We start from the raw sequence: 44,417 nt of genomic DNA, 5'->3' as shown, positions 1-44,417 counted from the left end.
TTGACCGGCCGGGGATGCTCCCGGCCGCCCGCGGACCGCAGGAGGAGTCTGCCATGTGCCCGGTGCGCCACCGCCGACGCGTCCCCCGGTTCAGGTCGCGGTCGCGGCGGCGGCCGCGCGGCCCGCGGCGCGGCCCGAGAACAGGCAGCCGCCGAGGAAGGTGCCCTCCAGGGAGCGGTAGCCGTGCACTCCCCCGCCGCCGAAGCCCGAGACCTCACCGGCCGCGTACAGACCGGTGATCGGGTTGCCGGAGCCGTCCAGGACGCGGCCGGAGAGGTCGGTCTGGAGGCCGCCGAGGGTCTTGCGGGTGAGGATGTTGAGGCGCACGGCGATCAGCGGTCCGGCGGACGGGTCCAGGATCCGGTGCGCGGAGGCGGTGCGGCTGAGCGCGTCCCCGGGGTAGGCGAGCGCGTTGCGGATGCCCATGACCTGGACGTCCTTGGTGTACGGGTTGGCGATCTCGCGGTCGCGGGCCTCGATCTGCCGGGTGAGGTCCGCCAGGTCGATGAGGTTGTCGCCGGTCAACTTGTTCATGCCCGCGACCAGTTGGGGCAGGGTGCTCGCGACGACGAAGTCCTCGCCCTTGTCCCGGAATCGCTGGATCGGCTCGGGTGTCTGCCAGATGCGGGAGAGGAGCTGGAGGATGTCCTTGTTGGTCAGGTCCGGGTTCTGCTCGGAGCCCGAGAGCGCGAACTCCTTGGCCATGATCTTCTGGGTGGTGACGAACCAGGAGTAGTCATAGCCGGTGGCGGTGATCGTCCCGAGGGTGTGCAGAGTGTCGTAGCCCGGGATGTCGGGGGTGGCGAAGCGGTTGCCCTTCGCGTCGAACCACATCGAGGAGGGGCCCGGCAGAATGCGGATGCCGTGGCCCGGCCAGATCGGGTCGTAGTTCCTGAGGCCCTCGGTGTAGTGCCACATGCGGTCGGGGTTGACGATCCGTCCGCCCGCCTTCTCGGTGATCGCCAGCATCCGGCCGTCCACATACGCCGGGACGCCGGTGACCATGAACTTCGGCGGTGTGCCGAGCCGGTCGGGCCAGTTCCGCCGCACGAGATCGTGGTTGGCGCCGATACCGCCCGAGGTGACGATCACCACCGGGGCGTTGAGCTCGAAGTGTCCGACCACGGTGCGCGAGGTGGGCTTGCCGCGGGCGGCGTCGCTGGGCTCCAGGATCGAGCCGCTGACCCCGGTGACGGCACCGCCGGTGACCACCAGATCGTCCACCCGGTGCCGGAACTTGAAGGTCACCCGCCCGTCCTTCGCGGCGGCCCGCACCTTCTTCTCGAACGGCTCGACCACGGCCGGACCGGTGCCCCAGGTGACATGGAAACGCGGCACCGAGTTGCCGTGCCCGTCCGCGAGGCCGCCACCGCGCTCGGCCCAGCCGACGATCGGGAACCACTGCACGCCGAGCCCGTGCAGCCAGGACCGCTTCTCCCCGGCCGCGAAGTCCACGTATGCCTCGGCCCATTTGCGGGCCCAGTAGTCCTGGCCGCCGGGATCCAAGACGCCGCGGTCGAAGCCGGCCGCGCCGAGCCAGTCCTGCCAGGCCAGTTCGTGGGTGTCCTTGATGCCCATCAGCCGCTGTTCCTCGGAGTCGACGAAGAACAGGCCGCCGAAGGACCAGAACGCCTGGCCGCCGAGGTTGCTCTCGGGCTCCTGGTCGAGGAGGAGCACCTTGCGTCCCGCGGCCGCCAGTTCGGCCGTCGCGACCAGCCCGGCGAGACCGCCGCCGACCACGATGGCGTCCGCGTCCGAGGACGCCCCGGAGGCGGCGAAGGCCGGACCGGCCGCCTGGGCGAGCGCGGCGCCGGCGAGCACACCGCCCGCCGCCGTCAGGGCGCGGCGGCGGCTTATCCCGGCGAGCGAGGCGGCGTTCTCTGTGGAGTTCTCCATGGGCTGCCTTCCGGAAGGGGGTACGGAGGGTGCGGGAGATGCGCAGGGGGTTGCCGCGACGGCAACGTGTTACCGACGGTAGCCCACCGGGTGCGGGGCCGCCAGACTCCTGCTCCCAATGAGCAACTCCCGGAAGCCGTAGGGAACTTCGGCCGGTCAGCGCCCGCCGGACGACGGCTCGGGCGAGGCGCGCAGCCGTGGCGAGAAGGCGTACAGATCGAGGATGTCGGGCAGCGGCGCCACACCGGGGCCGCCCGCCCTGACCCAGGCCACGACGTCCTCCGTCGCGTCCGGGTCGTTGACCAGGCCGAGCCACACCGGCCTGCCCCCGGCGGCACGTCCGGCGGCCGATGGCTGCACCACGATCACATTGGCCTGATCGCAGACGTCCAGGCACTCGGAGACGCGTACGGGCGCCTCCTCACCGAGCCGTGCGAGCTGCGCCGCATGGTCGATTCCGGTCACCTTGGGGCTGCCGCAGCAGCAGTCCCGGCATACGGTCACCCGGCATGGCACCGGGTCGGTCGGCCTCACAGGCATGCCGTAGCACCCTCCTCCGGGGAAGTCCGCCCCGGTTTGCGTCGAGGAGGCGACCGCGTGAGTCTCCTGGCTCTCGGGTCGATGCTCGTCCCGGCCTTCCCACCCGCGGATACGGGCAGTGGCCTGTTCGGGATCCGCTCGCCGATCACAGTGGCGGCACCGCGCCGGATTCACACCGGCTTCCTCGTCCCGCCGTCGCCTTTGTCGCCCGGCATCATCGCATCCCGGGCACCGCCGCACCATGTGGCCCCCGCTCCCGGGAGCGCCACGGGCGGCTGGACGTCAGTCGCGGTGGGCCGCACCCGCGAGGATTTCGCCCAGGCCCTGGCGGGTGGCGGCCAGCACCACCCGGTCGTGCGGCCGCAGGACATAGCCGGGGTGCAGATCCCACACCAGCGCGGGCTCCTGGGCGACGCCGTCGTAGGGAGGCGCCGCGGCGAGGTCGCGCTGCCGGTCGGCGGGTTCCGCCGCGTCCAGTGCGATCACCCGCCAGGCGCCCGGTGCGAACGCCTCGGCGACGGTACGCCCCTCCAGTTGCGGATGCCCGGCCACATGCAGGGCGGCGAAGAGCAGCACCCTGCGCTCGACCGGTATGGCACCCAGGATCTGACGCCCCATCATCGCCCCGGCGAACGCCGGGGCCGCCAGGCTGGAGACGCTGCGGCTGCGGGTGAGGGCCCGCGGATGGGCCGCGCGCAGCGTGCGGTAGACGGCGGTGGCGAAGCGGTCGTCGTACAGGCGCAGCGCCACCCGCAGCCGGGGCTTGACCGAGCGGGCGTACAGCGTCGCCTCCAGGTTGGTGGTGTCGACGCTGGTCAGGGCGAGCAGGGAGTGTGCCCGCTGGATCTTGGCGGCCTCCAGGACGCCCTCCTGGGTGACATCGCCGATGACCGTCGGCACCCCCAGCCTGCGGGCCAGCGGGATACCGCGCGCCGCGGGATCCTCTTCCACGCACACCACGGGGATGTCCATCTCCCGGAGTCTGGCCAGCACCCGGGTGCCGACCTTGCCGAGCCCGAGCAGCACGACGTGGCCGGAGAGACCGCGCGGCGGGCGGCGCAGCGCCGAGGCGGTACGGAAGGTGCCCAGCGCTTCGAGCGCGGCGGCCACCAGGACGGGCAGCATCAGCAGTCCGATCAGCCCGGACAGCAGTTGCAGGACCTTGCGTCCGGTCGGCTCGTCCAGCGCCGGGTCGTCGATCGCCAGCACGTCCAGCACCGTGAGGTAGGCGGCGCGGAGCAGACCGGCTCCGGTGAGCTGCCAGGAGGCGACGGTCAGGGCGAGCACGGCGATCGCCATCCCGGCGACGGACCAGCGCAGTCGGCGGGAGAACAGCGAGGCGAAGGGCAGTCTGCGGGTGCCGAGCCGCCGTGGCGGCAGCGGAGCGCCGGTGGCGGAGACGGCCTCGAGCACCACCGTGTCGCGTCCGGTGGCGGCGGCCACCTCCTCGTCTCCGGGCAGCAGCTTGGGCCCTTCGTCCCCGCTGCTGTCGGAGCCCTCGCTGCCGCCCGGGTCGCTGGTGGTGGACGAGAGCAGGGCGAGAGTGCACAGCCCCGGGCGGGCGACCTCGTCGGGGCCGGGCGGGGTGCGCTCGGCCGCGCGCAGCAGCAGCCCATCGGCCTGGAGGACTTTGCTGGTGCCCGCGATGGCGGTGGCCGCGAGTGCGGGGGCCGCGGTGTCGGCGTCCGACAGTACGGTGGTGGTGGCGTCCAGCTCCGCCGCGTCCATGCCGGGATCGGCCACCCGTGCCGCCTCATCGAGGAGTTCCTCCAGATGCTGGCCGAGCTTGCGGTTGTAGAGCCGGATCACCAGCCGCAGCCGGGGGTTGAGGCGGCGGGCGCGCAGTGCGGCGTGAATGTTCGCCTCGTCGTCGTCATGGACCAGGGCGAGCGCGGTCGCATGCTCCGCACCTGCCGCGGTCAGCACCTCTTCGTCGAGCACCGGGACCTCCATGACCCGCACTCCCCCGTCCGGAGCGGGGTCGTCCGCGGTCTGGCGGGGCAGCGGGATCCGTCCGACGGCCGCGCTGAACCGGCCGAAGAGCGCGGAGGTACGGCCGCCCGGCCACCATCCCGCCGCCCGCTGCCCGGCCGGGTCCGCCAGCGGGGCGCCGCCGGGGATGACGACCGTCACCCGGGTCCGGTAGACGTCATGGAGCTCGGCGGCGAGGCGGTGGGCGAGCGCGTCGTCACCGCAGACGACCATGTGGGCCGTCTCCGAGGGGGACGGCGGGTCCGAGGCGGAGGTGGAGAACACGACGGCGAAGCCCCCCGTTGATCCGTGCTGCCGGTCGTCCGGACGGGGTACGGTGGCCGCGTTTTCCGGCGGCCGGCACCCGCGCTCCGGCGGTCATGATCAGACCGTACCCGGTGCGCCCCTCAAGGGAGTTGGGCACCGGGGGCGGGCGACCGGGGAGCCCGGTGTGCTCACTCCCTGGGGGCGCCGCAGCGCGCACAGCGGGCGAAGGGCGCGGCGTCCTGGATCGCGCCGCAGTCGGCGCAGACCCGATCCAGCCAGCAGGCGGGCTCCCCGCCCTCGGGCTCGGCGGGCTCCGGGGCCGGGTCCGGGCCGGGATCCGGGTCCGCCGCCGCCCGGTTCGCCGCCGCCCGGTTCGCCGTCTCCCGGTTCGCCGTCTCCCGGTTCGCCGTCTCCCGGTCCGGGTCTCGGGGCCCCGCCGTGCCGCTCATCGTGTGCGCCTCCCTGTCCGGACCGTACGCGGGTCCGTCCGCCGACCCCTTACCCGTGCTTCGTCCCGGAAAGCGGCCCGCCCATAGATCCGATCTCTCATGCACCAATACCCCTTGACGGGGCGTAATGACGCCCGACCCCTCCCCAGTTATCGGATGACTCGGTAACGTATCCGCCTCGGGAGGCAACGATGCCGAGATCTTACCGACGCTCCGCTGTGGCATTTCTGCTCTGCGGCGTCCTGGCCATGACGCTCTTCATCACCGGGCCCGCGCAGGCGAAGGACTCCGCCTGGACCGTGCGCGGCCCCTCACCCCGCTCCGGTCCCCTCGCACAGTTGCGGCTCGACGGAGCCTCGGGAGCGCTGACGCTCGAAGTGTCCCGGGGCGGACGGACGGTGGTCGAGCCCTCGCCCGTGGGCATCGTCACCGAACGGGCGGATCTGTCACACGGGCTGCGCTATCTGGGGCGCCACGACCGCACCGTCGTGGAGCGCTACCGGTCGACGGTCGGCAAGGAGCGCTCGCGCACGGCGCGGATGACCGAGGCCCGCTTCCGGTTCCGGGGCAGCGGGAGCGCCCGGCTGGACCTCGTGGTGCGGGTCTCGGACGACGGGGTCGCCTATCGCTATGTGCTGCCCTCCGGCAGCGGCGATGTCCTCGGCGAGACCTCGGCCTTCACCCTGCCGCCGGACGCGGCCGCGTGGCTGGGCGACTACCGCAAGGACAACGAGAACCTGTTCAAGGAGTACACCGCGGCGACCGCGCCCACCGGCGAGTACATGGCCCAGGCGCTCTTCGGGACGGCGGGCGGCTACGCCCTGATCGCCGAGTCGGATCTCAGCGGCCGCTACTCCGCCGCCCGGCTGATCCATCAGCAGGGGCAGCCCACGTACCGCATCGGGCTCTGGGACCAGCGGGTCGCGTCCGACGGACCGCTCAGCACACCCTGGCGCGCGCTGATCGTGGGCGATCTGGCCACCGTCACCCAGTCCACCTTCACCGACGATCTGGCACCCGCCTCGCGGGTCGCCGACACCTCCTGGATCCGGCCCGGGCCCGCGCTGTGGACCTGGCTCGCGGGCGGCAAGGCGGCCGGGCAGAGCCTGTCGATGCAGAAGGGGTACGTGGACTACGCGGCCCAGCGCGGCTGGCCGTATGTGGTGGTGGACGCGGGCTGGTACTTCGACCCCGACCAGTGGGATGTCACCGATCCGAACTGGCCGCGCAATAGCTGGATGCCGCAGCTCGTGGACTACGCGCGCGAGCGGCAGGTGGACATCCAGGTCTGGATCCACCACCGCGACCTCGACACCGCCGAGGAGCGCGAACTGTGGCTGCCCACGCTGGAGAAGTGGGGGGTCAAGGGCGTGAAGATCGACTTCATGGACTCCGAGGCCCAGGAGACGCTGCGCTGGTACGACGAGATCCTCAAGGCCACCGCGGACCACCATCTGCTGGTCAACTTCCATGGCTCGACGATCCCCAAGGGCATCCAGCGCACCTGGCCGCAGGTGATGTCGATGGAGGGGGTGAACGGCGAGGAGAAGCGGACCAACACCCCGCAGCATCTGGCGACGCTGCCCTTCACCCGCAATGTGATCGGCTCCATGGACTTCACCCCCGGGGCCTTCCACCGGGCCGAGCGCCCCAACGCGGGTTCGGACGCGGGGGAAGTGGGCCTGTCGGTGCTCTACGAGTCCGGTATCCAGGACCTGGCGGGCACCCCGGAGTCGTATGACGCCCGTCCGCTCGCCCGCCGCTTCCTGGAGCAGATCCCCGCCTCCTGGGACCGTACCCGGCTGCTGACCGGGCGGCCCGGTGCGAGCGCGGTGCTGGCCCGCGCCAGCGGCTCGCGCTGGTTCATCGGCGGTACGTTCACCGGCCCCGCCCATACCGCCAAGGTGCCGCTGCGGCTGGAGAAGGGCCGCTGGCTCGTCGACCTGGTCCTGGACGGCCCGGACGGTCTGGTCCGCACGCCCAAGGTGGTGCGCGGCGGGCAGACGCTGTCCGTGCCGGTGACGGCGGACGGCGGGTTCGCCGCCATCGCCTGCCGCTGGCGGCCCGGCCTGTCGACCTGCGACCGTCCCTGACCATCCCTCATTCGGACACCCCGGCCAGGACGCCCGTCCAGATCCCGATCGCCGGGATACAGACGCCGGCCGCGAAGACCCCTGCGGCGGCGACGGCACGGGCGTAGGGGGCGGGGTGGCCGCCGGTCCAGCCGCGGGAGAGGGCCAGCAGCCGGTCGGCCTTCTGCCGCGTCGGGTTCTTCTCCTGCTGCTGGGTGAGGAAGGCGGACAGCCGGTCCGCCGACTCAGCGTCCGTGACCGCCTCGGCGTCCGCCCGCATCTCCATCAGCGTGACCAGGACCCGGCCGGCCCGGCTGTTGGCGTAAAGGCCGCAGGTCAGAGTGAGGGCGAAGACGGCGATCGAGGTGACAGTCTGCGCCGAGGTCTCCACGGGGGTGATGGCGAGGGCCGTCATCCCGTCGTAGAACACGGCGGCCTTCCCCGCCGCCGGAGCATGCCGCGGATAGCGCCGTCGCATCGGATCACCATGGCGCAGATGCGAGATCTCATGCCGGAGCAGGACCGCCCCGGCCGGGCTTCTGAGCAGGGTGCGCCAACTGCGCGGAATGGCGACATGGACGGTGGGCCTGCGGATGTTCAGAGTGACCGCGTGGTACAGGAAGGTGCCCGCGGCCGCCCAGAGTGCGATGACCAGGATGATCGCGGGCACCAGGAGACGATCCCCGTCGAACGGCGGGGAGATCCGGTCCTGAAGTACGGCGAAGGCCAGTCCGCCCGCGGCGCCGACGGCCCAGACGGACTTGCGGCGCCGTAGCCGCGTACCCCAGTCCTCCATCCGGCCCAGGCGTCCCGGGGACGGCTGGGGGACGTGGACCACCTTCAGATCGGCCACCGGGGACCAACTGGAGACCGCGTCCAGCCGGGCGGTGTCCAGTCCGGCGGAGTGGAAGGTGTCCCGGACACGCGCCCAGCCCTTCGCCGACCAGTCGACCGGATGCGGCGCCTCCTCGGCCTCACGACCGCTGAGGGAGTCGGCCCGCCACTCGTTGACGAGGGGCAGCAGGAAGACGATGAGGAGGACGAGGACGGCCAGGAACGCGGTGGCGCCGACCGCGGCCGGCGCGGACAGCCGATCGTCCCCCGTGGTCAGCACGCTCGCCCCGGTGGCGGGCGCCGCGCACAGCGGCCCGATGAGGACGGTCCAGCAGGTCCGCTCGGCCCGGCGCAGCCGACGGACCGGGGACGCGGCGGTCATGGCCGGCCGGGCCCGGCGGGGTCCGCGGCGTCGTCGGGGCCGCCGCCGGGTTCGCCATCGGGGCCGGGTTCGGCGCGGATGAGCGCTTCCGCCTGGATCCGTACGACGGCCCGTACCGTGTCCGGGTCCACCTCCGGCGGAAGCAGCAGCTCCACCGTCACCCGCCGGGCGAGCCCCGCCGTGCTGTCCTCGTCCTGCTCGGTGTCCGTCCCGCCGGTGGCGGAGTCGCCGCGCAGGCAGCGCCCGAGATAGCCGACGGCGTCCCGCAGTCCGCGCTGGACGGCCATGTCGGTGGCCGTCGAGAGCACCGTGAAGGCGATCTGGCCGAGCAGGGACAGCCCGATGGTGAGATACACATGGGTGTCGACCGCGGGCGCCCCGCTGAGGTCGTCGAAGAACTCCCCGGCGCCGGGCACCCGCCGACGGGTGCGCGTCTCCTCGGCGAACTCCTCGAAGAGCTCCTCGTGTTCGTCCTCGGCGACGGCGCGCGCCGAGGCGTCGACCATCGTCAGGATCCGCTCGATGGCGGCGTCGTCCAGCTCCGTCATGTCCGTCATGCGTTCCCCCCGGTACGCCACACCCCGGCGGGGCGTGCGACGCCTGTACGGTAGCCCGGCCCGGGGAGATGATGTGAGGACTTACCGCACATAGGCAGATTCATCGTGCATTTCGCGTACCGTCCGCCGACGCGGGTGGCCGATGGCGGCCGTCAGCTCGCCCGGCGCGGGGGCCGTCGGGTGCGGGTCCACTCCACCAACTGCCCGGCCGTCCAGGTGGTGATGACCCGCTCCACCGGCACCCCGCATTGCACGGCCCGGGCGCAGCCGTTGCGCTGCCAGTCGAGCTGGCCGGGCGCGTGGGCGTCGGTGTCGAGGGAGAAGAAGGTCCCCGCCCGGACGGCCTCGCGCAACAGCCCGCGCGGTGGATCCAGCCGCTCCGGACGGCAGTTGATCTCCACGGCGGTGCCCGCCTCCGCGCAGGCGCCGAAGACCTCCTCATGGTCGAAGACGGACTCGGGGCGCTTACCCCCGAGCAGCCGTCCGGTGCAGTGGCCCAGCACATCGACCAGCGGATCGCTGACGGCGGTGACCATCCGGCGGGTCATGGGGCGGGCGTCCATCCGCAGCTTGGAGTGAACCGAGGCCACCACCACATCCAGCCGGTCCAGCAGCTCCGGCTCCTGGTCCAGGGAGCCGTCGGGGAGGATGTCCACCTCGATCCCGGTGAGCAGTTGGAAGGGGGCCAGCTTCGGGCGCAGCTCCGCCACCACGTCCAGTTGGGCGCGCAGCCGGTCCGCCGAGAGGCCGCGGGCCACCGTCAGCCGCGGGGAATGGTCGGTGAGCACCGCCCATGCGTGCCCCAGCCGTGCCGCCGTACGGGCCATCAGCTCGATCGGGGAACCGCCGTCGGACCAGTCGGAGTGCATATGGCAGTCCCCGCGCAGCGCGGCGCACAGCTTCGCCGCGTCCTCGTCGGGCTCGAGCTCGGCCTCGGTGGCCTCGGCCTCCAGATTGGCCAGATATCCGGGCATCTGGCCCTTCAGTGCCTCCTTGACCACCTGTGAGGTCTTGGGCCCGAGCCCCTTGAGTGACCGTAGGGTGCCGTTGGTGACGCGCCGCTCGACCTCCTGGGGGTCCAGACCGGCGAGCACGGCCTGGGCCGTGCGGAAGGCACGCACCCGGTAGGTCGGCGCCTGGGCGCGCTCCAGGAGAAACGCGATCCGGTCCAGGGCCTCCAGGGGGTCCATCGCGCGCTCCTCGCTGTGTCCCGGCATCCGCGCTGTGTCGTCCGCGTCTCAGGCGCGGCGGTTCGGGCGGCGGCCGGGGGGCTGGTGGGGCTCGGGACGTGCCGTCAGCTCGGCGATGTCGCAGGTCTGGGAGGTCTTTTCGGAGACGGTGATGGGCCGGCCGTAGTGCCGGATCTCCATGGGGGCGCCCTCGGTCAGGGAGTAGGTGACGCTGCGGCCGGTGATCTCCACGCGCAGTCCGCGGCCCAGCACCTGCATGGTGAAGGCGAGCCGGGCCAGTTTCTCGGGCAGCTTGGGCGAGAACTCCAGCCTGCCGTCGCGGTGCCGCATCCCGCCGAACCCGGCGACCAGGGCGATCCAGGTACCGGCGAGCGAGGCGATGTGCAGACCGTCGCGGGTGTTGTGCTCCAGGTCCTTCAGGTCCATCAGGGCCGCCTCGCCCAAGTAGTCGTAGGCGAGCCGCAGATGGCCGACCTCGGCGGCCATGACGGCCTGGGTGCACGCGGACAGGGAGGAGTCCCGGACCGTCAGCCGTTCGTAGTAGTCGAAGTTGCGTGCCTTCTCCTCCTCGGTGAAGCACTCGCCGCGCAGATACATCGCCAGCACCAGGTCGGCCTGTTTGACGACCTGTTTGCGGTACATGTCGAAGTAGGGGAAGTTGAGCATCAGCGGGTACTGGTCGGCACGGGTGCCCTGGAAGTCCCACTCCTGGTGGCCGGTGAAGTCCGCCGACTGCTCGTGGACGCCCAGGGTCTTGTTGTACGGGACCGATATGGACTCGGCCGCGTCCCGCCAGGCGGCGGCCTCCTCGTCGTCGACGCCCAGTTCGGAGCCCTTGTCCGGGTGGCGTTCGATGATGTCCGCGGCGGCCCGCAGGTTCGACTGGGCCATGAGGTTGGTGTAGACGTTGTCGTCGGCGATGGCGCTGTACTCGTCGGGGCCGGTCACCCCGTCGATATGGAAGCGGCCGTGGTGGTCGTGGTGGCCGAGGGAGCGCCACAGCCGGGCGGTCTCCACCAGCAGTTCCACACCGGTCTCGCGCTCGAACTCCTCGTCGCCGGTGGCGGCGACATAGCGCACCACCGCGTCCGCCACATCGGCGTTGACATGGAAGGCCGCGGTGCCGGCCGGCCAGTAACCGGAGCATTCGGAGCCGTCGATGGTGCGCCAGGGGAAGGTGGCGCCCTCGTGGCCCAGTTGCTGGGCCCGCTCCCGGGCGGCGGGCAGGATGGACTGGCGCCAGCGCAGCGCCTCGGCCACGGACTCGGGGAAGGTGTAGGTGAGCAGGGGCAGGACGAAGGTGTCGGTGTCCCAGAAGGTGTGGCCGTCGTAGCCGGAGCCGGTGAGGCCCTTGGCGGGGATGGCCCGTTCCTCGGCGCGGGCTCCGGCCTGGAGGACGTGGAAGAGCGCGAAGCGCACGGCCTGCTGGATCTCGGCGTCGCCCTCGACCTCCACATCGGCGCGCGACCAGAAGTCCTCCAGCCAGGTGCGCTGCTGGTCCACCAGGCCGCGCCAGCCGGTGCTGGCGGCCCCGGCGAGCGCGGCCTCGACCTGGTCCCGTACGGCGGGCAGCGAGCGGGCGCCGGACCAGCCGTAGGCCACCAGCTTCTCCAGCCGCAGGACCTGGCCGGGCTCCAGCACCGAGGTGACGGTCAGCCGGGCGACGTCGTCGCCGCTCTCGCCGGCGTGGCGGGTGGGCGGCGGCCCGGTGATCAGGTGGTCGGCGGCGACCGCGACCCGCAGACCGCTGTCCTCGGTGCAGTGGATCAGCCGCAGCCGCTTGTCGTCGGCGGCGTTCTCCTCGGGGTTCAGCGCGGATTCCAGGGCCTCGGCCACCCGGGGGTCACCGGCGCGCTCGGGAAGCTGCTCGTTGGCGACCAGTTCGGACTGGACGACGACGCGGATCTGGGCGTCGACGGCCTCCACCTCGTAGGCGACGGCGGCGATGGCCCGCTGGGTGAGGGAGACCAGCCGGGTGGAGCGGACCCGCACACTGGTGCCGGAGGGGGAGGTCCATTCGCAGGTGCGGTGCAGCACCCCGGCGCGCAGGTCGAGCACGCGCTCATGGGAGCGCAGCCGTCCGTAGCGCAGATCGAAGGGCTCGTCGTCCACCAGCAGCCGGATGATCTTGCCGTTGGTGATGTTGATCATGGACTGGCCGGCCTCGGGGTAGCCGAATCCGGCCTCGGCGTAGGGCAGCGGACGCCGTTCGTAGACGCCGTTGAGATAGGAGCCGGGGAGCCCGTGGGGCTCCCCCTCGTCGAGATTGGCGCGCCAGCCGATATGGCCGTTGGAGAGCGCGAAGACCGATTCGCTCTGGGGCAGCAGATCGAGCCGGAGATCGATCTCCCGCAGCACCCAGGGGTCGACGACATACGAGGAATCGGTGATCACGAGTCGTCCTCCAGCAGCTCGGCGAGATCCTTGACCACGATGCCCGCGCCGTGCGCGCGCAGCGCGTCGGCCTGGCCCACCCGGTCCACGCCGACGACACAGCCGAAGTGCCCCGAGCGCCCGGCCTCCATCCCCGCCAGGGCGTCCTCGAAGACGGCGGCCGCCTCGGGGGCGGTGCCCAGCTCCCGTCCGGCCTCCAGGAAGGTGTCGGGGTGTGGTTTGCCGGGCAGCCCCCGCTCGGCGGCGACCACACCGTCGATCCGCACCTCGAAGAGGTCCTCGATACCGGCGGCGATCAGCACATCGCGGCAGTTGGCGCTGGAGGAGACGACCGCGATCCGCAGGCCCTCGGCGCGCGCGGCCGCCACGAAGCGCACCGAGCCCGGGTACGCCTCGACCCCCTCCTCGCGGATCTTCTCCAGGACCAGGATGTTCTTGCGGTTGCCCAGGCCGTACACGGTGTCCGCGTCGGGCGGATCGTCCGGCCCGCCCTCGGGGAGATCGATGTCCCGGGAGGCCAGAAAGGTGCGCACCCCGTCGGCGCGCGGACGGCCGTCCACGTACTCGTCGTAGTCGCCGGCCGAGTCGAAGGGCCGGAAGGAGGGGCCGTCGCGCCGCCGCAGGAACTCGTCGAACATCTGCTTCCACGCCGCCGCGTGCACCACCGCGGTCCTGGTCAGCACGCCATCGAGGTCGAACAGACAGGCCCGGATGGAACCGGGCAGGCCGAGCTTGGTCATGGCCCCCGATTCCCCCGGGAACGCCGGAATATGCGGGGCGTGACGGCGGGATCGGAACCTTCCCCCACTCGGCGCAGCGCTGCCGTCGCTCAGCGTGGTACGACCGTGCGCCCCTCGCGGCGGGAGCGGTCGGCGGCCTCCAGGACGGCGACGACCTCGCGGCCGAACCGCACGTCACAGGGGTCGGCGGCGCCGCCGTTACGGGCGGCGCTCAGCAGCCGGTCGACGGCCGTGCCGAAGGCCGCCACCGCGGTGGTCCCGGCCTCGGGGGCCGCGGCGATCCCCCGCTCGCCGTAGAAGTCGCAGGAGAATCCCTGGGCGGCGGGCCGGGCGTCCAGGGTGAGCGCGAGCGTGCCGATGGCGCCCGAGCGATGGCGCAGCAGCACATGCGCGGCGCCGCGCGGCCCGTCCAGGGCGGTGACCTCGGCCACCGGGCCGAGGACCGGGAGCAGGACGGACAGGGAGTGCGGGCCGACGTCCCACAGTCCGCCGCGCTCCCGCCGCCAGCGGGATCCGCCGTAGCGGCCGCCGGGCTGGAAGATCGAGGCGAAGGCGGTGGCACGGCCACCGTCCCAGCCACCGGCCGCCGCGGTCTCCTGGAGGAAGGTCTCCACGGGCGCCGCGAAGCGGTTGGTGAAGAACACCACCGAGGCCAGTGCGCGCTCGTCCACGGCGCGTACGATCCGGTCGGCCTCCTCGGTGCCGAAGGCCAGCGGCTTGTCCAGGAGCAGATGGCGCCCGGCCAGCGCGGCCCGCTCGGCGAGGCCGCTCTGGATGTCCGGCGGGAGGGCGATGGCCACGGCGTCCACGTCGGCGATCAGCGCGTCGGCGTCCGGGTGGGCGCGGGTGCCCCAGCGGTCCGCCAGCGCCTGTGCCTTCGCCGGGTCGCGGCCCCAGATCCCGGCCAGTTCGGCCACCGGGTGCGCGGCGAGCGCCGCCGCATGGGTCTCGGCCGCCCAGTGTCCGGTGCCCAGCAGTCCGAAACGCACTGTCCGTCCCCCTCCGCGCGAAGTCCCGGGGTCTTCCCCGGAGTCGGCCGCGATCCTACGCCCGTGCGGCCGCCCGCTTCGGCCGAGGGCGGTACGCCCCTCCCCCGCTTGGCCCCGGGCGGATGCCGGTGGGTGGGGGCGGTGCCAGGGTGAGGCCATGGCCGGCCACGGTGCGGGGGACGGCCGAAGCCCACCCTCACCGCTGGAGGAACCCGTGGCCCGTGGCTCGTCCCACTCCCGCGCGCTCCGGCGGCGCGCCACGGTCCGGGCCGTGGCGGCCCTGCTGCTGTGCGGGGCCGCGGTACCGTCCTGCGCCTCCACCAGTGAGCACCGGCCCGACCGGGCGAAGTCGGCGTCGGCGCGGCAGAGCGCGCTGGAGGCCGCCGCCGCGGCGAAGGCCGCGGCGAAGAAGAAGGCCGCGTCGGCCCGGCTGCTGCCGGGGATGCCGCCCCCGCTGGACCCCCATGACCTCTACGCGGCCGACCGGCCGGGGAAGCTGGCCCGGGCGGTGAAGGACTTTCCGTCGCGGGTGTACGTGCCCAATACGCTCTCGGACACGGTGAGCATCATCGATCCGAAGAAGTTCAAGGTCGTCCGCACCATCCAGGTGGGCCATCAGCCGCAGCATGTGGTGCCCTCATGGGATCTGAAGACGCTGTGGGTCAACAACGACCTGGGCAACACCCTCACCCCCATCGACCCCGCCAGCGGCCGGGTCGGCCGCCCGGTGGTCGTCCACGATCCGTACAACCTCTACTTCACCCCGGACGGGAAGTACGCCGTGGTGATGGCCTCCATGGACCGGGCGCTGGTCTTCCGGAACGCGCACACCATGAAGGTGATCAAGTCGGTGCCGGTGGACTGCTATGGCGTCAACCACGCCGACTTCTCGCCGGACGGGCGCTACTTCATCGTCTCGTGCGAATTCTCCGGTGAGCTGCTGAAGGTGGACACCGCGAAGAAGAAGGTGGTCGCCAAGCAGCGGCTGCCGATCGCCGGAGCCATGCCGCAGGACGTCAAGATCTCGCCCAACGGCAAGACGTGGTACATCGCCGACATGGTGGCGAACGGCGTGTGGGTGCTCAACGGCGACACCTTCGGCAAGCCGCGGCTGCTGCGCACCGGAAAGGGCACGCACGGCCTCTACGTCAGCCGCGACTCCCGTTCGATGTACATCTCCAACCGCGGCGAGGGCACCATCTCGGTGCTGTCGTTCAAGACCGGCAAGCTGGTGCAACGGTGGCGGCTGCCCGGCGGCGGCAGCCCCGACATGGGCGGGGTGTCCGGCGACGGCAAGGTGCTGTGGCTCTCGGGCCGCTACAACGCCGAGGTCTACGCGATCGACACCCGCAATGGCCGGCTGCGCGCCCGGATCCCGGTCGGCGGCGGTCCGCACGGGCTCGCGGTCTACCCCCAGCCCGGCCGCTACTCCCTCGGCCACACCGGAATCTTCCGCTGAGGCGGCCTTCCCTCAGGCGCCATGGGCGGCTGTGAGGCTCTCCACAGCCATCTGCATAGGCTGCCTATATAGAGGCATGATATAAATCTAGATGTGGAATACACGCAGCAGTCCGGCCCCCGGGAACCCGATGTCCCCGCGACCCGCGAGCAGGTCGCGGAGGCGCTGGAACAGTTGGCGTTCCTCGCGGTGCGCCACCTGACCAACCGGGACATCAGCTTCACCGCGGCCTCGACCCTCGGCCGGCTCAGCCGGGAGGGGCCGTCCCGGCTGACGGCCCTGGCCGCCGACGAGGGTGTCACCCAGCCCTCTATGACCCAGTTGATCCAGCGGCTGGAGCGGCAGGGTCTGGTGACCCGGGTCGACGATCCGCAGGACGGGCGGGTGGTGCTGGTGGCGATCACCGACGCCGGGCGGGAGCTGCTCGCCGAGCGGCGCCGCGGCCGTACCAACCGGCTCGCCGAACTGCTGGCCACCCTCTCCCCCGAGGACCAACAGGCCCTCGCCACCGCCGTCCACGCCGCCGCCCCCGCCTTCCAGCGGCTGGTCGACAACGCGGCACGGGCGCGCAAGGCCCCGGGGAGTACCGCTTCCTGATCAACCGGCACCCTGCCGCGCCACGGCATTGCCATGTCGTCACGGCTGGGGCCCTGAACGACGGAGCAGCTCTTGTCCGCTCATCCCAGCGCCCCCAACCCCTTCAAGCAGCCGAAGGCCGTATGGGCCGTCGCCTTCGCCTGCGTGATCTCCTTCATGGGCATCGGCCTCGTGGACCCGATCCTGCCCTCCCTCTCCTCCCAACTGCATGCCACACCGAGCCAGGTGTCGCTGCTGTTCACCAGCTATCTGGTGGTCACCGCCGTCGCCATGCTGGTCACCGGATTCGTCTCCAGCCGCATCGGCGCCAAGCGCACCCTGGTGGCCGGTCTGGTGCTCATCGTGCTCTTCAGCGCGGCGGCCGGGGCGTCCGGCAGCATCGACGGGATCGTCGGCTTCCGCGCCGGCTGGGGCCTGGGCAACGCCCTGTTCATCGCCACCTCGCTCGCCGTCATCGTCGGCTCGGCCAGCGGTGGCTTCGCGGGCGCGATCATCCTCTACGAGACCGCCCTGGGCATCGGCATCGCGATCGGGCCGCTGCTGGGCGGTGAGCTCGGCGGGATCAGTTGGCGCGGGCCGTTCTTCGGCGTATCGGCCCTGATGGCCATCGCGCTGATCGCGACCATCGTGCTGGTCCAGCCCACCCCCACCCCGGCGCGCCGGGCCTCGATCGCCGACCCGATCAAGGCGCTGCGCCACCGCGGACTGCTCACCATGGGGCTGACCGCGCTCTGCTACAACTGGGGCTTCTTCACGGTGCTGGGCTATGCGCCGTTCCCGATGGACCTGGGCACCCATGAGCTCGGCTATGTCTTCACCGGCTGGGGTCTGCTCGTCGCCTTCTTCTCGGTCTTCGGCGCCCCGTGGCTACAGTCGCGGCTCGGCATAGCGCGCTCCCTGTATCTGAACCTGGCGCTGTTCGCGCTCGACATCCTCGTCATCGGCCTGTTCACCGATTCGAAGACGACGCTGATCGTGGCGGTGATCGTGGCCGGCGCCTTCATCGGGATCAACAACACCATCACCACCCAGGCGGTGATGACGGTCGCCCCGGTGGAGCGGTCCGTCGCCTCCGCCTCCTACGGCTTCGTCCGCTTCATCGGCGGCGGTCTGGCCCCGTACGCCGCGGGCAAGATCGCCGAGCACAGCGGCGTACATCTGCCCTTCTACATCGGGGCCGCGGCGGTCGCGCTGGGCATCGGCGTCCTGGCCACCGGGCATTCGCTGCTCGCCGAGGCCGAGCGCGTCCAGGCGGCGGAGGCGGCCGGACACACCCCGGCCGAGGAGCGGCGGGAGACGCTGGAGAAGCAGGCGCTGGCCGAGGACCTGGGCTCGGCGGGCTGACGCGAGGAACGGGCCCGGCACGATGCGCCGGGCAGGTATGCAGCCCGAGACCCCGCCGGTCCGTTTCCCGCTCAGATCCGCCAGGAGCGGATACGGCCGGCCGCGTCGAACACATCGGCCTTGCTGGACAGGATGTCGCGGACCAGATCGATCAGCGCCCCGTACGGCGGGTCGATCCCCTCCCCCGAGGCGTGCATATAGGCGACCGCAGTCGCGGAGGCGAACCGCGCGTTGCTCGCCGGAAGCGGTCTGAGCAGCGCGATGGTGTGCAGCAGGGCCGCGGCCCGCCACGCCGGGTCGGGATCGACGCCCAGGCGCGGCGGGTCCACTCGGTGGCGGGCGACGGCTGCGACCAGACCCGAGAAGTCCGAGATGGCCGGCTGTTCCGGCATGACCTCCTCATGGCGCTGAAGCAGCCAGGGGACGTCGATATGCAGCAACGGGACCATGGTCAGGCGGCCTGCCCGGGATGGCGGTGCTCATCGTCGGGGAACGCGTCCGCGAAGGCGTCCGCGTTGTCCGCGAAGAACCGCCGGAAGACCTCGGCACCCTCCTGTAGAGCGCGGTGCCGCGCGATGTCGGCCACGGTCGCCTCCCGGACGAGGGCCTTCATCGTCGTACCGCGTTCCTTGGCGATCTGGCGGAGGTCCTCAAGTTCCCGATCGCTGAATTCCACGTTGAGTGCTGACATGCGGGACACCCTACTCACCAGGTACCCCGTCAGCAATCGCCCCAGCTCAGATCATGCTTTTGTAGGTACTTGACAAAGCGTTCCCGCCATTACGGGAGGCTGCGGCCGGGGACCGGACCGCCCTCGGGGCCCAGCCGCACGAAGGGTTCGCGCACCTCACGGCCCGTCAGGCTCCGGTAGGCGGCGGGGCGGCGGAAGGCGTCCCCCCATGCCTCCCGGCGCCGGTAGTCGCGCAGCGCGTCGAGGTCGAAAACCGCCGGATAGACCCCCTCGGCCTCGCCCGCCTCGACCACCAGGGTGTCCCGCGACCGCCCGTCGGCGAAGGCGACGCCGTCATGGGCGACGGAGTGGCCCCAGCCGGGGCCGGCGTAGTTGGCCATGGCCATCCCGGTCATGTTCTCCCCCGCGCGGGAGCGGAACTGGGAGAGCCGGTTGATCTCCAGCTCGCACGCGTTCGGGGTGAGGACGATCTCGGCTCCGGCGAGCATCAGGGCGCGGGCGCTCTCCGGGAACTCGCGGTCGTAACAGATCATCGCCCCGGTCATCACCTCGCCCACCGCCGTGTCCAGGGCGCACACCTCGAACCCCTCCCCCGGCGTCAGCGCGGCCTCGGGCAGGTCGAAGACGCAGGTGTGCACCTTGGCGTAGGTCAGGACCAGGCGGCCGTGCCGGTCGATGAGGGAGAGGGTGTTGCGCGGCGCTCCGTCCCAGCGCTCCAGATAGGTGAGCGCGATGGCCATCTCCAGTTCGGCGGCCAGCTCGCGGAAGCGGGTGACGAAGGGCGAGTCGCGGGTGATCGGCTCACCGAGCCAGACGGGCCCGGGCGGCGCCGCCGCGGCCTCGTCCCACAGCGACGGATGGCGGTAGAGATCGCCAGGGGCGACGCCGTCCGGGACGGCGGAGCTATAGCCGTTGCTCCACATCTCGGGGAAGAGCGCGATGTCGGCGCCCATGGCCCCGGCCCGGCGGCAGGCCGCCTCGCCGAGGGCGAGGTTCACGGACAAGTCGGGCCCGGGCGGGGAGAGTTGGAGCAGGGCGACGGTGAGGGTGGTCATGGCGGATGCCTCCTTCGGTCTCTGATGACGTGCGGACGGTGCGAAGGAGGTGTCCCGGCGGGCCCCGGGGGCGGTGCGGGTGTCACAGCATGCCGCCACGCTACCCGTGGGCGGGGAAGCTGACGAGGGGGCGGGTGGCGTGCCGTCGCCTCGTGCGCGATCCGGGTGCAGACCGGCGTCCCGGGGCCGGCCTCGGTCTACGGGGTGGCCTCGGTCTACGGGGTGGCCTCTTCCAGCGCGGGCGGCGGGGAGCGCTACGACTACGAACCCGCGCGCCGGGGATCGGGGCCCCGGGTGCTGCCCGCCGAGGAGAGCTGGGACACAGCACACCACCACCCCGCTGGCCATCGGCGAGGTCTTCAACCACGTCCACGACTACACCACCCTGCTGAGCGAGCGGCTGATCGACTATGTGCGCTCGGTGGTGACCCACACCGGCGGGGTCACCGCCATGCGCAAACTGCTGGACCTGGCCGCGGTCTACGGGATCAAGTCCGGCATCCACGGCCCGACCGACATCTCCCCGGTGGGCATGGCCGCGGCGCTCCATCTGGATCTCGCCATCCACAACTTCGGCATACAGGAGTACATGCCGCACACCGCCGACACCCTGGAGGTCTTCCGCACCACCTTCCGCTTCGAGGACGGGCTGCTGCACCCGTCCGACACCCCGGGCCTGGGTGTCGAGCTGGACACCGAGGCCGCCGGGCGGTTCCCGTACCAGCCCGCCTATCTGCCGGTGAACCGGCTGGCGGACGGCACGGTGCACGACTGGTGAGCGGGGGTACGGTGAGCGTCGCAGCAGGAGAGAAGAGGGAGCATGGAACAGCGTGAGTTCGGCCGGCTCGGCCGCAAGGTCTCGGTCGTGGGCCTGGGCACCTGGCAGTTGGGCGCGGACTGGGGCGAGGTCGGCGAGCAGGACGCCCTGGCCGTGCTGGACGCGGCCGTCGAAGCGGGCGTGACGTTCTTCGACACCGCCGATGTGTACGGGGACGGGCGCAGCGAGCAGCTCATCGGGCGGTATCTGCGGGAGCGTCCGGACGCCGGGATCTTCGTGGCGACCAAGATGGGGCGGCGGCTGCCGCAGCTCGAGGAGAACTACACGCTGGACAACTTCCGCGCGTGGACCGACCGTTCGCGGGCCAATCTGGGGGTGGACACCCTGGATCTGGTGCAGTTGCACTGCCCGCCGTCCCCGGTGCACTCCTCGGCTGCGGTCTTCGACGCGCTGGACACGCTGGTGGCGGAGGAGCGCGTGGCGGCGTACGGGGTGAGCGTCGAGACATACGCGGAGGCGCTGGCGGCGATCGCGCGCCCGGGGACGGCGAGCGTGCAGATCATCCTGAACCCGTTCCGGCTCAAGCCGCTGGAGGAGGTGGTGCCGGCGGCGCGGGAGGCCGGGGTGGGGATCATCGCGCGGGTGCCGCTGGCGTCCGGTCTGCTGTCGGGGAAGTACACCAGGGACACCGTCTTCGCCGAGAACGACCACCGCACCTTCAACCGGCACGGCGAGATGTTCGACCAGGGCGAGACGTTCTCGGGCGTGGGCTTCGAGGAGGGTCTCGAGGCGGCGGTGGAGTTCGCGGAGCTGGCGCCCCAGGGGGCCACCCCCGCGCAGACCGCGCTGCGGTGGATCGTCCAGCAGCCGGGCGTGACCTCGGTCATCCCGGGGGCGCGTTCGCCCGAGCAGGCCCGGGCGAACGCGGACGCGGCGGGGCTGCCCCCGCTGCCCGGCGCCACGCTGGACGCCGTCGGCGACCTGTACGACCGGCGGCTCCGGGCCCGGGTGCACCCTCGCTGGTAACGGTCGCCCGACAGGCTCAGAAACCGGCGTCCGCCGCCCACGCGTCAAGTTCGCGCTGGGCGGCGGCGCGCAGCTCCGCCGAGGGGGCGGCGGTGCCGTCGGCGATCAGCGCGTAGTGCACGGTGCCGGTGCCCGCGTCGGCCGGGGCGGAGAGCACCAGCCGGCGCGTGCCGGTGCCGCCGGGCTCCGCGGCGGTGGCGATGGGGTGGTCGGCGGTGTGGCCGTGCGCGGTGTACGCGGGCGGCCCGGTGACGGTGCCCAGATCGGAGACGACGGTGGTCCGGGCGGGGTCGAAGTCGCGGGGCAACCGCAGTTCGGTGGGCGCATCGGTGTCGCCGTCGGAGCGCCACACCAGCATGCCGTACCGGCCGGAGCCGGTCAGCTCGGCCACGTTCGGCAGGCTGCCGGGGATGCGGTTCCAACTGAGCGTGGTGGAGCCGTCACGCGCACGGTCCTCGAAGGTGAAGGCGAGGGTGCGGCCCGCGACGGCCCGCGGATAGAGCCGGTCGAGCAGCCGGGCGTCCTGGCGCAGCCCGGCGTTGCCGGAGTCGTCGAGGCGGACGGCCGAGAGGTCCTCGCCGTTCCAGGCGTCGCCCTCGGTGAGGACCTTGCCGGTGTTGCCGTTCATGGCCTCGTGGTGGCGGCCACTGTAGATGTCCCACTGCCACTGGGTGGAGGAGAGCACCGCGCCGGAGGCGGCCGGCCGGGTCCACCAGGTGGCGCCGGGGAGCCGGGAGTCCAGTGCCTGGTACATGCCCTTGCCGACGGTGGGGGCCTTGTCGGAGGTGAAGCCGGTCAGCGGATGGCCGAACTCGCTCATGACGGCCGGAAGGTCCAGGGCGGTGGAGCGGTCGCGCAGGGCGCCGAAGTCGCCCGCGTACTGGCCGTCGGCCGCCTTGCCGGGCATGAAGATCCCGGAGATGGCCTTCTGGTCGTAGTAGTGGGTGTTGAAGACATAGTCGGGGCCGGGCTTTCCGGCGTCGAGGAGCCCGCCCTCCTGGCGCTGGAAGTCCAGGTTGGAGTTCCAGAACATATTGGGCTCCACGAAGGCGGGCTTGTCCTGCCAGCCCGCCGCGTCCATGCGGGCGCGGAACTTCTCGTAGAAGGGCCACAGCACGCTCTTCTCCCAGGTGCGGCTGTTCTGCCCGTCGTCGTACGCGCCCGCGTACGGCTCGTTGAGCGGGTCGAAGCCGACGACGCGGGTGAACTGGTCGTCGGTGAGGTGCCGGGCGAGGTAGGTCATGGTCGCCTCGGCGGTGGCCAGGAAGGCGTCCTGGACGCGGACGGTGCCCGCGCCGGTGGTCAGGGCGCGGTTGCGCCAGAAGTCCCGGGTGGCGCCTGTGACCGCCTGGTTCTGGGTGATGTTCTGGCCCCAGTGGACGCAGATGCCGCAGGACTCCTTGGGGTATCCGCCCGCCTCGATGACCCATTTCGGCGCGCCGTCGCCGCTGTACCAACTGCCCTTGTCGAAGAGACGGCCGGAGTACAGGTCCTGGTGGAAGTCGGGGAAGACCCGGATTCCGGCGTCCAGGAACGCCTTCATCTGCGCGGTGGCCTTCTCCAGATAGCCGGTGTCCACCTGGCCGGGCTCGGGCTCGGCGTGGGCCCAGGACAGCAGGAAGCGCACCGCGTTGGCCCCGGTCAGGGTCCGCATGGCGGCGGCGGATGTCCTGGCGTCGGCGGTGGAGGCGAACGGGAGCCCGCCGTTCTCCTCCAGTTTGGTCTCGCCGGACACATTGAAGCCGCGCAGCACGACCTCGCGGCCGTGTCCGTCGGCGAACCGGGTGCCGTCCACGGTCACCTGGTCCGCCGCCCGGCCGTCGAACCAGGGCGCCTCGGCCGCGGCCGCCGAAGTGCCCGGAACCGCGGCCGCCGCCAGCAACGCAGCGGCCACCCCGAGCAACCGGGTGCGACCCGGTCGGGGGCGGCCGATCCGTATCCCTCGCGTCTTTTGAGTCGGCATGGACCTACCGTCCAGTAGATCTGAGGGATCGTCAACTAGTTGTGCACAGAGCGAAGTTCGGCCCTGTGGTGGTGCGGATACCGACGGAATCCGGTTACTTCTGGAATGCCGCGCCCAGGGCCGCACCGGCCTCCGGCGCCCCGAGGGAGTCGGGCCCGAAGGAGACGACGCCACTCGTGGTGAGGCCGCCGGACTGGCCGCGCAGCACCCATGCCGCACCGCTGGTGGACTGGGCGCCGTCCTCGTCGGGGGCACCCACCGCCAGGTCGTCCTTGCCGTCGCCGTCGGTGTCGGCGAGCCGGACCGCCATACCGAAGTGGTCGCCCGCCTCGGCGGCACCGGGGACACCGGCGGTGTCCTGGGTGAACGCCTGGGCTCCGGTGCCGGACAGCCCGCTCCGGCCGCCGTAGAGCTGGACGACGCTGCCCGCTTCCTTCTGGCCGGCCTCAAGGGCCTCGTACGGGATGCCGACGGCGATGTCCGCGTAGCCGTCGCCGTTGACGTCGCCGGAGCTGAGCGAGTAGCCGAACTGGTCGCCGTCCTCGTTGACGCCGGGGACGCCCGCGGTGTTCTGGTCGATGGTGGTGGTGCGGGTGGTGCTCGGCCCCGAGGCGGTGCCGTAGAGGACCTTCAGGGTGCCGTGGTCGTACGGCAGGTTCTCGACGACGTTCCCCGGGACCGTGCGCAGCACCAGATCGCCGTGGCCGTCGTTGTCGACGTCGCCGATGGTCGCGGAGGCGGCGTCGGTGAGGTCCTTGACCTTCGGCGACAGGCCCTTGTCGTCCCCCTTGAAGAACAGGCTGGACTGGGACATCTCCTCGAAGGCGTGGGTGGAGACGAGGTCATCCTTGCCGTCGCCGGTGATGTCGCCCGCGGTCAGACTGGTCGGCCCGTCGAACCTGCCGGTGTCGGAGAAGGAGCTGCCCGCCTCCTTGCCGTCGCGGGTGAACGGGCCGAGACGGACGCGCAGGCCGGTCTTCTCGTCCTCCGAGCCCTCGTCGACGGTGACCACGTCGACCAGGTCGGCCTTGCCGTCGCCGTTGAAGTCACCGCCCACGATGTCGCTGGAGCCCCAGTGGTCGCCGTTGCCGGCGGGCAGCTTGGTGCCACCGGTCAGGCCGTTCGCCGAACCCCACAGGACCGTGATGGCCGGGGAGTCACCGGCCTGGACCGCCAGATCGGTGTAGCCGTCGCCGTCCAGGTCGCGGGCGACCGTACGGGCCCCGAAGTACGCCGAGGCGGTGGGGGCACCAGGGACGCCCTCGGTGGCCTGGCTGATGACCTGGCGGTGGGCGGTGTCCGCGCCGGAGGCGGAGCCGTAGACCACGGCGACATAGCCCGCCTTGGCCTTGCCGCCCACCGTGCCGGCGGGGGCGGAGACGGCGAGGTCGGCGCGTCCGTCCTTGTTGAAGTCGACCTTGGGGGCGGCGGCCGCGGCGGTGCGGGCCTCGGCGGCCCCCGCCGAGGGCAGGGCGAGTAAAGCGGGGGTGGTCACAAGTGCCGCCACTGTCGCGCAGCGCACGACGGTGGTGAGGGAACGGGAGCGCACAGATCCTCCTGCTCGTTGATGAGCGTTTACCTCATGTACACCCACCAGGACCCGTGACGCCGCCTCAGGGTTGCACCGCCGTTTCCAGGGATTTCCCAGGCGTTGGTGTTGCCGCCCGTGCGGGTGAGGGCGAGCGGGCGGCCGGCACCGTCGCAGGCCAGGTGGATTTTGCTGGTCAGGCCGCCTCGGGAGCGTCCGAGGCCGGGACTGCGGGTCCCCCTTTTCGGGCCCCGGCGGGCGTTCACGGACTCAATCGCGTTCGTCGAGCAGATGAACCTTCCGGATCTCGACGTCGAAGGAGAGGAAGGGAACGAACTCGGCCCAGGCGTTCTCCCACAGCTTGATGATCGCTGGATACTTCCGGCCCCAGGCTTCCTGGAACTCCCCGAACCGCTCCGTCGCTGCGTCTTCACCGGGTGCGGTGTATACGGGCTTGAGGGCTTTGGCGACCTTGTCCCAGTCCTGGCGGGCCGCGTAACGGAAGCTGTTGCGCAGGAGGTGGACGCGTCTCGAAACAACACGCCGGTTCCGCTTGCCGACCCCTCAAATGCGGTAAGCGGGCCGCTGACCTGCACGGGGCCGCTCGGCAGACGCGTGAGCGCCGCGCCACGGACGCAAGGGCGCCATCGCGGTTTGCGCAGGTCCAGCGCGCGCTACCACACAGCGGATCCCAGAACCGGAATCGGCGTGTTATTCATCTGCACGCCCGGTGAACCACGCAGGTCTGAAAAATCGTGCGAGGCCAGACGGTCTCCACCGCCTCGGGCAGGCCCTTGAGGCCATCGCAGACGAGCATGAGCACGTCGTCCAGGCCGCGGTTCTTCAGCTCGGTGAACACGTGCAGCCAGTACTTCGCGCCCGCACGGCCGTCGCCGGCCCAGATCCCCAGGATGTCCCGGGCGCCTTCGGCGGTCACCGCCATCACGACGTAGACCGGACGGTTCGCGACCTGCCCGTCCCTGATCTTGGTTCTGTCGACGATCTTGTGATCCGGACGGTTGAGCGGGTTGCGCCGACTGTTCGCGATCATGCATCGGGGGCTCTCGTGATGTGCTCCTGGAGTTGTTTCCGTACCTGTCCGCGCTGCTGATCGAGGAGGTCGAGCGAGGGCCGGACAAGGTAGTACTGCGGGCACGAGTGCGGTCGACGACGGGGTCCTGCCATTGCGGTCACAGCTCGTCGCGGGTGCACGGCGGGTATGTACGCAAGCTGCGTGATGCCGCTGTGGGCGGTCTCGGTGTCGTGATCGAGTTACACATACGTCGCTTCCGCTGTGAGAATCCCGCCTGCGCAGCAGTGACGTTCGCCGAGCAGATCGCGGGGCTGACGACTCCGCACGGCCGCTATACCCCTTTGCTGCGTGGGCTGTTGATGCAGATCGGATTGGCGCTGGCCGGCCGGGCCGGGGCCCGCCTGGCGGCCGCGGTTGGCATCACCGTGGGCAGGGACACGCTGCTGCGGATGGTCCGGGCTCTGCCCGAGCCGGAGATCGGCGAGGTTGAGGTGCTTGGTGTCGACGATTTTGCCTTCCGCAAGGGCCGCCACTACGGCACGATGCTGATCGACATGGCCACCCACCGGCCGCTGCATCTCTACGCCGGTCGCGAGGGTGAGGACCTGGCCGCCTGGCTCCAAGGCCATCCCGGGGTGAAGGTCATCTGCCGGGACCGCTCCAGTGGCTACGGGGAGGGCGCGCGGGTCGGTGCGCCGCAGGCCCAGCAGGTCGCGGACCGATATCACTTGTGGGCCAACCTCGGCCAGGCGGTCGAGAAGACGGTTGACGCCCACCGCTCCCGCATGGCCGAACCGCTTGCCGCAGCGGAGGACGGCCCCGGCCACCTGGAAGCGGAGCCCGAGGTGGTGCAGCCGTCGAAGGAGCTGAAGATCGTGACCCGGCTGCGGGAGCAGCATGCCGCCGCCCACGAGCTGTGGGCGCAGGGGATGTCGAAGGCGGCGATCGGCCGGAAGCTCGGGCTGCACCAGGCCACCGTCCGCAAGCTGGTCAACGCACGCTCCGCTGATGATGTCGTCGCCAAGAGCCTGCAGCGGGCTCATGTCGTCGACCCGTACGTCGGCTACCTGCACCGGCGCTGGAACGAAGGCATAAGAAATGTCGCACAGCTCCACCGGGAGATCCAGGAACTCGGCTATCCCGGAGGCGAGTTGGCCGTCCAGCGTCATCTGCGGCGCTACCGCACCGGGCGCGGACACGCACCCACCGTCGGTCCCAAGCCTCCCTCGGTCCGCGAGGTCACCTCTTGGATCATGACGCATCCCGAACACCTCCGCGACGGCGATGCCGACAAGCTGCACCGCCTGCGTGAGCGCGACTCCGAGCTGGACCGGCTCACCGGCCACGTCAGGAAGTTCGCCGTCATGATGACCGCACGCCACGGCGACCGGCTCGAGGAGTGGATCGCCGGCGTCGAGCGCGACACCCTGGCTCCGCTTGCGGGCTTCGCCCGCAACCTCCGCCGCGACTTCGACGCCGTCCGCAACGGTCTGTCCCTGCCGCATAGTTCAGGCGCTGTTGAAGGCAACATCAACCGGCTGAAGATGCTGAAACGCCAGATGTTCGGCCGTGCCGGCCTCGATCTCCTCCGCAAACGCGTCCTGCTCGCACGATGACGCCATCCCCACTGGATCACAAGATCGTCGACAGAACCCTGATCTTGACGTTGATGGCGTCCACGAACAGAACCGGATAGACACGGTCGAGCGGCCGGTTCTGCCATTCGGCCATTCCCTCCATCACCTTGTCGGCCATCGTGGAGATGGTCTGTTTGGACACCTCCGCCCCGTAGACATCGGCCAAGTGCGCGGAGATCTCCCCGTGGGTGAGGCCCTTCGCAGACAGGGAGAGCACCCTTTCGTCCACGCCGGACAGGCGGCGCTGCCGCTTCTTGACGATCTGCGGCTCGAAGCTGCCGGCAGTGTCCCGGGGCACCTCCACCTCGACCGGGCCGACGTCGGTCAGCACAGTCTTCGCACGAGTGCCGTTGCGGCTGTTGCCGTCGTTCTTCCCGGCCGGATCGTGCTTCTCAGCACGGCACTCGGAGCCGTGTGAACAAGCCACCGCCCGCCCGCCACCGCCCCACCGGTCCGCCCAGCGCCCTCCGCCTTGCCCAGGTCTCCTCCGTCGCACAATCGGGCCTTTCGCCGCCGCACTGATCACGGCGTCAGACGCGATCCGGAATTTCCTGTACCGATTAACGGGTGACGCCATGGACACCGGGACGATCCCTCGTCACCCCCACCAGCTCCGTCACCAGCAAGCGTTTCCAGCCACACGCACTAACCTTCTCTCTATATACGAGCATGCATTACTTCCCCCTCTCGCGCGCCTACTCCAGACGCATGATTGTCAGTCACTGGCAGCTCATGCATACTTCCAACGACACCCGGACGAACATCCCCAGAAAAGGATCTTGAGCGTGCCATCCCCGCAACTCCCCCTTCTCGCCGTCGGTCAAAATTCCCCCCACTCTCCCGATACTTGTAGATTCAAATGTGGAAACGCTTGCGCACGCGACGCTCCGAACAGGTCGGGAAATGCCTACTTTGGCGATCTATTACACATGGCTCTATCTCGCAGGACCTTACTCGGCGCCGGCGCCCTCGCACTGATGCCACTGGCCCCGACACCCGCAGGCGCCGTCGGTCCGACCGCGCAGGAGACGGCGGGACGGGGCTTCGATCCTGTGCCGCCCGACAGCGGAGACCGGGTCACCGTCCCCGCGGGCTTCACGCACGAGGTGCTGATCGGCTGGGGGGATCCGGTCCTGCCGGGCGCGCCGCCCTTCGACTTCGACCGCCAGACCGAGGCCGCGCAGGCGCTGCAGTTCGGGGTGAACAACGACTACTGCGCCATCGTCCCCCTGCGCGGCGACGGACGATGGCTCCTGGTCAGCAACCACGAGTACGCGACCGAGCCGCTGATGTTCCCCGACTGGGACCCCGCCGCCCCCACCGAGGCCCAGGTGCGCACTGCCTGGGCGGCGTACGGAATGTCCGTGGTGCTGGTGGAGCGGTCCCCCGACGACGGGAGGCTCCGCGCCGCGGTGGACGGGCGGTGGAACCGGCGCATCACACTGACCACCCCCTTCGAGGTGCGCGGCCCCGCAGCGGGGGCACCGCTGCTGCGCACCTCGGGCGACCCCGGCGGTACGCATGTGCTGGGCACGATGGCCAACTGCTCGGGCGGGACGACGCCCTGGGGCACCGTGCTCTCCGGCGAGGAGAACGTGCACATGGCCTTCGCACACGCCGACCGGGTGACCGATCCGCTGGTCAGTGAGGGGCTCAGGCGGTACGGGTTCCCCGAGGGACCTTCACTGCGCCGCTGGGAGACCTACGACGCCCGGTTCGACCTCGGCCGTGAGCCCCACGAGGCGCACCGCTTCGGCTGGATCGTAGAGATCGACCCCCTGGAGCCGGACTCGGTTCCGGTGAAGCACACGGCGCTGGGCCGCTTCAAACACGAGGGCGCCAACATCTCGGTCGCCCCGGACGGACGCGTCGTGGCCTACATGGGCGACGACGAACGCTTCGAGTACATCTACAAGTTCGTCTCGGACGGGCGCATGCGCGAAGGCCACGACGCGGCCGCTCGCGCACACAACAAACGGCTGCTGGACTCCGGGACGCTGTATGCCGCCCGGTTCAGCGGTGACAGCCCGCCGGAGGAGATCGACGGGGCGGGGCGGCTGCCCGGCGACGGCGCGTTCGACGGCTCCGGCATCTGGGTCCCGCTCGCGCACAACAGCCGCAGCTTCGTGCCCGGCATGAGCGCGGAGGAGGTGTACGTCTTCACCCGGATCGCGGCCGACCGGGCCGGTCCAACCCCGATGGACCGGCCCGAGGACGTCCAGCCGCACCCGGTGACGGGGCGGGTTTACGCCGCCATGACCAACAACGACCACCGGGGGCGGACCGGCCGGCCGGGGCCCGACGAGGCCAATCCGCGCGTCCAGAACCGCGACGGGCACGTCCTGGAGCTGTGCGAACGCGCTGACGACCCGACCGCCGAGCGGTTCGGCTGGCGGCTGCTCCTGGTCTGCGGCGACCCCCGGTCTCCGGGGACGTACTACGGCGGTTTCGACAAGAGCCGCGTCAGCGCCATCTCGTCGCCCGACAACCTGGCCTTCGACGCACACGGCAGCCTGTGGATCGCCACCGACACGGGAGGCCAGGGCGGCCGGAGTGACGGCTTGTACGTGGTGCCGCTCAGCGGCCCGGAGCGCGGCCGGGTCCAGCGGTTCTCACCTTGCCCACCGGCGCGGAGTGCTGCGGTCCCGTGATCGGGCCGGACTTCGTACTCGTCTCGGTTCAGCACCCCGGCGAGCTGTCCGACGCGTCCCCGCAGCGCCCCGCCTCGCATTGGCCGGACGGGGGTGCCGCCCAGCCACGTGCCGCCGTGATCGCCGTACGCCGCAGGGAGGGTGGGCCGATCCTGGGCACACGTCGATAGTCGGCCACGGCCACCGGCGCGGACACCGGCCGCGGCCGCCGGCGCACCGCAGGCCGCAGCGCGGGTACCCCCTGCCCGGCCGCACGGCGACGCACACCGCTTTCACGCCAACATCGTAAGAACGTCGCCAATCGCGATTCAGAAGGTTTTCACTTTACGTCTCCTTGGGGAAGGATGATCTGCCGTCGAGCACTTCAAGCTGTGTCCGCCGGCAGGCGGGCCAGGTATTCGCACCCGGGACTCACGACCTCGTGCCGCCGACGGCAGGGAGGTCTCAGTGTTTCGGGATTTCGGAATTCGCCGTTCCCATCAACAGTAATTATTCGGCACGAAAGCCCTGTTCTCTTCGGGGCCTTGTCCAGCCTTCTTCACCACGAATGACATGAATGAGTGGGTGGCAGTGCAGACGTCTGTGAACTTTTCCCCGGCATCTGATTTCTACGACAAGACACGTGGAGGTGAGGCGCGCGGCCGCAGGATCGCACCGGCCGTCGCAGAGCGCATCGCGAAGGACGAGCTGACCCTCGACGCCGGCATGGGTACCGGTGTGGTGGCCCTGGCGCTCATCGAGACGGGGCACTCCGTGGTGGGCATCGACCTATCGCACTCCATGCTGACGAAGGCGGTGCACCGCGTCGGGAACGTCGCCGCGGCCGCCTCCCTGACCGATCTGCCGTTCCAGGACGGGACCTTCTCCCAGATCTACAGCGTGTGGGTCACCCATGTCGTCGGCGACCTGCGCAAGGGCCTGTCCGAAGTGCACCGGGTGCTCAAGCCCGGCGGCCGGTACGTGGTCATCCCCGGCATGATCCTCTTCGACGACCACCCGGTCAGCAAGATCATGGAGCAGATCCAGTCCCGCACCGCCGAGGCCGACGACCGCGCCGAGCGGATCGTGCCGCTGGCCGAGTGGGTGGGCTTCACCGCCGTCGAGGTCGGCGAGCTGGAGGCGGCTGTGCACGAGCACAGCCCCGAGCAGATCGCCTCCGGCCTGGAACAGCGCATGCTGTACCACCTGTGGGCCGTGGACGACGCGGTCTTCGATGAGAAAGTGGCGCCCCTCGTCAGGGAGTTGCGCGCGCTGCCCGATCCGGACCAGCCGGTCGTACGGCAGACCAGGCGGCAGATCATCGTCCTTGAGAAACGAGTGTGACCATGGCCGACGAGCACCGTACCGAGTTGGCCGCCGCGGTCGCGGCCAGCCCGCTGATCGCCATGCTCACCGAGCCCGACTCCCCCGCCGTACCGGTGGTGACCGAGGAGCTGGGCAAGGCGGGCATCCGGGCCGTGGAGATCACCCTCACCTCGCCGAACGCGCTCGACGCCGTGCGGCGCAGTGTCGCCACCGGCGCCACCCTGGTGGGTGCCGGGACCGTACGCGACCGCGAGACCGCGCGGCACGCGGTGGACGCGGGCGCGCACTACCTGCTCACCCCCGGGGTGCTGCCGGATGTGCTGGACGAGGCCGGAACGCTCGGCGTCCCCGTGGTGTGCGGCGCGTTCACCACCACCGAGGTGATGGAGGCATGGCGGCTCGGCGCCGCCCTGGTGAAGCTCTTCCCCGCACGGCTGGGCGGGCCCGCGTACCTGGCCTCGCTCACGATGGCGTTCGGCGACATCCCGATCGTGCCGACCGGCGGCATCACCGCCGACGACCTGATCGACTACTTCGCGGCGGGCGCCCACGCGGCGGCGCTCGGCCGCCCCCTCGTCGGCGACGCGCTGCGCGGCGGCAACCCGGCCGACGTACGGCACCGGGCCGCCGACCTCCTCGCCCAGGTGCACGCCGCACGGGTCTGACCCCCCCCTGCCGGGGCGACCGGCACGCTCCCTCCTGCCGCGCCCCTTCCCGGGCTTGCCCCAGGCCGTACACCCCCCACCGTTGTCTCGACGAAAGGGAGACCCTTGGGTCTGCAACGCTCCTTCGCACTCGACAGCAAGGCCGAGCGGATCGACGCTCTGGCAGCCAAACGCAAGAACGTGATCGCCTCCGACCAGATGATCGAGGGCCACTACCCGGTCTTCGCCGACCGGGCCCACGGCGCCCATTTCTGGGACGTGGACGGCAACAAGTACCTCGACTTCTTCCTCTCGTACGGCACGGTCATCCTCGGCCACGCCGACCCGGACGTGGACGAGGCCGTGGTCCGCGAGATCCGGCGAGGCTTCGCCACCGGTCTGATGAAGCCCGTCCAGACCGAACTCATCGAGGAACTGCTGGAGATCGTCCCGGGCGCCGAGATGGGCATGCTGCTCAAGACCGGCTCCGACGCGACCGCCGCGGCCGTGCGGCTGTCGCGCGCGTCCACCGGGCGCGACCGGGTGGTGCGCTGGGGCTACAACGGCTGGCACGACTGGTGCGCCCAGTGGGACCACGGCATCCCGGCCGTCAGCCGCGCGCTGGTGGACACCTTCACCTACAACGACCTCGACTCGCTGCGCGCGGTGTTCGAGCGCCATCCCGGACAGATCGCCTGTCTGGTCATGATGCCGTTCATGGTGGAGCGCCCCGCACCCGGATTCCTGGCAGGCGTACGGGAGTTGACCCGCGAGCACGGCACTCTGCTGGTGTTCGACGAGATCCGCTCCGGGTTCCGGCTCGCACTCGGCGGCGCCCAGGAGTACTACGGGGTCACCGCCGACCTGGTGACGCTCAGCAAGGCGTTCGCCAACGGGTATGCGATCTCCGCACTGACCGGGCGCGCCGATGTGCTGCGCACCCTGGACAGGGTGCACATCTCGTCCACGTACTACGCCAATGCCGATGCCATGGCCGCAGCACTGGCCACCGTGCGCAAGCTGCGGTCGGGCGACCACCTTAAGCGGATCTGGCAGCTGGGCGAGCGGCTCCAGAGCGCGCTCGGTGCGCTCGTCACCGAGTTCGGGGCGCCGATCGAAGTGGTGGGGCACCCGCCGATGCCCTTCCTCGACTTCGGCTTCGGTGACGAGGACCGCAACCAGCAGGCCAAACGCATCTTCTACACGGCGACCATCGCCGAGGGCGTCTTCCTCCATCCCAACCACCACTGGTTCATCTCGGCGGCCACCACCGACGACGACATCGACATGGCTGTCCGCGCCGTGCGGTGCGGCCTGACGGCGCTGGCCACGGACGGGTGGCTCGGTGAGGGGCAGGCACGGCAGAAGGAGCACGGGGCGATATGACCGAGTCCGATATACGGCTCGCCGGACCCACCGACGGCGACGCTCCTGAGGCGGGCGACCACGGCTGGGGGATGCTGCAACCGCGCACTCGCACCGAGGCGCACTGGGCCGAGGAGCAGGAAGTGATCGGACCCGGACTGCAGGCGGTGATGCTGCTGTCGCGGCTGTGCGTGGTGGCGGCGGACGGCGCCGAGCTCGTCGACGTCGACGGCAACCGCATCATCGACTTCCAGGGTGCGGGCGGCGTCAACTCCATCGGCCACGCGGAGCCGCGCTTCGTCGCAACCCTCGCCGAGGAGCTGACGCGGGCCACGGCGGGCGCCTTCGCCACCCCCGCCCGGCTCGACATGGTGCGGGTGCTGCGCGACTTCCTCCCCGACGAGCTGGACACCATCCAGCTGTACAGCGGGGGTACGGAGGCGGTGGAGGCGGCGCTCCGGCTGGCCAAGTCGGTCACCGGCAAGCACGAGTTCCTCTCCTTCTGGGGCGGTTTCCACGGCAAGACCATGGGGAGCCTGGCACTGACCGCCGGTGCCCGCTCGGGTCTGGGACCGTTACCGCCCGGCTACTTCTCCGCGCCGTACGCCAACTGCTACCACTGCCCCTTCAAGCTCACCGCGCCCGACTGCGGCTTCACATGCGTGGAGCACGCCCGCGACGTGATCAAGGAGAACTCCACCGGGGCGCTCGCCGCGATCGTGGTCGAGCCGGTACAGGGCAGGTCCGGCAACGTGGTGCCGCCGCCCGGCTATCTGACGGCACTGGGCGAGGTGGCCCGGGAGTTCGACGCGCTGCTGATCTCCGACGAGATGATGACCGGTTTCGGCCGCACCGGCGCCGCCTTCGCCCACCAGCACGAGGACGTGCGCCCCGATGTGCTGACCGTCGGCAAGGGCATGGGCGGCGGCTACCCGGTCACCGGGGTCATCGCCGCCGGGGAGACCATGGCCGCGGCGCCCTTCTCCGACCCCAGCGCCAGTTCCTCCAGCTTCGGTGCGTTCCCCATGGCGTGCCGCGCGGTGGCCACCACCACGGGCATCATCGGCGACGACAAGCTCGTCGAGAACGCCGCCGAACGCGGCCGGGAGATGCTCGACCAGCTCAGCGACCTGGTGGAGCTGGCCCCACTCGTCGGCGACGTGCGCGGGTCGGGGCTCGCGCTCGGCATCGAGCTGGTGGCGGACAAGAAGAGCCGCAGGCCCGCGCCCAAGAGCGTGGTGCAGCGCGTCTACCTCGAACTGATGGAGGCAGGCGTGCTGGTGATGCTCGGCGGCAACGCCCTGCGGCTCTATCCGCCGCTGACGATCGGCCGCGAGCAGGCCGACACCGCCGTCGGCATCATCCGCGAGACCCTGATCCGCACCAGGGGTGAGGGATGACCGCTGTGCTCGACTCCGCCCGCCTCACCGCGACGGCCCTCAGGGCCGCGACGGCCGCCGGGGACGAACTGCTGCGCCGCAGGGGCGCCCCGCACTCGGTGCGCACCAAGGAGGGCGACGCGCTGGTCAGCGACGCCGACCTGGCCGCGGAGCACGGCGCGCTGGCCGTGCTGCGCGCCGAGACCCCCGACTTCGCGGTCGTGTCGGAGGAGACCAGCCCCGACTGGCCCGACGACGGGCGGCCGACCTGGATCGTCGACCCCCTCGACGGCACCACCAACTATCTGCGGGGGCTGCCCGACTACGCGGTCGCGCTGGCCCTCGTCGTCGCGGGCCGCACGGAGCTGTCGCTGATCCTGCTGCCCGAGTACGGCACGGTGTTCCGGGCCGCCGCCGGAGCGGGCGCCTTCCGCGACGAGGCACGACTGCACATCCCTGAACGGCCGCCGGGCCGCCCGCTCGCGGGCACCGGCTTCGGCACCGAGGGCGTGGTGCGCGAGCAACAGCGTTCGGTGGCCGACCGGTTGCTGCGCGGAGGCTTCGAGATACGGGAGCCGGGCAGCGCGTCCACCGGACTGTGCCGGGTCGCGTCGGGAGCGTACGACGGCTATCTGGAGTTCGGCATCGGAGTGTGGGACACCGTGCCCGGCGCGCTGCTGGTCAGCGAGGCGGGCGGGACGGTCACCGGATGGGGCGGCGAGGTCTTCACGCCGCGCGACGGCCACCTGGTCGCCGCGTCGCACGCCGTCCACCGGGAGCTGACCGAGGCCGGGGGCCCCTGCCCGCCGGTCGCGGAGTGGGGAGGGCCCGCATGAGCGAGACATACGGTGCGCGGGCACCGATCAGCCGGGAGGCGACGGTCTCGGTGGCCGTCGTCGGGTTCGGCACGGCGGGCGGCGCCCGGCTGAGCGGCTACGCGGCGGTGCCTGGCGTCGAGGTGGCGGCGGTCATCGACCCGTCGCCCGAGCGGCGCGAGCAGGCAGCGCGGCTGCTGCCACGGGGGCGGGTCTTCGCCTCGTACGAGGAACTGGCGGCCGGCACGGACACCCCCGTGGACGTGGTGGACGTGTGCACGCCGCCCGCGCTCCACGATCCGCTGACCCGGGCCGCGCTCGCCGCGGGCCGGCACGTCATCTGCGAGAAGCCGGTCGCGGTGCGCGGCGCGGACGCCCGGGAGCTGATCGCGCTCGCCCGCGAGCGGGGGCGGCTGCTGTTCCCTTCGCACAACTACGGGACGTCGCCCTTGATGCGGACGCTACGGGAAGCGGTGGGCGGCGGTCCCTCCCAACAGGCAACGGGCGAAGAGGGGACGGGCGGCGTCGGTCGGCTGGAGTCGGCGACCTTCCGCATTCTGCGCGACCGGCACGCCCGCGGGGTGCCGGGCTTCGCACCCGACTGGCGCCGCTCCGCCAAACTGGCGGGCGGCGGTATTCTGCTGGACCACGGCACGCACTGCATCTACATGGCGCTGCGGCTCTTCGGCCGGGCGCCCGTGAAGCTGTCCTGCACCGTGGAGCGGCCCGAAGGGGACCCGGCGGCGGTGGACGAAGCGGCCCGGCTGCGCCTGTACTTCGGCGACGGGCAGTGCGACATCGAACTGAGCTGGACCAGCGGCGAACGCTCCAACCACTACGCCGTCTCCGGCTCGGCCGGTGTGCTGAGCATCGACGACGGGGAGGTCACAGGCCGCACAGCGGCGGGCCAGTGGCGGCGCTCCCTCGTCTCGCCGAGCAAGGACCAGACGCACCTGGAGTGGTTCGCGCCGATGTACGAGGACTTCCGGCGGGTGCTGGCCGCGCCCCGGCTGTGGGAAGGACCCGCCCTGGAGATTGAGGACACCGCGCGGATCGTGGAGGCGGCCTACGCGTCGGCGGACGCGGGCGGCCGCACGATGCCGGTCTGACTCCCCCAGCCCTGGCGGGGCCCCGGCCGGTACGTCGGCCGCGACCCCGTCATCGGATCGCCCGGGTCAGGCCGCCGGGGCCCCGCCGATGGCGCGGGCGAGCAGCGGGCCCTCCTCTGTCAGGTTGTCGAAGGTGGTGGAACGTTCGTGGGAGGCGAAGTAGTGGCAGATCACCCGGTCTTCGATGGCGGGCAGCCAATCCAGGCGACCGGACCGGTAGGGCTCGCCCAGGTCGCGGGCGCTCCCGTCGCCGAGGCGTCCGCCGAGCAGCGAGTACGACATCTGCGTGACGTAGCGCGGGGCGAAGCTGATCTCCTGGGGCAGCGCCTTCAGGGTGCGCTCCAGGAAATCCGCGTCGAAGAAGGCGGCGGTGTCGACGGCGGCGAACCCGCAGCACATGTACGGCACGTACGGGGTGCCGGGCAGGTGGTCCACTATCCAGTGCACGCCCTGGGGCTCCCAGCCGAACTCGGGCGAGTACAAGAAGGCGGGACGCTCGCCCGGCTCGGCGGCCGCCCACTCGACGAGCGCCTGTGGACGCGACAGGAATACCACGTCGCTGTCCATGCTGACCACCAACGGCGCCTCGCTCAGCAGGAAGTAGTCGACGAGCTGGAGGATGCGGACGTTGTTGCGGCGGACGGCGGCGAGCGTGGGGTGGTCCGCGAGCTTCTCGGCCACGCGCCGGTCCGCCTCGGCGCGGCCGATGACCCGGACCTCGGGCACCTGGCGGCGCAGCCGGTCGGTGTCGCGCGCGGTGAGCGTCCCGTCGTCGTGCACCACCGGCGTCACCTCGGGCCAGTGGCGGGCCAGCGACTTGGCGGCGAAGAGGTAGAGGGGCACGTGGTCGGAGGAGACCAGGCTGTGCACCTCCACTCCGTGCTCCGCGGTGAATCGGGGGACCTTCGTGGCGAGCAGCCGACGGGTGAGGGCGAACGCGTCCCGAGTGCTTCCTGCGGTGACGTCTTCGGACTGACTCATGCGGGCCTCCTTGACCGAAGGACAAATATGAACGAACACCTTAATTATGATCAAATCTCCTCTAGGGGAGAAGAGTTGGGGTGGCTCTTCCTGACTCCGCACGAGGCGGACGTGGTCCGTGAGGCGACGGCGATGCTCGTCCCCGGACCCGCCGACGCTCCGGGCGAGACCGCACCCGGAGCCCGTGAGGCGGATGTCGTGCGGTACGTCGACCGCCTGCTCGGCGCGTTCGAGACCGATCCGCCCCTGGTCTACGCGTCGGGGCGCCCCGACGGGTCCTTCCTGCCGCTCTCACCCGCTCAGCAGATGGGCTGGCGCCGCCGCGTCGACGGTCTCCAACAGGCGTACCGGACGGGCGTCCTGGCCCTGGACCGGCTCGCGGACGGTGACTTCACCTGCGCCCCGCAGGAGGTCCGCCACCGGGCACTGTGCGACGCCGAGGCAACGGCCTTCCGGGACCTGCTCTTCGACCACGCGATCGAGGGGACCTACGGCGACCCGGTCTACCGGGGCCGGCCGACCGTGGTGGGCCGCACGGTCCTGGGGCTTCCCGGCCCCCGGGAGGGCCGCCCGGATCCCGTCCGGCCGTACGCCGGTGAGGGCCCCGACCCCCTCGCCACCCTGGCCCAGCACTTCCTGGAAGCGGCCCGTGCGGTCGCCTCGTCGGGGTGCTCCGATGACTGAGCGCGCGGTGGTCGTGGGCAGCGGCCCCGGCGGTTCGGTAGCCGCGATGGTGCTGGCCGAGGCCGGCTGGGACGTCACCGTGCTGGAGCGCGGTCCCAACCACTTCGAGGACCTGCGGGACCCGGCGCCGCGCCACGTGTTCTCCCCGGACGAGATCAAGGGCCCGGTGCGCGGCTTCGAGTACCCCGATCCGCTGGCCGAGCCCCGGGTGTTCCACGACCGCGGTTTCCCCGGGCCGCCGCACACCGGTTTCGTCAACGCCCTGCCCGCGGCCGTCGGGGGAGGCTCCGTGCACTGGGACGCCAAGACGCCCCGGCTGTGGGACCTGGACTTCGCCAAGCGCTCGATGCTGGGACCGCTGCCGGACTGCTCCGTCGTGGACTGGCCGTTCGACTACGCCGAGCTCGCCCCGTACTACACAGAGATGGAAGCGCTGCTGGGCGTGCAGGGCGACCGGGCCGCGCTGCCCGCCGTACCGACGCTGCGACACGCTCCGCGCGACGGGGACTTCCCCATGCCGCCGGGGCCCGACCAGGAGTCATCGGTACGGGCCGCGCGGGCCGCTCGGGAGCTCGGGCTGCGCCCGTACCCGATGCCGATGGCCGCCAACTCCCGCCCGTACGACTCCCGTCCGGCCTGCACCGACTGCGGTGCGTGCTGCGGATACGGCTGCCCGAACCAGTCGCGCGGCAGCGCGCTGCCCGCGCTGCGCCGGGCGGTGCTCGCCGGGGCCGAGGTGCTGCCGCTGGCCACGGCCGTCTCGGTACGGCATTCGGGGCGCCGGGCGAGCGGTGTGGTGTACGCGGATGCCGGTGGGCACCGCGTCGAGCTGCCCGCCGACCGGGTGGTGCTCGCGGGTTCGGCGGTGGAGAGCTGCCGACTGGCCCTGCTGTCCGAGCTGCCGGACCCCTCGGGGCTGCTGGGGCGCCATCTGATGTTCCACTGGTACTCCGTCGCCTACGGGCTGTTCCTGAGCGAGCGGGTGCGCAATGCGCGCGGGCGCAACATCACGCACGCCCTGGACGACTTCGCCGACCCCGACCACCCCGGTGCCCGGGAGGCTGCCCGAGAGGCGGGGCTGCCGTATCTCCGCGGCGGCGTGGTGGAGTTGGGCGGAGGACAGCCGGGGCCCGTGGAGGAGGGCCGGATCTACCGGCGGCTACTGCCGAAGCTCGCGGGCGCACCCTACGGCCCGGCCTTCCAGCGGCTGATGCGTGAAAGCCCGCTGCGGGACCGCCTGTTGGGCGTACAGATGCACGGTGAGGACGTCTCCCAGCGGGAGAACCGGATCGATCTGGAGTCCGGCACCCGCGACTGGCTGGGGGTGCCCGTACCCCACATCACCTGGGCACCGCACCGCCACGAGACCACGGCGCAGCGCTTCTACCTGCCCCGACTGGCCGCGCTGCTGCGCGCGGCCGGCGCGGACGAGGTGGCGGCGGTCCCGGAGACCCGCTCGCGGGCCTTCCCCGGTGAACCAGGCACCGTGCCGGGCAACTTCCACACCCTCGGCGGGATGCGGATGAGCGCCGACCCCGGGGCGGGCGTCACGGACGGGGTGGGCCGGATGCACTCCCTGGACAACGTCTTCGTCGCCGACGGCGGCCTCTTCCCCACCTCCGGGGCGCACAACCCGACCCTGACGATCATGGCCACCGCGCTGCGCAACACCAGGAGGACGACGTGAGCCACGCGACCGCCGAGGACGATCGGCCCTACGTCTTCGACCCCGCCACCGCCCTGGGCTGGAAGAACATCGGCCTCGACGGTCTGGGCTGCTTCCTGCGCTCGGTCGAGGCGGTGCTGCTGCACCAGGGGTACGGCGCGGCCGATGTGGCGCGCGGCCTGGCCGCACCGCTGGACCTGGTGCGGCGCGGCGAGTGGTACGGGCCGATGAGCGAGTTCCCCGCCTGCACCGCCCGCTGGTACCTGTCGGACATCGGCGAGGGCCGCTCCCAGTGGCCGCGCGTCGCCGAACTCGTCACGTCGGGCACACCCGTGGTGCTGATGCCCGACGGGCACCACTGGCCGGGCGACGACCACGAGGGCAAGGAGCACTACCACCACCACATGGTGCTGGCCCACCGGCTGGACGCCGAGGGCCTGCACCTGCTGGACACCGACGCCCCCGCCGATGGGGGCCATCGCAGGATCCTGCCGGTCGACGACGCACTGCGGAGCTCCTGTACCCGCTACGCGGTCCTGGAGCGAATCGACCCGCCGGGCGGCCGGCGGCCCGGGGAGCCTGCCACCGCGCTGGTGCGGCCCTCCCTGGTGCCGCTCGCCGAGGACATCGCCGAGCTGCGGGCCTTCCACGGCGAGGTGTGGTCGGGGGCGCGGCTTCCGCTGCTGCTGGCCAAGGGCATGGACGTGTGGGTGCTCGGGGACGTACAGCCGCAGCTGTTCCTGCTGGGCCACGCCCTGGCCGAGTCGGACGACCCGCGTGTGGCGGAGGTGTCTCGGGCATCGCTGGCGGCGGCGGCCCGGGCACAGAAGGTCGGCCTGCTGCTGCTCGGGCTGCACCGGTTCCGCTCGGAGGGTGTCTACGCGATGGCCCATGAGGAGATCGCCGTGCTGGCGGACGCCTGCGAGGAACTGCTGGCGGCGATGTGCCGGTACGCCGGAGTCGAGCGGCTCCGGGTGACGGGCGACGGCCTGCGGCTCGTACAGAGGCTGCGCGGCGAGGCCCAGTGGTGCTTCGGAGAGGGCCGCCCACTGCCCGATCTGTCCTTCGACTGAGCAACCGAAAACACCGATGACACCCTGCGGAAAAATTGGACCGCAGGAATGGAAAAGCACGCTCTGAATTAATTGCACAAAGGTTTGACAACCGCCGGTTATCGATTTAACGTATGGCCTGGATTTTATGCGATCCATGCTGCGAGCAGAGGAGTCATCATGACCCTGAACAGTGGAAACAGCAGTTCAACAGCGGATCGGACCGTCATCTTCGACGAGGTTCGAAAAGTCCTTGTGGAGCAGTGCGGAACACCCGATGACATTGTGGTCAACCTCACCGAACAAGACCTGATGGATGAGCTCGGACTCGATTCCATCACCCTCGCCTATGTGTTTACCTATTTCGAGCAGAAGCACGATCTGACTTTCGAGAACGACGACATCGACCCGTTGCGCTACCAGACGGTGAGCGAACTCATCGACGTCCTCGCCGGCCGTATATCCGAGGCCGCGGCGGAGGCCAGGTGACCGTGCCCCCGGGGACCGATGCGGACGCGATGGCCCCCGACGACCGGCTGCTGATGAACACCTTCATGTCCCAGTACCGGCTGCCCGCGGTCGTCGCCGCCGACCGGCTCGGGCTCTTCCCCGCGCTGGCCGAGGCACCGGCGAACGGCGAGGAGCTGGCGCGGGCGCGCGGTCTTGACCCCCACGGCACCTCGGTGCTGCTGGAGTTCCTCGCGGCCATCGGCCATCTCGCCGTGCACGACAGCCGCTACCACCTCACGCCTTCCGCGCACGCCTTCCTGCTGCCGGGCAGCGCCCGCTACTGGGGGCCGATGCTCGGGCTCGGCTGGGACGAGCGCTGCGCCGCCGTACGGCACGTGGTCACCACCGGCTCCCCGCACGGCTACCGCGGCAAGGGCATCTGGGAGACCCACGAGCACTCTCCGCGCCACGGCGTGCAGTTCGCCCGGGCCATGCACGCCCACTCCGCCGCACCGGCCGCCGTCCTCGCCGCCCGGCTGGACCTGGCCGACTGCGCCTCGCTGCTGGAGGTCGCGGGCGGCGTCGGCACCTTCGCCATGGCGCTGGCCCGCCGCAACCCGCACCTCAAAGCCATCGTCATGGACCTGCCCGTGGTCGAGAGGGAGGCGAACCGGCTGCTGGCCGACGCCGACCTCGCCGACCGGATCGTGCTGCGCACCGGCGACATGTTCACCGGCCCCTGGCCCGACGGCCAGGACCGGGTACTGCTCGCGGACGTCCTCAGCGACTGGGACGACGAGCGCTGCCGCGCCCTGCTGGAGCGCGCCCGCACCAGTCTGGCCGCCGACGGCCGACTGCTGGTCCACCAGGTGCTGCCCGACGACGCGGCCCGCCGCTCCCCCACCGTCACGGGCTACTCGCTGGCCCTCGCGGTGATGACCGGCGGCCGCCTGCGCACCCTGCCCGAACTCACGCGCCTGCTCACGGCGGCGGGCTTCACCGACTGCACCACCGTCCCCGTCTACGGCTACTACGCCCTGGTCACCGCACGACCTGCCTGACTCCGCCCGGCGCCGCACACCACGTCGCCGCATCCCCGCACCCGAATGGGAGAGGACATGGACAGCCCACCTCGCGTCACCGCGATCATCACCAGCCGCGAGCGCTTCTCGTACGCAGAGGAGTCCCTCGAGAGCTTCTACGCCCACACCGATGTCCCCTGCCGGGTCGTGTACGTCGACGTCAACTCCCCCAGCGACCGCTGGGAGCGGCTGCAGCGGCTGAGCGACATCCACGGGTTCACCTCCGTGCGCGTCAACAAATACGTCTCGCCCAACTGCGCCCGCAACATCGGACTGCGCTACGCCGAGGGCGAGTACGTCGTCTTCCTCGACAACGACGTGGAGTACACCCCCGGCTGGCTGGAGCCGCTCATCGACTGTGCCGACAAGGAGCAGGCCGCCATGGTCGGCCCGCTCTACCTGCACGGCCCGCTGGAGGAACAGACCGTCCACATGGCGGGCGGCGACATGGAGTTCTCCGGCACCTGGGGCACCCGTGAATTCACCCAGACCCAGCGCCACTTCATGAAGCCCGTCTCCGAGGTACCGGCCGACGAGCTGCACCGCCAGCGGTGCGACATCATCGAGTTCCACTGCGCCCTGGTGCGCCGCTCGGTGTTCGACCAAGTCGGCGGCATGGACGAGGGCCTGCTGACCACCCGGGAGCACCTGGACTTCAGCCAGCGCGTGCTGGACGCGGGCGGCACGGTGTGGTTCGAGCCCTCGTCGGTCATCACCTACCGGATGCCGCCGCCCTTCGCGCTCACCGACCTGCCGTACTTCATGCTCCGCTGGAGCGACGCCTGGACGGCCGAGACACTGAAGCACTTCGCCACCAAGTACGGCATCAAACCCGGCTATGTGGAGCGGGTCACCAAGAACCGCAAGGGCCGTCAGTGGCTGCTGTTCGAGCAGATCAAGCAGTACCTGCCGGACGCGCTCGGCCCAACCGCCACGAAGGCCGTCAAGCGCGCCTTCCAGAAGGTCGAACCGATCGGCAACCGCCTGCTGGTGGAGTTCATGGCGCTGCGCGAGCCCCCACTCGAGTGGCAGGTCCACCACAATTCCCGCCCGGCCGCCCGGGAACCGGCCGCCACAGCGGGCACCGCTTCATGAACGCCCGCCCCCCGGCCCGGCCCCGGATACTTGTCGTCACCGGCATCCCCGGCAGCGGCAAGTCGACGGTGGGGGCACTGCTGGCGCGCCGCTTCGACCCCGCCGTGCTGGTCGAGGGCGATGTGCTGCGGCGCATGGTGGTCACCGGCCGCGCCGAGATGACGCCCGCCCCCTCGCGGCAGGCCCTGCACCAGTACGGGCTGCGGCTGCGCCACCTGGCGCAGCTGACCCGCTCATACGCCGCCGAGGGCTTCACCGTGGTCGCCGAGGACAACCTGCTGGGCGAGCACCTGGAGCGGTTCGTCGGCCTGCTCGGGGACACCGGGCCGCGCCACGTCATCGCGCTCGCCCCGGACTGCGATGCGGTGCTGAGCCGGGACGCGAGCCGCGCCGACCAGGCGTACGACGGGGACGGCTGGGGGGCGCGGGAGCTGGACCGGGTCTTCCGCCGCGACACGGCGCGGCTCGGCCTGTGGCTGGACACCTCGGGCCAGAAGGCCGAGGAGACCGTGCAGGAGATCCTGGACCGGCTCGACGAGAGCGCGCTGCCGTGACACTCCAAGGGCACCGGGCCACCGTGGACGAGGACGCGGTGCACGAGGGGACGGTGCACCAAACGGTGCGCCAAGTGGAGGTGCACCAGGCCCTGGTGACGCCCGCGGCGGCCCGGCACTGCGCCGGGCTGCTGGACTCCACCGAGCGCGGCAGGGCCGCCCGGCTGCCCGCCCCGGCAGCCGCCCGGTTCAC

The 44,417-nt window shown here is 71.3% G+C and carries 36 protein-coding genes, 6 pseudogenes and 1 riboswitch; of the genes and pseudogenes, 22 read left to right on the top strand and 20 right to left on the bottom strand.

The window, feature by feature from the left end; translation table 11 throughout:
* Window positions 1–90: 90 nt before the first annotated feature.
* The 4 genes from KN815_RS08425 to KN815_RS08410 form a co-directional block, all read right to left on the bottom strand.
* Complete coding sequence (locus tag KN815_RS08425) at window positions 91–1,896, bottom strand: FAD-binding dehydrogenase (protein ID WP_216341118.1); 1,806 nt, start codon at window positions 1,894–1,896, stop codon at window positions 91–93.
* Window positions 1,897–2,052: 156 nt separating this feature from the next.
* A complete protein-coding gene (locus tag KN815_RS08420; RefSeq protein ID WP_216341117.1) occupies window positions 2,053–2,436 on the bottom strand; it encodes a (2Fe-2S) ferredoxin domain-containing protein in 384 nt (127 codons plus the stop codon).
* Window positions 2,437–2,495: 59 nt separating this feature from the next.
* A riboswitch (cobalamin riboswitch) is annotated at window positions 2,496–2,622 on the bottom strand.
* Window positions 2,623–2,718: 96 nt separating this feature from the next.
* On the bottom strand, window positions 2,719–4,641 hold the full coding sequence (locus tag KN815_RS08415) for an NAD-binding protein (RefSeq protein ID WP_216341120.1): 1,923 nt from the start codon (window positions 4,639–4,641) through the stop codon (window positions 2,719–2,721).
* Window positions 4,642–4,862: 221 nt separating this feature from the next.
* Window positions 4,863–5,123, bottom strand: a complete 261-nt coding sequence (locus tag KN815_RS08410; protein WP_216341121.1) for a hypothetical protein — start codon at window positions 5,121–5,123, stop codon at window positions 4,863–4,865.
* A gap of 191 nt (window positions 5,124–5,314) precedes the next feature.
* Here KN815_RS08410 and KN815_RS08405 point away from each other — a divergent pair, with 191 nt between their 5' ends.
* The gene (locus KN815_RS08405; RefSeq protein ID WP_216341116.1) at window positions 5,315–7,216 is read left to right on the top strand and encodes a glycoside hydrolase family 97 protein; all 1,902 of its coding nucleotides are present in this window, start codon (window positions 5,315–5,317) and stop codon (window positions 7,214–7,216) included.
* Between the two features lie 7 nt (window positions 7,217–7,223).
* Here KN815_RS08405 and KN815_RS08400 read toward each other — a convergent pair whose 3' ends face one another.
* The 6 genes from KN815_RS08400 to KN815_RS08375 all read right to left on the bottom strand — a co-directional run bounded on the left by KN815_RS08400 (window position 7,224) and on the right by KN815_RS08375 (window position 14,281).
* Window positions 7,224–8,411 (bottom strand): hypothetical protein, encoded by a 1,188-nt coding sequence (locus KN815_RS08400; protein WP_216341115.1) that lies wholly within the window; start codon window positions 8,409–8,411, stop codon window positions 7,224–7,226.
* A complete protein-coding gene (locus KN815_RS08395; protein WP_216341114.1) occupies window positions 8,408–8,968 on the bottom strand; it encodes a hypothetical protein in 561 nt (186 codons plus the stop codon). Before KN815_RS08395 ends, KN815_RS08400 begins: the two co-directional genes overlap by 4 nt.
* Window positions 8,969–9,120: 152 nt before the next feature.
* A complete protein-coding gene (locus tag KN815_RS08390; protein WP_216341119.1) occupies window positions 9,121–10,158 on the bottom strand; it encodes a PHP domain-containing protein in 1,038 nt (345 codons plus the stop codon).
* Window positions 10,159–10,206: 48 nt separating this feature from the next.
* The gene (locus KN815_RS08385; RefSeq protein WP_216341113.1) at window positions 10,207–12,552 is read right to left on the bottom strand and encodes a glycoside hydrolase family 65 protein; all 2,346 of its coding nucleotides are present in this window, start codon (window positions 12,550–12,552) and stop codon (window positions 10,207–10,209) included.
* Window positions 12,549–13,292, bottom strand: coding sequence for an HAD family hydrolase (locus KN815_RS08380; RefSeq protein WP_216341112.1), 744 nt, complete (start codon window positions 13,290–13,292; stop codon window positions 12,549–12,551). The genes KN815_RS08385 and KN815_RS08380 overlap by 4 nt, the downstream gene beginning before the upstream one ends.
* A gap of 89 nt (window positions 13,293–13,381) precedes the next feature.
* Window positions 13,382–14,281, bottom strand: a complete 900-nt coding sequence (locus KN815_RS08375; RefSeq protein WP_216341111.1) for a Gfo/Idh/MocA family protein — start codon at window positions 14,279–14,281, stop codon at window positions 13,382–13,384.
* A gap of 214 nt (window positions 14,282–14,495) precedes the next feature.
* Between KN815_RS08375 and KN815_RS08370 the strand changes: the two genes are divergently transcribed.
* The 3 genes from KN815_RS08370 (at window position 14,496) to KN815_RS08360 (ending at window position 17,681) form a co-directional block, all read left to right on the top strand.
* Window positions 14,496–15,740, top strand: coding sequence for a YVTN family beta-propeller repeat protein (locus KN815_RS08370; RefSeq protein ID WP_216341110.1), 1,245 nt, complete (start codon window positions 14,496–14,498; stop codon window positions 15,738–15,740).
* 93 nt (window positions 15,741–15,833) lie between these two features.
* Window positions 15,834–16,337, top strand: a complete 504-nt coding sequence (locus KN815_RS08365; protein ID WP_216341109.1) for a MarR family winged helix-turn-helix transcriptional regulator — start codon at window positions 15,834–15,836, stop codon at window positions 16,335–16,337.
* 72 nt (window positions 16,338–16,409) lie between these two features.
* Window positions 16,410–17,681, top strand: a complete 1,272-nt coding sequence (locus KN815_RS08360) for an MFS transporter (RefSeq protein ID WP_216341108.1) — start codon at window positions 16,410–16,412, stop codon at window positions 17,679–17,681.
* A 71-nt stretch (window positions 17,682–17,752) separates the two neighbouring features.
* Here the strand turns inward: KN815_RS08360 and KN815_RS08355 are convergent, their stop codons facing one another.
* The 3 genes from KN815_RS08355 to KN815_RS08345 form a co-directional block, all read right to left on the bottom strand.
* A complete protein-coding gene (locus KN815_RS08355) occupies window positions 17,753–18,130 on the bottom strand; it encodes a toxin Doc (RefSeq protein WP_216341107.1) in 378 nt (125 codons plus the stop codon).
* Window positions 18,131–18,132: 2 nt separating this feature from the next.
* A complete protein-coding gene (locus KN815_RS08350) occupies window positions 18,133–18,372 on the bottom strand; it encodes a hypothetical protein (RefSeq protein WP_014057435.1) in 240 nt (79 codons plus the stop codon).
* An 89-nt stretch (window positions 18,373–18,461) separates the two neighbouring features.
* Window positions 18,462–19,427 carry a carbon-nitrogen hydrolase family protein gene (locus KN815_RS08345; protein ID WP_216341106.1) on the bottom strand — a complete coding sequence of 322 codons (966 nt, stop codon included), beginning with the start codon at window positions 19,425–19,427 and terminating at the stop codon, window positions 18,462–18,464.
* Between the two features lie 325 nt (window positions 19,428–19,752).
* On the opposite strand from KN815_RS08345, the pseudogene KN815_RS08340 reads away from it, so the two are divergent.
* Together KN815_RS08340 and KN815_RS08335 are read left to right on the top strand one after the other, a co-directional pair.
* Window positions 19,753–20,205 (top strand): annotated as a pseudogene (locus KN815_RS08340) (enolase C-terminal domain-like protein); the annotation flags it as partial.
* 42 nt (window positions 20,206–20,247) lie between these two features.
* Window positions 20,248–21,231: an aldo/keto reductase gene (locus tag KN815_RS08335; RefSeq protein WP_216341105.1), complete on the top strand. Its 984-nt coding sequence runs from the start codon at window positions 20,248–20,250 to the stop codon at window positions 21,229–21,231.
* 16 nt (window positions 21,232–21,247) lie between these two features.
* Here the strand turns inward: KN815_RS08335 and KN815_RS08330 are convergent, their stop codons facing one another.
* The 5 genes and pseudogenes from KN815_RS08330 to KN815_RS08310 form a co-directional block, all read right to left on the bottom strand.
* A complete protein-coding gene (locus tag KN815_RS08330) occupies window positions 21,248–23,194 on the bottom strand; it encodes a cellulase family glycosylhydrolase (RefSeq protein WP_216341104.1) in 1,947 nt (648 codons plus the stop codon).
* A gap of 94 nt (window positions 23,195–23,288) precedes the next feature.
* The gene (locus tag KN815_RS08325; protein ID WP_216341103.1) at window positions 23,289–24,743 is read right to left on the bottom strand and encodes an FG-GAP-like repeat-containing protein; all 1,455 of its coding nucleotides are present in this window, start codon (window positions 24,741–24,743) and stop codon (window positions 23,289–23,291) included.
* Between the two features lie 110 nt (window positions 24,744–24,853).
* Window positions 24,854–24,946, bottom strand: a pseudogene (locus KN815_RS08320) (IS5/IS1182 family transposase); the annotation flags it as partial.
* Between the two features lie 30 nt (window positions 24,947–24,976).
* A pseudogene (locus KN815_RS08315) lies at window positions 24,977–25,247 on the bottom strand (transposase); the annotation flags it as partial.
* Window positions 25,248–25,452: 205 nt separating this feature from the next.
* Window positions 25,453–25,710: pseudogene (locus tag KN815_RS08310) on the bottom strand (transposase); the annotation flags it as partial.
* Window positions 25,711–25,793: 83 nt separating this feature from the next.
* On the opposite strand from KN815_RS08310, the gene KN815_RS08305 reads away from it, so the two are divergent.
* On the top strand, window positions 25,794–27,371 hold the full coding sequence (locus KN815_RS08305) for an ISL3 family transposase (RefSeq protein WP_216341102.1): 1,578 nt from the start codon (window positions 25,794–25,796) through the stop codon (window positions 27,369–27,371).
* Window positions 27,372–27,408: 37 nt separating this feature from the next.
* Here the strand turns inward: KN815_RS08305 and KN815_RS08300 are convergent.
* A pseudogene (locus KN815_RS08300) lies at window positions 27,409–27,786 on the bottom strand (transposase); the annotation flags it as partial.
* A 391-nt stretch (window positions 27,787–28,177) separates the two neighbouring features.
* Between KN815_RS08300 and KN815_RS08295 the strand changes: the two are divergent.
* The 7 genes and pseudogenes from KN815_RS08295 (at window position 28,178) to KN815_RS08265 (ending at window position 36,660) form a co-directional block, all read left to right on the top strand.
* Window positions 28,178–30,213 (top strand): annotated as a pseudogene (locus KN815_RS08295) (PhoX family protein).
* 400 nt (window positions 30,214–30,613) lie between these two features.
* Window positions 30,614–31,366, top strand: coding sequence for a class I SAM-dependent methyltransferase (locus KN815_RS08290; RefSeq protein ID WP_216341101.1), 753 nt, complete (start codon window positions 30,614–30,616; stop codon window positions 31,364–31,366).
* Between the two features lie 2 nt (window positions 31,367–31,368).
* A complete protein-coding gene (locus KN815_RS08285; protein ID WP_216341100.1) occupies window positions 31,369–32,013 on the top strand; it encodes a bifunctional 4-hydroxy-2-oxoglutarate aldolase/2-dehydro-3-deoxy-phosphogluconate aldolase in 645 nt (214 codons plus the stop codon).
* Between the two features lie 105 nt (window positions 32,014–32,118).
* The gene (locus tag KN815_RS08280) at window positions 32,119–33,378 is read left to right on the top strand and encodes an aspartate aminotransferase family protein (RefSeq protein ID WP_216341099.1); all 1,260 of its coding nucleotides are present in this window, start codon (window positions 32,119–32,121) and stop codon (window positions 33,376–33,378) included.
* The gene (locus tag KN815_RS08275; RefSeq protein WP_216341098.1) at window positions 33,375–34,757 is read left to right on the top strand and encodes an aspartate aminotransferase family protein; all 1,383 of its coding nucleotides are present in this window, start codon (window positions 33,375–33,377) and stop codon (window positions 34,755–34,757) included. The genes KN815_RS08280 and KN815_RS08275 overlap by 4 nt, the downstream gene beginning before the upstream one ends.
* Entirely contained in the window at window positions 34,754–35,572 is an 819-nt protein-coding gene (locus KN815_RS08270) for an inositol monophosphatase family protein (protein WP_216341097.1), read from the top strand. The genes KN815_RS08275 and KN815_RS08270 overlap by 4 nt, the downstream gene beginning before the upstream one ends.
* A complete protein-coding gene (locus KN815_RS08265) occupies window positions 35,569–36,660 on the top strand; it encodes a Gfo/Idh/MocA family protein (RefSeq protein WP_216341096.1) in 1,092 nt (363 codons plus the stop codon). The genes KN815_RS08270 and KN815_RS08265 overlap by 4 nt, the downstream gene beginning before the upstream one ends.
* 66 nt (window positions 36,661–36,726) lie before the next feature.
* Here the strand turns inward: KN815_RS08265 and KN815_RS08260 are convergent, their stop codons facing one another.
* Entirely contained in the window at window positions 36,727–37,641 is a 915-nt protein-coding gene (locus KN815_RS08260) for a hypothetical protein (RefSeq protein WP_216341095.1), read from the bottom strand.
* Window positions 37,642–37,716: 75 nt separating this feature from the next.
* On the opposite strand from KN815_RS08260, the gene KN815_RS08255 reads away from it, so the two are divergent.
* The 8 genes from KN815_RS08255 to KN815_RS08220 form a co-directional block, all read left to right on the top strand.
* On the top strand, window positions 37,717–38,325 hold the full coding sequence (locus KN815_RS08255) for a gluconate 2-dehydrogenase subunit 3 family protein (protein ID WP_216341094.1): 609 nt from the start codon (window positions 37,717–37,719) through the stop codon (window positions 38,323–38,325).
* Window positions 38,318–40,012, top strand: a complete 1,695-nt coding sequence (locus tag KN815_RS08250) for a GMC oxidoreductase (protein ID WP_216341093.1) — start codon at window positions 38,318–38,320, stop codon at window positions 40,010–40,012. The genes KN815_RS08255 and KN815_RS08250 overlap by 8 nt, the downstream gene beginning before the upstream one ends.
* Window positions 40,009–41,064, top strand: coding sequence for a hypothetical protein (locus tag KN815_RS08245; RefSeq protein ID WP_216341092.1), 1,056 nt, complete (start codon window positions 40,009–40,011; stop codon window positions 41,062–41,064). The genes KN815_RS08250 and KN815_RS08245 overlap by 4 nt, the downstream gene beginning before the upstream one ends.
* Window positions 41,065–41,223: 159 nt before the next feature.
* Window positions 41,224–41,532, top strand: coding sequence for an acyl carrier protein (locus KN815_RS08240; RefSeq protein ID WP_216341091.1), 309 nt, complete (start codon window positions 41,224–41,226; stop codon window positions 41,530–41,532).
* Window positions 41,529–42,554, top strand: coding sequence for a methyltransferase (locus KN815_RS08235; RefSeq protein ID WP_216341090.1), 1,026 nt, complete (start codon window positions 41,529–41,531; stop codon window positions 42,552–42,554). The genes KN815_RS08240 and KN815_RS08235 overlap by 4 nt, the downstream gene beginning before the upstream one ends.
* A 57-nt stretch (window positions 42,555–42,611) precedes the next feature.
* Complete coding sequence (locus KN815_RS08230) at window positions 42,612–43,670, top strand: glycosyltransferase family 2 protein (protein ID WP_216341089.1); 1,059 nt, start codon at window positions 42,612–42,614, stop codon at window positions 43,668–43,670.
* Window positions 43,667–44,224, top strand: a complete 558-nt coding sequence (locus KN815_RS08225) for an AAA family ATPase (RefSeq protein ID WP_216341088.1) — start codon at window positions 43,667–43,669, stop codon at window positions 44,222–44,224. Before KN815_RS08230 ends, KN815_RS08225 begins: the two co-directional genes overlap by 4 nt.
* Window positions 44,221–44,417 (top strand): hypothetical protein (locus KN815_RS08220; RefSeq protein WP_216341087.1); only part of this gene is annotated, 197 nt, incomplete at its 3' end. The genes KN815_RS08225 and KN815_RS08220, both read left to right, overlap by 4 nt.

The sequence above is a fragment of the Streptomyces niphimycinicus genome, assembly GCF_018883605.1.
GTDB classification, from domain to species: Bacteria; Actinomycetota; Actinomycetes; order Streptomycetales; family Streptomycetaceae; genus Streptomyces; species Streptomyces niphimycinicus.
Note: the sequence above shows the minus strand (reverse complement) of the source record. Positions and strands in the feature narration are given on the sequence as shown.

Coding starts and splice junctions, on each gene's coding strand:
- KN815_RS08425 (WP_216341118.1), bottom strand. CDS start 1,896: ATGGAGAACTCCACAGAGAACGCCGCCTCGCTCGCCGGGATAAGCCGC.
- KN815_RS08420 (WP_216341117.1), bottom strand. CDS start 2,436: ATGCCTGTGAGGCCGACCGACCCGGTGCCATGCCGGGTGACCGTATGC.
- KN815_RS08415 (WP_216341120.1), bottom strand. CDS start 4,641: ATGGTCGTCTGCGGTGACGACGCGCTCGCCCACCGCCTCGCCGCCGAG.
- KN815_RS08410 (WP_216341121.1), bottom strand. CDS start 5,123: ATGAGCGGCACGGCGGGGCCCCGAGACCCGGACCGGGAGACGGCGAAC.
- KN815_RS08405 (WP_216341116.1), top strand. CDS start 5,315: ATGCCGAGATCTTACCGACGCTCCGCTGTGGCATTTCTGCTCTGCGGC.
- KN815_RS08400 (WP_216341115.1), bottom strand. CDS start 8,411: ATGACCGCCGCGTCCCCGGTCCGTCGGCTGCGCCGGGCCGAGCGGACC.
- KN815_RS08395 (WP_216341114.1), bottom strand. CDS start 8,968: ATGACGGACATGACGGAGCTGGACGACGCCGCCATCGAGCGGATCCTG.
- KN815_RS08390 (WP_216341119.1), bottom strand. CDS start 10,158: ATGGACCCCCTGGAGGCCCTGGACCGGATCGCGTTTCTCCTGGAGCGC.
- KN815_RS08380 (WP_216341112.1), bottom strand. CDS start 13,292: ATGACCAAGCTCGGCCTGCCCGGTTCCATCCGGGCCTGTCTGTTCGAC.
- KN815_RS08355 (WP_216341107.1), bottom strand. CDS start 18,130: ATGGTCCCGTTGCTGCATATCGACGTCCCCTGGCTGCTTCAGCGCCAT.
- KN815_RS08350 (WP_014057435.1), bottom strand. CDS start 18,372: ATGTCAGCACTCAACGTGGAATTCAGCGATCGGGAACTTGAGGACCTC.
- KN815_RS08345 (WP_216341106.1), bottom strand. CDS start 19,427: ATGACCACCCTCACCGTCGCCCTGCTCCAACTCTCCCCGCCCGGGCCC.
- KN815_RS08335 (WP_216341105.1), top strand. CDS start 20,248: ATGGAACAGCGTGAGTTCGGCCGGCTCGGCCGCAAGGTCTCGGTCGTG.
- KN815_RS08330 (WP_216341104.1), bottom strand. CDS start 23,194: ATGCCGACTCAAAAGACGCGAGGGATACGGATCGGCCGCCCCCGACCG.
- KN815_RS08285 (WP_216341100.1), top strand. CDS start 31,369: ATGGCCGACGAGCACCGTACCGAGTTGGCCGCCGCGGTCGCGGCCAGC.
- KN815_RS08275 (WP_216341098.1), top strand. CDS start 33,375: ATGACCGAGTCCGATATACGGCTCGCCGGACCCACCGACGGCGACGCT.
- KN815_RS08270 (WP_216341097.1), top strand. CDS start 34,754: ATGACCGCTGTGCTCGACTCCGCCCGCCTCACCGCGACGGCCCTCAGG.
- KN815_RS08265 (WP_216341096.1), top strand. CDS start 35,569: ATGAGCGAGACATACGGTGCGCGGGCACCGATCAGCCGGGAGGCGACG.
- KN815_RS08260 (WP_216341095.1), bottom strand. CDS start 37,641: ATGAGTCAGTCCGAAGACGTCACCGCAGGAAGCACTCGGGACGCGTTC.
- KN815_RS08250 (WP_216341093.1), top strand. CDS start 38,318: ATGACTGAGCGCGCGGTGGTCGTGGGCAGCGGCCCCGGCGGTTCGGTA.
- KN815_RS08240 (WP_216341091.1), top strand. CDS start 41,224: ATGACCCTGAACAGTGGAAACAGCAGTTCAACAGCGGATCGGACCGTC.
- KN815_RS08230 (WP_216341089.1), top strand. CDS start 42,612: ATGGACAGCCCACCTCGCGTCACCGCGATCATCACCAGCCGCGAGCGC.
- KN815_RS08225 (WP_216341088.1), top strand. CDS start 43,667: ATGAACGCCCGCCCCCCGGCCCGGCCCCGGATACTTGTCGTCACCGGC.